Annotated in this window: 53 protein-coding genes and 4 pseudogenes; 42 read left to right on the top strand and 15 right to left on the bottom strand. The window is 59.9% G+C overall.

What is annotated here, in order from left to right; all coding sequences use genetic code 11:
• From GHK62_RS26590 to GHK62_RS26575, 4 genes are all read left to right on the top strand, one after another.
• Positions 1-1,151 (top strand): thioesterase domain-containing protein (locus tag GHK62_RS26590; protein ID WP_234887071.1); only part of this gene is annotated, 1,151 nt, incomplete at its 5' end.
• Positions 1,148-2,683, top strand: coding sequence for a hypothetical protein (locus tag GHK62_RS26585; RefSeq protein WP_153441993.1), 1,536 nt, complete (start codon positions 1,148-1,150; stop codon positions 2,681-2,683). The genes GHK62_RS26590 and GHK62_RS26585, both read left to right, overlap by 4 nt.
• Positions 2,684-2,974: 291 nt before the next feature.
• Positions 2,975-3,376: a ParB N-terminal domain-containing protein gene (locus GHK62_RS26580; protein WP_153441992.1), complete on the top strand. Its 402-nt coding sequence runs from the start codon at positions 2,975-2,977 to the stop codon at positions 3,374-3,376.
• 262 nt (positions 3,377-3,638) lie between these two features.
• Positions 3,639-4,298: a hypothetical protein gene (locus tag GHK62_RS26575; protein ID WP_167528370.1), complete on the top strand. Its 660-nt coding sequence runs from the start codon at positions 3,639-3,641 to the stop codon at positions 4,296-4,298.
• 775 nt (positions 4,299-5,073) lie between these two features.
• Here GHK62_RS26575 and GHK62_RS26570 read toward each other — a convergent pair.
• The gene (locus GHK62_RS26570) at positions 5,074-5,955 is read right to left on the bottom strand and encodes a DMT family transporter (protein ID WP_153441990.1); all 882 of its coding nucleotides are present in this window, start codon (positions 5,953-5,955) and stop codon (positions 5,074-5,076) included.
• A gap of 8 nt (positions 5,956-5,963) precedes the next feature.
• Entirely contained in the window at positions 5,964-6,692 is a 729-nt protein-coding gene (locus GHK62_RS26565) for an SDR family NAD(P)-dependent oxidoreductase (protein WP_234887073.1), read from the bottom strand.
• An 821-nt stretch (positions 6,693-7,513) separates the two neighbouring features.
• On the opposite strand from GHK62_RS26565, the gene GHK62_RS26560 reads away from it, so the two are divergent.
• The 21 genes and pseudogenes from GHK62_RS26560 (at position 7,514) to GHK62_RS26460 (ending at position 25,445) form a co-directional block, all read left to right on the top strand.
• The gene (locus GHK62_RS26560; RefSeq protein WP_153441989.1) at positions 7,514-7,969 is read left to right on the top strand and encodes an NUDIX hydrolase; all 456 of its coding nucleotides are present in this window, start codon (positions 7,514-7,516) and stop codon (positions 7,967-7,969) included.
• A gap of 330 nt (positions 7,970-8,299) precedes the next feature.
• Entirely contained in the window at positions 8,300-9,382 is a 1,083-nt protein-coding gene (locus GHK62_RS26555) for a hydrogenase small subunit (protein WP_153441988.1), read from the top strand.
• Between the two features lie 20 nt (positions 9,383-9,402).
• Entirely contained in the window at positions 9,403-11,193 is a 1,791-nt protein-coding gene (locus GHK62_RS26550) for a nickel-dependent hydrogenase large subunit (RefSeq protein WP_153441987.1), read from the top strand.
• A 12-nt stretch (positions 11,194-11,205) separates the two neighbouring features.
• Complete coding sequence (cybH, locus tag GHK62_RS26545) at positions 11,206-11,925, top strand: Ni/Fe-hydrogenase, b-type cytochrome subunit (RefSeq protein ID WP_153441986.1); 720 nt, start codon at positions 11,206-11,208, stop codon at positions 11,923-11,925.
• Entirely contained in the window at positions 11,926-12,534 is a 609-nt protein-coding gene (locus GHK62_RS26540) for a HyaD/HybD family hydrogenase maturation endopeptidase (protein WP_153441985.1), read from the top strand.
• 11 nt (positions 12,535-12,545) lie between these two features.
• Positions 12,546-13,121: a nickel permease HupE gene (hupE, locus tag GHK62_RS26535; RefSeq protein ID WP_153441984.1), complete on the top strand. Its 576-nt coding sequence runs from the start codon at positions 12,546-12,548 to the stop codon at positions 13,119-13,121.
• 98 nt (positions 13,122-13,219) lie between these two features.
• Positions 13,220-13,516, top strand: a complete 297-nt coding sequence (locus tag GHK62_RS26530; RefSeq protein WP_153441983.1) for a HypC/HybG/HupF family hydrogenase formation chaperone — start codon at positions 13,220-13,222, stop codon at positions 13,514-13,516.
• 156 nt (positions 13,517-13,672) lie between these two features.
• Positions 13,673-14,167 carry a thioredoxin domain-containing protein gene (locus GHK62_RS26525; RefSeq protein ID WP_234887070.1) on the top strand — a complete coding sequence of 165 codons (495 nt, stop codon included), beginning with the start codon at positions 13,673-13,675 and terminating at the stop codon, positions 14,165-14,167.
• Positions 14,164-14,451 (top strand): annotated as a pseudogene (locus GHK62_RS35075) (hydrogenase expression/formation protein); the annotation flags it as partial. The gene GHK62_RS26525 and the pseudogene GHK62_RS35075, both read left to right, overlap by 4 nt.
• A gap of 71 nt (positions 14,452-14,522) precedes the next feature.
• Entirely contained in the window at positions 14,523-14,624 is a 102-nt protein-coding gene (locus GHK62_RS26515) for a rubredoxin (RefSeq protein ID WP_184108899.1), read from the top strand.
• Positions 14,614-15,120 (top strand): [NiFe]-hydrogenase assembly chaperone HybE, encoded by a 507-nt coding sequence (gene hybE / locus GHK62_RS26510; RefSeq protein WP_153441982.1) that lies wholly within the window; start codon positions 14,614-14,616, stop codon positions 15,118-15,120. Before GHK62_RS26515 ends, hybE begins: the two co-directional genes overlap by 11 nt.
• Positions 15,117-16,229, top strand: a complete 1,113-nt coding sequence (locus GHK62_RS26505; RefSeq protein ID WP_153441981.1) for a nickel-dependent hydrogenase large subunit — start codon at positions 15,117-15,119, stop codon at positions 16,227-16,229. The genes hybE and GHK62_RS26505 overlap by 4 nt, the downstream gene beginning before the upstream one ends.
• Positions 16,222-16,563, top strand: coding sequence for a hydrogenase maturation nickel metallochaperone HypA (gene hypA / locus GHK62_RS26500; protein ID WP_153441980.1), 342 nt, complete (start codon positions 16,222-16,224; stop codon positions 16,561-16,563). Before GHK62_RS26505 ends, hypA begins: the two co-directional genes overlap by 8 nt.
• Positions 16,563-17,405 carry a hydrogenase nickel incorporation protein HypB gene (hypB, locus tag GHK62_RS26495; RefSeq protein ID WP_153441979.1) on the top strand — a complete coding sequence of 281 codons (843 nt, stop codon included), beginning with the start codon at positions 16,563-16,565 and terminating at the stop codon, positions 17,403-17,405. Before hypA ends, hypB begins: the two co-directional genes overlap by 1 nt.
• A gap of 3 nt (positions 17,406-17,408) precedes the next feature.
• A complete protein-coding gene (hypF, locus tag GHK62_RS26490; protein ID WP_153441978.1) occupies positions 17,409-19,718 on the top strand; it encodes a carbamoyltransferase HypF in 2,310 nt (769 codons plus the stop codon).
• Positions 19,672-19,899 carry a HypC/HybG/HupF family hydrogenase formation chaperone gene (locus GHK62_RS26485; protein ID WP_153441977.1) on the top strand — a complete coding sequence of 76 codons (228 nt, stop codon included), beginning with the start codon at positions 19,672-19,674 and terminating at the stop codon, positions 19,897-19,899. Before hypF ends, GHK62_RS26485 begins: the two co-directional genes overlap by 47 nt.
• Positions 19,896-21,053: a hydrogenase formation protein HypD gene (gene hypD, locus GHK62_RS26480; RefSeq protein WP_153441976.1), complete on the top strand. Its 1,158-nt coding sequence runs from the start codon at positions 19,896-19,898 to the stop codon at positions 21,051-21,053. The genes GHK62_RS26485 and hypD overlap by 4 nt, the downstream gene beginning before the upstream one ends.
• Positions 21,054-21,058: 5 nt before the next feature.
• A complete protein-coding gene (gene hypE / locus GHK62_RS26475; RefSeq protein WP_380786173.1) occupies positions 21,059-22,105 on the top strand; it encodes a hydrogenase expression/formation protein HypE in 1,047 nt (348 codons plus the stop codon).
• Positions 22,106-22,114: 9 nt separating this feature from the next.
• Entirely contained in the window at positions 22,115-23,806 is a 1,692-nt protein-coding gene (locus tag GHK62_RS26470) for an enoyl-CoA hydratase-related protein (protein WP_153441975.1), read from the top strand.
• Positions 23,807-24,162: 356 nt separating this feature from the next.
• Positions 24,163-24,861, top strand: coding sequence for a hypothetical protein (locus GHK62_RS26465; protein ID WP_234887069.1), 699 nt, complete (start codon positions 24,163-24,165; stop codon positions 24,859-24,861).
• Complete coding sequence (locus GHK62_RS26460) at positions 24,858-25,445, top strand: RES family NAD+ phosphorylase (protein ID WP_184108887.1); 588 nt, start codon at positions 24,858-24,860, stop codon at positions 25,443-25,445. Before GHK62_RS26465 ends, GHK62_RS26460 begins: the two co-directional genes overlap by 4 nt.
• Before the next feature lie 424 nt (positions 25,446-25,869).
• Here GHK62_RS26460 and GHK62_RS26455 read toward each other — a convergent pair whose 3' ends face one another.
• The 3 genes from GHK62_RS26455 to GHK62_RS26445 all read right to left on the bottom strand — a co-directional run bounded on the left by GHK62_RS26455 (position 25,870) and on the right by GHK62_RS26445 (position 28,324).
• Positions 25,870-26,799, bottom strand: a complete 930-nt coding sequence (locus GHK62_RS26455) for an oxidoreductase (RefSeq protein WP_153441974.1) — start codon at positions 26,797-26,799, stop codon at positions 25,870-25,872.
• Positions 26,800-27,095: 296 nt separating this feature from the next.
• On the bottom strand, positions 27,096-27,497 hold the full coding sequence (locus GHK62_RS26450) for a DoxX family protein (protein ID WP_153441973.1): 402 nt from the start codon (positions 27,495-27,497) through the stop codon (positions 27,096-27,098).
• Positions 27,498-27,598: 101 nt separating this feature from the next.
• Entirely contained in the window at positions 27,599-28,324 is a 726-nt protein-coding gene (locus GHK62_RS26445) for an SDR family NAD(P)-dependent oxidoreductase (RefSeq protein ID WP_153441972.1), read from the bottom strand.
• Positions 28,325-28,416: 92 nt separating this feature from the next.
• Between GHK62_RS26445 and GHK62_RS26440 the strand changes: the two genes are divergently transcribed.
• Positions 28,417-28,809 carry a winged helix-turn-helix transcriptional regulator gene (locus GHK62_RS26440; protein WP_153441971.1) on the top strand — a complete coding sequence of 131 codons (393 nt, stop codon included), beginning with the start codon at positions 28,417-28,419 and terminating at the stop codon, positions 28,807-28,809.
• A gap of 60 nt (positions 28,810-28,869) precedes the next feature.
• Here the strand turns inward: GHK62_RS26440 and GHK62_RS26435 are convergent, their stop codons facing one another.
• The 5 genes from GHK62_RS26435 to GHK62_RS26415 all read right to left on the bottom strand — a co-directional run bounded on the left by GHK62_RS26435 (position 28,870) and on the right by GHK62_RS26415 (position 33,035).
• The gene (locus GHK62_RS26435; protein WP_380785915.1) at positions 28,870-29,040 is read right to left on the bottom strand and encodes a helix-turn-helix domain-containing protein; all 171 of its coding nucleotides are present in this window, start codon (positions 29,038-29,040) and stop codon (positions 28,870-28,872) included.
• A 399-nt stretch (positions 29,041-29,439) separates the two neighbouring features.
• Complete coding sequence (locus tag GHK62_RS26430) at positions 29,440-30,267, bottom strand: IclR family transcriptional regulator (protein WP_153441970.1); 828 nt, start codon at positions 30,265-30,267, stop codon at positions 29,440-29,442.
• A 114-nt stretch (positions 30,268-30,381) separates the two neighbouring features.
• Entirely contained in the window at positions 30,382-31,194 is an 813-nt protein-coding gene (locus GHK62_RS26425; RefSeq protein ID WP_153441969.1) for a shikimate dehydrogenase family protein, read from the bottom strand.
• 19 nt (positions 31,195-31,213) lie between these two features.
• Positions 31,214-32,053 (bottom strand): ATP-binding cassette domain-containing protein, encoded by an 840-nt coding sequence (locus GHK62_RS26420; RefSeq protein WP_167528368.1) that lies wholly within the window; start codon positions 32,051-32,053, stop codon positions 31,214-31,216.
• Positions 32,054-32,156: 103 nt separating this feature from the next.
• A complete protein-coding gene (locus GHK62_RS26415; protein WP_153441967.1) occupies positions 32,157-33,035 on the bottom strand; it encodes an NAD-dependent epimerase/dehydratase family protein in 879 nt (292 codons plus the stop codon).
• A 225-nt stretch (positions 33,036-33,260) separates the two neighbouring features.
• Here GHK62_RS26415 and GHK62_RS26410 point away from each other — a divergent pair, with 225 nt between their 5' ends.
• The 5 genes from GHK62_RS26410 to GHK62_RS33730 are packed head-to-tail and all read left to right on the top strand — an operon-like array spanning position 33,261 to position 36,741.
• Positions 33,261-35,057 (top strand): FAD-dependent oxidoreductase, encoded by a 1,797-nt coding sequence (locus tag GHK62_RS26410; protein WP_327791101.1) that lies wholly within the window; start codon positions 33,261-33,263, stop codon positions 35,055-35,057.
• 2 nt (positions 35,058-35,059) lie between these two features.
• Positions 35,060-35,671 (top strand): NIPSNAP family protein, encoded by a 612-nt coding sequence (locus tag GHK62_RS26405; protein WP_153441966.1) that lies wholly within the window; start codon positions 35,060-35,062, stop codon positions 35,669-35,671.
• 5 nt (positions 35,672-35,676) lie between these two features.
• Positions 35,677-35,994: a hypothetical protein gene (locus GHK62_RS33735; protein WP_167528367.1), complete on the top strand. Its 318-nt coding sequence runs from the start codon at positions 35,677-35,679 to the stop codon at positions 35,992-35,994.
• Entirely contained in the window at positions 35,885-36,496 is a 612-nt protein-coding gene (locus GHK62_RS26400; RefSeq protein WP_153441965.1) for a sugar phosphate isomerase/epimerase family protein, read from the top strand. The genes GHK62_RS33735 and GHK62_RS26400 overlap by 110 nt, the downstream gene beginning before the upstream one ends.
• Positions 36,493-36,741 carry an FAD-binding protein gene (locus GHK62_RS33730; protein ID WP_167528369.1) on the top strand — a complete coding sequence of 83 codons (249 nt, stop codon included), beginning with the start codon at positions 36,493-36,495 and terminating at the stop codon, positions 36,739-36,741. The genes GHK62_RS26400 and GHK62_RS33730 overlap by 4 nt, the downstream gene beginning before the upstream one ends.
• 32 nt (positions 36,742-36,773) lie before the next feature.
• Here the strand turns inward: GHK62_RS33730 and GHK62_RS34560 are convergent.
• Positions 36,774-37,247: pseudogene (locus GHK62_RS34560) on the bottom strand (SDR family NAD(P)-dependent oxidoreductase); the annotation flags it as partial.
• A gap of 100 nt (positions 37,248-37,347) precedes the next feature.
• Between GHK62_RS34560 and GHK62_RS26390 the strand changes: the two are divergent.
• Positions 37,348-37,740, top strand: coding sequence for a winged helix-turn-helix transcriptional regulator (locus GHK62_RS26390; RefSeq protein WP_153441964.1), 393 nt, complete (start codon positions 37,348-37,350; stop codon positions 37,738-37,740).
• Between the two features lie 61 nt (positions 37,741-37,801).
• On the opposite strand, the gene GHK62_RS26385 is transcribed toward GHK62_RS26390, so the two are convergent.
• Positions 37,802-38,002 carry a helix-turn-helix domain-containing protein gene (locus tag GHK62_RS26385; protein WP_412766025.1) on the bottom strand — a complete coding sequence of 67 codons (201 nt, stop codon included), beginning with the start codon at positions 38,000-38,002 and terminating at the stop codon, positions 37,802-37,804.
• Between the two features lie 206 nt (positions 38,003-38,208).
• On the opposite strand from GHK62_RS26385, the gene GHK62_RS26380 reads away from it, so the two are divergent.
• From GHK62_RS26380 to GHK62_RS26335, 10 genes and pseudogenes are all read left to right on the top strand, one after another.
• Complete coding sequence (locus tag GHK62_RS26380) at positions 38,209-39,750, top strand: Wadjet anti-phage system protein JetA family protein (RefSeq protein ID WP_234887068.1); 1,542 nt, start codon at positions 38,209-38,211, stop codon at positions 39,748-39,750.
• Positions 39,740-40,390, top strand: coding sequence for a DUF4194 domain-containing protein (locus GHK62_RS26375; RefSeq protein WP_153441963.1), 651 nt, complete (start codon positions 39,740-39,742; stop codon positions 40,388-40,390). The genes GHK62_RS26380 and GHK62_RS26375 overlap by 11 nt, the downstream gene beginning before the upstream one ends.
• Positions 40,387-43,821 (top strand): SbcC/MukB-like Walker B domain-containing protein, encoded by a 3,435-nt coding sequence (locus tag GHK62_RS26370; RefSeq protein ID WP_153441962.1) that lies wholly within the window; start codon positions 40,387-40,389, stop codon positions 43,819-43,821. The genes GHK62_RS26375 and GHK62_RS26370 overlap by 4 nt, the downstream gene beginning before the upstream one ends.
• Positions 43,818-45,026, top strand: coding sequence for a Wadjet anti-phage system protein JetD domain-containing protein (locus GHK62_RS26365; protein WP_153441961.1), 1,209 nt, complete (start codon positions 43,818-43,820; stop codon positions 45,024-45,026). The genes GHK62_RS26370 and GHK62_RS26365 overlap by 4 nt, the downstream gene beginning before the upstream one ends.
• A gap of 579 nt (positions 45,027-45,605) precedes the next feature.
• Positions 45,606-46,610, top strand: coding sequence for a LacI family DNA-binding transcriptional regulator (locus GHK62_RS26360; RefSeq protein WP_184108883.1), 1,005 nt, complete (start codon positions 45,606-45,608; stop codon positions 46,608-46,610).
• 43 nt (positions 46,611-46,653) lie between these two features.
• The gene (locus tag GHK62_RS26355; protein ID WP_167528365.1) at positions 46,654-47,946 is read left to right on the top strand and encodes an ABC transporter substrate-binding protein; all 1,293 of its coding nucleotides are present in this window, start codon (positions 46,654-46,656) and stop codon (positions 47,944-47,946) included.
• A 70-nt stretch (positions 47,947-48,016) separates the two neighbouring features.
• Positions 48,017-48,943 carry a carbohydrate ABC transporter permease gene (locus GHK62_RS26350; RefSeq protein WP_153441958.1) on the top strand — a complete coding sequence of 309 codons (927 nt, stop codon included), beginning with the start codon at positions 48,017-48,019 and terminating at the stop codon, positions 48,941-48,943.
• Positions 48,936-49,829, top strand: coding sequence for a carbohydrate ABC transporter permease (locus GHK62_RS26345; RefSeq protein ID WP_153441957.1), 894 nt, complete (start codon positions 48,936-48,938; stop codon positions 49,827-49,829). The genes GHK62_RS26350 and GHK62_RS26345 overlap by 8 nt, the downstream gene beginning before the upstream one ends.
• Positions 49,830-49,832: 3 nt before the next feature.
• Positions 49,833-51,554, top strand: a complete 1,722-nt coding sequence (locus GHK62_RS26340) for a GH32 C-terminal domain-containing protein (protein ID WP_153441956.1) — start codon at positions 49,833-49,835, stop codon at positions 51,552-51,554.
• 21 nt (positions 51,555-51,575) lie between these two features.
• Positions 51,576-52,615, top strand: a pseudogene (locus GHK62_RS26335) (ABC transporter ATP-binding protein).
• 709 nt (positions 52,616-53,324) lie between these two features.
• On the opposite strand, the gene GHK62_RS26330 reads toward GHK62_RS26335, so the two are convergent.
• From GHK62_RS26330 to GHK62_RS26320, 3 genes and pseudogenes are all read right to left on the bottom strand, one after another.
• Positions 53,325-53,879, bottom strand: a complete 555-nt coding sequence (locus GHK62_RS26330) for a hypothetical protein (RefSeq protein ID WP_167528364.1) — start codon at positions 53,877-53,879, stop codon at positions 53,325-53,327.
• Positions 53,880-54,010: 131 nt separating this feature from the next.
• Positions 54,011-54,340: a pilus assembly protein gene (locus GHK62_RS26325; protein WP_153441955.1), complete on the bottom strand. Its 330-nt coding sequence runs from the start codon at positions 54,338-54,340 to the stop codon at positions 54,011-54,013.
• A pseudogene (locus tag GHK62_RS26320) lies at positions 54,321-54,806 on the bottom strand (type II and III secretion system protein family protein); the annotation flags it as partial. The pseudogene GHK62_RS26320 and the gene GHK62_RS26325, both read right to left, overlap by 20 nt.

Below are 54,806 nucleotides of genomic sequence, written 5' to 3'. Positions count from 1 at the left end.
GCAAGCTCGACCGCAAGGCACTGCCGGTTCCCGACGACGATGCCTATGCCCGCACCGCCTATGAAGCGCCGCAAGGCGCGGTCGAGACGGCACTGGCGGCGATCTGGCAAGAGCTGCTCGGGGTCGAGCGGGTCGGCCGCCACGACCACTTCTTCGAGCTCGGCGGCCATTCATTATTGGCGGTGCGCATGCTTGCCCAAGCGTTAGGCCTTGGGATGAAGATCAGCGCCAGCGACATTTTTAACGACCCGATCCTCAAAGATCTCGCTCCGAAGATCAAGTTGGATCCATCCCATCATACACCCGGTGTGCTGCCGGTTCGCACGATAGGGTCTCTAGCGCCTCTCTTCTTTGTTCCGACAGGATATGGCGACTGCTCATATGCGTTCCCCCTGGTTAAAGAGATGGACATAGATTGCCCTGTCTACGCTTTGCCTTGGCCACCATTTGAAGGAACTCGTCGAGCAAGCCTTGAAGAGATTGCAACAAAGGTAACGCAGGCAATAAGGAAAGTGCAGCCACGGGGACCATACCGACTTGCGGGGTATTCCTCTGGAGCTGTACTGGCTTATGCAATCGCCGAGCGCCTGCTCCATCTCGAAGAAACTGTTTCGTTTATTGCCCTTATCGATGTGCCACTACCGGCTGCATCCCCCGGGATGACGGATACAGAAATCGCTTTGCAAATGATCTTTGAACCTCTCGAGTCGCTGAGTGACGAGGGGTTCGAGATGCTGCGCCAATCGGCCGGGCAGAGTTCAGTTAAGCAGTTGCTTGAGAAAGCGCAACAAATCGGTGCCGTCGTCGGCGGACCAGACCTCTACCGTGACGCCATCATGTACGCGCAATTTCACCAAGCTGTACACTCGTATCAGATGCCATCGCTGCCGGTCAGCGTGTACCAATTTTATGCTCTGGAGCACTCTCCCAGCCCAAGGCCGCGACTTCCGGCAACGCCGCATGCAGATTCACCAATGCGCGGATGGGATCGAATTTTGGACGCGCAGTTTATTAAGGCTGTGCCCGTTCCAGGTGATCACGTGACGATGATGGCTGATCCGGGAAACCGGCGGGTCTTGGCGCACCACCTGTCAGCAGCCTTAAACAATTTGCCGACTACCCACCCGAACAGCAATCTGGATGTCAAATGACACAGCGGCTACCCCACCTGAATGCTCATCTTCCTTCGACCGCTAAGTTGCTAACCTTGGGGGGTGACGAGCGGATCGAACTTGATGCTAGCCAAATGACAAACAAGTACGGTCGTAAACCGATTCCCGACAGGGAAATATTCTCATTTGGTTCCGCAACCGCATCTACGATTTCTGACATCGGATTTTCAGCTGCGGAAAGACTGCGCCAAAGGATACTGCAGACCTTTCATGGACTGGCACCGGAAGAAATCTATCTGGAAGAGATCGACAGAGTTCGCAACGAATTCGTTCGCTTATGCGGTTTGGAACACATTCGAGGGATGGAGGTCATCGTTTCTCCTTCTGGCACCGACGCTCACATGCTCGCCTCCAAATTGGTCACAGGAAGCTCCGTAGCAAAGACGTTGGCAATTATGGTCCAACCGGAAGAGACGGGGAGTGGGGTCGGTCATGCTCTGGCTGGCGGCATGCATTCGTCGCACCGCGAGAGTGGTGGAATAACGGTGAATTCAGCAGATCCAATTGATGTTAGATCGATAGCAGTTCGCATGGAGGGTTCCAGGCTCCGACCTATTGCGGCCGTCGATGATGAACTCGAGGCGATAGTATCGGCTGCGATAACACGATACAGTCGTATTTTGATTGTGTTGACTGACGTTTCGAAAACCGGAGTACTGGCTCCAACTCCGAGCAAGGCACTGGATCTCAGGCGTCGCTGGCCTGATAGTGTTGAAATTCTTGTCGATGCATCTCAGTTTCGATTGGCACCGAAAACGCTGCAAACTTACCTTACCATCGGCTGCTTGGTGATAGTTACTGGATCCAAGTTTTTGGGAGGTCCAGCCTTTTCGGCAATGCTCTTGGTTCCTGAGTCACTGGCATGCCGCTTGAAGAAACGACCCCTACGTCCTATGCCCGGAGAAACGTGTTGCCGGGCAGACTGGCCACGGAACTGGACAGGCGCTCAGTCACTGCCTGAAACAAGTAACTTTGGTTTACTTTTGCGATGGGAAGCTGCACTCGCCGAGTTGCATGCTTTCCGTAGTGTTTCAGAGGAAGATATCCAAAGCGTTGTGTTTGACTTTCATAAGGAGATTACCTCCTGGCTGAACAATGCGCCTAATTTTCAGCTGCTTGAACAACCCAACTTACAACGCCAACTGCCAATCACCCACAATTCTTGGGACCAGATACCGACGATTCTTCCTTTCTTACTCTTCCAAGTAGATCGACGTGCGACGCGAAATCCGCTATCTGCCCCGCAAACCAAGAGAATTTACGATCATTTGTGCCGGGACTTGACTACGAAAGCCACGATGCCTGGTAGTAAAATATTGGCAGTCCATTGCGAAGTTGGACAACCGGTTCCTTGCGGCGAGCTTGAGGGCGTCCAGGTTGCCGCGTTGCGGCTTTGCCTTAGTGCACGCCTGATTGTGGAAGCCATCAATGCCGGCGAACGAGGCATTGAGCGTTTGTTCGAACGAGGTCTAATGGCCTTGGAAAAGGTCGCTTTCCTCACCAGAAACTGATCTGCAGTCAGCTATAGGTTCACCGCCGGAGCGTTGAAAAGGCATGCAGGAATGAAGAAGTTATTTTGTATGTCCTTGAACCTGCGTGATCAATCGGCACTCCGACACGGAGGAACGAAGGTCACAACTCCATCGGACCTTGTTGTTCCAACTCGCACTGTAAGCATAGTTGCCAGTGGGTTACTAGAATGCTGGTTTAGTGCATGAAGATCACGCGTCACGCACGCCTTCGCTAATGAAGTCGCGATCCTGCTAGATATCAGGCATTTTGCTATCGGATGTTATACGCCCATGCGCTACTATCTGTTGCAGCCCAACAATTTGACTCCGACCGAAGAGGTTGATTGCCGACACGTTCTTGAGCTTGAAGAAGCGATACTCCAAGCCAAATTCTGGAAAACTCCAATTGCTGTCCATGGGGAAGAGCTTTTTGTAATGGATGGCCATCATAGACTGGCTGTCGCCAAACGGCTTCAATTGAGATTATTGCCGGCGCTCTTACTAGACTACCACAATGTTCGTGTAGAAGCTTGGCGTCCGGGAGAGGTAGTTACTCCCGAGATCATTTTTGCGATGGCTCGCAGCGGAAGGAAGTTCCCTGCCAAGACAACCAAACATGTCTTCGACGCTCAGCTACCCGAATGCAAAATCCCATTGAGTGATCTCGGATATGATCGGGATAATGGTTCCTAAAGAGGTGCGAATTCCGACTTGAAACCGGTCGCTCGCCCCACCTAAGAGCGGCCGTTTTTCGACACCGATCTTTCTGCCTGGGTTAGCGACTTTGAGTTCAGAGAGTAAGGCTGCTGACTGGGCCAACTGATATAAATGATGCAAGTGAGACAGGATTACGCGAGATAGAACAATGAGCTTAAAAATATTCTCATTGCGGGAACGGCCCGATCTGATTCCCTCAGTTTTTTCCCCGGATTTCGACGATCTTTGGCCGAACTTCATGCGCCAGGATCAAACTGCAAGGCTGTATTTCGGGAAGGCTGTATTTTTTAACTACCTGGACTATGCGTTTGTAGGACTTATGGATGAGGAGGTCGTTGCTCGAGCTTTCGGCGTGCCGTTTTCGTTCAATGTTGATGGGCGTACCGAGTTGCCTGATGGCGGTTGGGACCAGGTTATCCGTTGGGCGCATGAGGATAAGCTTATTGGGCGCAAACCAACCACAATGAGTGCACTCGAAATCACTTTAACGCCCAGAGCCCGAGGTATCGGCAATGCACTGGCAATGTTGGGCGCATTGAAGACCTGTGCCAGGAAAATTGGCTTCGACGAATTGTCTGTGCCGGTTCGTCCAAATCAAAAGCAACGAGACCCGCGGCTACCAATGGATGAATACATCAGACTGCAGCGTGCTGACGGTTCGGTGGCGGATTCCTGGTTGCGAACTCACATAACCGCCGGTGGGAGAATTTTAAAGATAGCGCCTTATTCCATGACCATTGCCGGGACAATTGCCGAATGGTCCAGTTGGACAGGAGTAACGTTTGAACGTTCTGGCATAGTGGAAATTGATGGTGCACTAGTGCCAATGCTTGTGTCGCTTGAGCACGATTACGGCATATACGTTGAACCGAACGTATGGGTTCAACATGCGCTATGATCCGTAGTTTGTCGTCGTTCGATGTAGAGCGGCACCCGGCCGGCGACAGCGACTATGCCGCCGCGAGAGGCGCCTCAAATCTCGGCATCGCTATAGATGTGGGGCTCTGCCCGCCGCGCCGCACGGCGTCGCGCAGTGGCATTTCCGTCAGACCGGCGAAGTGACGCGGCGCTACGCAAAGCAGCGCGAATCGGCCAGTCGGATAGACCAGCTTGGCTGTCGGCCAATCAACGTCGCCCACTCCATTGCCAGCTCAGTCGTGATGGGTATCGGCGCCGCGAGCCTCCATGAGGGTTTCGAATTCCGACAATCGTCGCGCAGGGCCATGGTACTTGTATCCCACTCTCGGCGAATGCCTGCGTAACGGCTCGAGCGCAGTGCGAAGCCGGCCCATTGGACACCTCCCGGCCAAGGCGGGCTCGGTTCGCGCAGCTTCCCGCTCGATATAGCAAAATGATCATTTCGATGGGATGATACATAACTCTGTATCGGAGCACCATTACCGCCGCTTGACGCAAGGGGACCTGCGGCTGGCGGCTAGCGTTGTCCGGTCCTACACGTGTCGAACATGCGACATGACAGCCGATGATAGAGCATCTGCAAGGTCTACCGGATGCGGAGGCCGTGATTTTGGATCTGTGTCAAGACGCGTACGATCTAGCGCGCAAGTTTTCGGCCTTGGATGCCGACTTACCAGACCCGTGCCCCACAGTTCCTGGCAAGTGAGGTACTTGGTCCAGACCGAATAATTGAAGGCGCACAATTTGGCATTGTTTTAAATCGACTTCGTTCGTCGCACTTCCAGCCAGTGTTCCCTCCAAACACTAAACAGACCGGCTCCGACCACGATCACCGCGCCGGCTAACATGTTCCACGTCACAGTCTCACCAAAAAAGGCGGTCGCAACAGCACCGCTCAAAACGAGGTGGAGGTATGTGAGAGGTTGAACCTCAACTGCACTGAGCAGTCCATAAGCCTTGATGAGAAAATATTGGCTAAGCGCCCCGCAAACACACAGCGCGGTTATTGCGGGCCAGTCGGCGGTATGTACAGGTGTCCAATAGAACGGCCCGACAAACGTTATGGCCATGGCTCCTGGGACCCCTGCATACAAGACGCTTGTCACGACGGGGTCGTCCTGGCTGACCGCACGGGTGGCGATGGAATACATGGCGTATATGAGGCTAGCAGCTATGGGAAACAGCAGGCGCATATCGAAATGAGCGTTACCAGGGTTTAGAAGCACCAGAACGCCAAGCAAGCCAATAACCACGGGAATGCCATGACGCCGACCGACTTTTTCGCCGAGTATTGGCACCGACAGAATGGTGACGATCAGAGGTGTCGCTCCAAGTACCGCTTGGCTCATTGCCAACCCAGCCCTCGTGAAGGCGAAGATGACTACAACGATCTGGCTCCCCAAGAGAACACCTCGGAGTGCCTGCAGAATTGGTCGTTGCGTGAGTAACGCGCCTCGCAGGCCTACTGGAGAGAATGCTGCAAGAACCGTCACAAACACCGCAAACGCCCAAAGGCGCATCATAGTCACCATGATCGGTGGATACTTCTCACCAAGTAGCTTGGAAAAACCATCCCGGCCAGCGAAAAGTATCACGGCCAACAGGACATAAACATAGCCCGACGTTTTTCTGTTCATGGTTGAGCTTACTTGCTTGATTGAGTTGTCTGGCGACCCTGGCAGGCCCGTGCGCAGCCAGACTTTTGATGAGCATTGGCGGCGATACGACTGACTGCGGGATCAGTTCGTTTCCTCCTTCGATGGCGATGTCGCGCCCGTCGCCGAGCCAGCCGAGCGCAAAGGCATCTCGTGCTTGAGCTTGCTATCGGTGATATCGGTCTAAGTGAGACCGGGCGTGACGGAATCGACGCGGTTGCCGACAGGCCCAAACTCACGTGCCATGACTTTCGCAAACCCCAGAACACCGGTCTTCGCTTGGAATAGTGTGGCCCTCCGAAGAGGCCGCGACCGCGCTGGGCGAAGGCCGACGACATGCAGGCGACCGATCCACCGCCATTGGGGATAAACGCCTGGCGGAGGGAGCGTATGCCAGTCATGTTAACGTCGACAATCCTGTGCCAGTTCCTTTCGGTAATTTCGAAGGTCTTCACCGGCCGGATAATGCCGGCATTAGTGATGAGGACGTTTGCCGTGCCAAACGCCGCAAGTACGGCGTCTGCGGCTTCCTGGCACGAGGCGCGGTCAGACACGTCGCAACGGATCCCGATGTGCCTACGTCGGCTTGCATATGGCCGCGAGGCTGCGGCCTCTCTGCGAGCATCGACACCCAGATTGGCGCTCCTGGGCCCATGCTGCGCGAAGAGTTCAGCAGTGGGAGCGGCCAATGCCACGCTTGCTCGTCCGTGCCATGACATCCAAGTCTCCTCCAAAAGTCCGGTGCTTGTTGCGAATGCTTCTTGGTCGCGCAAATCCAGGAGCCATTACCGACCGAGATCGAGTTTGGCCGGGTCTGCTCCTGGCAAAGAGCCCCGCCCCCCTCTCAACAGACGATTTCAAAGTTCATGCCAACTCGGCCGACGGTCATGAAGAATGGCTTCCATATTTCTTTTCTGATACTTATCTAAATATGCAACCAAACTGGTTGAAAACGGCTCGTGTCGTCAAATCGGCAAAGCCGACAGGATTGTCGGATAGCGATCGAGCTTAGTTTCGGGCTTCCCTGCCTTGTGGATGTCGGGAGATGAACTGGTTTCACGCGAGCTCACCGCTTTCACTCAGGGACATTGCACTCGGCCGAGAGTTACGCCGGCTAGTTCACCGACGATTTTGCCAACCCTCAGCGGCGGCGGCTCCAATGCTGCTTGAGTGGGCGGTACAGCATCAACGAACTTGCTTCTCTTGAGGAAGTTGGCCCCTCCGAGGCCTGAAGCATCAACTCCCATGCCGCAAGCGGGAGAGCAGCACCTGCAGCGCCAGTGAAGGCCGGAAATTGACAACTAAAGTCGACCTTTGTTGCTTTTGTCGAACCCGCGACACACCCTCGTTCCCCAGTTTCCAGTTCTTCTCACGGCTAAACGACTGATAAGTCTCGGCAAGTCACGCCTATAAGGGACCGGAGCCGATTTGGCATGACTTTTGAAGTCGTTCTGGGGCGGCGGGAATGATCGACCGGCATTCCGATGACCGGAATCGCGAATGTTGAAATGGAGACAATGCCGCTTAAGAGGTGAGACTAGTGTCAACTACCGATTATCTCTCCGAGCTTATCAGCAAAGCGCCCGATCTCGTGGAGGATCGACAGATGTCGCAGTGTGGGACGATCTGCCATCGGGACAAAGAGGGAAACGAACCCGAAGTGTTGCTTCTTACCAGTCGCGACACAGGCAGGTGGGTTATTCCTAAAGGATACCTAAAGCGAAACGAACGACCGCACAAATGCGCCGCACGTGAGGCTTTGGAAGAGGCCGGCGTCACTGGAAAGATCGGAAAGAAGCCGATTGGCTCCTATACTTACATCAAGCATCACAAGAGACCGCCCCATGTAGTTTCTGTGTTCCTGATGAAGTTCAAGGGCGAGGTTGATGATTTTCGAGAGAAAGGACAGCGGACCAGAAGGTGGGTTTCACCACTGGAGGCAGCGGACCTCGTTGTCGAAACTGAACTACAAAGACTTTTCAGACAGCTGAGTTGAGCAATAAATGCACGTCTCGCACGCTAGAGATCAAAGAGCTCATGGTCCTGCTGCTGCAAATGACAACTGAAGGCGATCCTCTTCTATCGCTGTCGGCTGTCCTATGACGCGGTAAAACAGTTTGCAGGGCGAGAAGCTCTTTTGGTCCTATGTTCTGCAGTGACCGTCCGGCACGCGGCAGCGCCACAATACAAAAATAGAGTCAGAGACATAGAACGAAAATTGATCGCCGCCACGCAAACTGCCCTGCTTCTTGCGGGGAGCATTTCTGACAGAGCGCGATGTCCATCCGAGCGATTGTGTGGGGAATGGGATTGCTGGAGGAGCAACATGGCAGCTGCCGAAACCTTTTATGACGTCATCCGCCGACAGGGGATCACCCGGCGCAGTTTCACAAAGTTCTGCAGCCTTACGGCCGCGAGCCTCGGCTTCGGGCCAAAGGTGGCCATAGCGATGGCTGAGGCGCTGGAGACCAAGGAGCGCGTTCCCGTCATCTGGATGCACGGGCTCGAATGCACCTGCTGTTCGGAGAGCTTCATCCGCTCGGCTCATCCGTTGGTCAAAGACGTGGTCCTGTCGATGATCTCGCTCGACTATGACGACACGATCATGGCGGCAGCCGGCCATCAGGCGGAGGCGATCCTCGAGGAGACGAAGGAGGTATACAAGGGCAAATACATTCTCGCCGTCGAGGGCAATCCGCCGCTCAACGAGGACGGTATGTTCTGCATCGACGGTGGGCGGCCCTTCGTCGAGAAGCTCAAGTGGATGGCCGAGGACGCCTTTGCCATTATCGCCTGGGGCACCTGCGCCTCCTGGGGCTGCGTGCAGGCCGCCAAACCCAATCCGACGCAGGCGACGCCGATCGATGAGGTCATCCTCGACAAACCGATCATCAAGGTTCCCGGCTGTCCGCCGATAGCCGAGGTGATGACCGGCGTCGTGACCTACATCACCACCTTCGGCAAACTGCCCGAGCTTGACCGCCAGGGGCGTCCGAAGATGTTCTATTCGCAGCGCATCCACGACAAATGCTACCGGCGCTCTCATTTCGATGCCGGCCAATTCGTCGAGGAATGGGACGACGACGGTGCTCGCAAAGGTTACTGTCTCTACAAAATGGGCTGTAAGGGCCCGACCACCTACAATGCCTGCTCAACCGTGCGCTGGAACGGTGGAGTGTCCTTCCCGATCCAATCCGGCCACGGCTGCATCGGCTGCTCGGAAGAGGCCTTCTGGGATGATGGCAGCTTCTATGACCGCCTCACCAACCTTCAGCGGTTCGGCGTCGAGGCGAACGCCGACAAAGTTGGTCTGGCCGCGGCCGGGGTCGTCGGCGGCGCAATCGCCGCGCATGCCGCCGTGACTGCCGTCAAGCGCGTCACCACCAAGCGTGAAAAAGCCGAAGCCTAATATTCGGGGGAGGCACCAACATGACAATCAAGACACCGAACGGCTTTACGCTGGACAATTCCGGTACGCGCATCATCGTCGATCCCGTCACCCGCATCGAGGGCCATATGCGGATTGAAGTCAATGTCGACGAGAACAACATTATTCGCAATGCCGTCTCGACGGGGACTATGTGGCGCGGCATCGAGGTGATCCTCAAGAACCGCGATCCGCGCGACGCTTGGGCCTTTACCGAGCGCATCTGCGGCGTCTGTACCGGTACACATGCTTTGACCTCGGTGCGCGTGGTCGAGAACGCGCTCGGTATCACCATTCCGGACAATGCAAACTCCATCCGTAACCTCATGCAGCTGGCGCTTCAGGTGCATGACCACATCGTGCATTTCTATCATTTGCATGCGCTCGACTGGGTGGATGTGATCTCGGCGCTTTGTGCGGATCCCAAGGCGACTTCAGCTCTGGCACAATCCGTCTCCGACTGGCCGCTGTCCTCGCCCGGCTATTTCAAGGACATCCAGACCCGGCTCAAGAAGTTCGTCGGGTCTGGTCAACTCGGTCCGTTCAAGAATGGCTATTGGGGCAATGCGTCCTACAAGCTGCCGCCTGAAGCCAACCTAATGGCGGTGGCGCATTATCTGGAGGCGCTCGATTTCCAGAAGGAGATCGTCAAGATCCACACGATCTTCGGCGGCAAGAATCCCCATCCGAACTGGCTCGTCGGCGGTGTGCCCTGTCCGATCAACATCGATGGCGCGGGCGCCGTCGGCGCGATCAACATGGAACGGTTGAATATGGTGACCTCGATCATCGATCAGATCATAGAGTTCAATGACAAGGTGTATGTTCCCGACATCATGGTCATCGGTTCCTTCTACAAGGACTGGCTCTATGGCGGTGGCCTATCGGGCAAAAACGTCCTGGCATACGGCGACGTGCCGGAACATCCCAACGACTACTCCGACGCCAGCCTTAAGCTGCCGCGTGGCGCGATAATCAACGGCGACCTCGCCGAAATCCACCCAGTCGACCATGCGGACCCTGAACAGATCCAAGAATTCGTGACCCACTCCTGGTACAAATATCCTGACGAGACCAAAGGGCTCCATCCCTGGGAGGGCGTCACGGAGCCGCATTACGAACTTGGTCCCAATGCCAGGGGGACCAAGACCCATATCGAACAGCTCGACGAAGCCGCGAAATATTCATGGATCAAGGCGCCGCGCTGGCGTGGCCATGCCATGGAGGTGGGACCGCTCGCCCGCTGGGTCGTCGGCTACGCCCAAAACAAGGCGCAGTTCAAGGACCCGGTCGACAAGGTGCTCACGGATCTCGGATTGCCGATGTCTGCGCTCTTTTCGACGCTGGGCCGCACCGCCGCCCGCGCACTGGAATCGAGCTGGGCCGGTCATCAGATGCGCTACTTCCACAACAAGCTGATCGCCAACATCAAAGCGGGCGATTCTTCGACCGCCAATGGCGACAAGTGGAAACCGGAGACCTGGCCCAAGGAGGTCAAAGGCGTCGGCTTCACCGAGGCGCCGCGCGGCGCGCTTGCCCACTGGATCAAGATCAAGGACGGCAAGATCGACAACTACCAGTGCGTGGTGCCGACAAGTTGGAACGGTAGCCCGCGCGACCCTCAGGGCAATATCGGCGCCTTTGAGGCTTCATTGATGGACACACCTATGTCCGATCCGGCCCAGCCGCTCGAAATCCTGCGCACCATCCATTCGTTCGATCCGTGCCTGGCCTGCTCGACGCATGTCATGAGCCCGCAGGGGCAGGAAATGGCCAAGGTTGAGGTCCGGTGAGGGGGTTCGGGCATGAGCATCCATGAATCCATCGCCGCCAACCCCGATTGCGAAAAGGCCGTCGAGCGTCAAAGCGTCTATGTCTATGACGCTCCGGTGCGCATCTGGCACTGGGTCAACGCGTTCTCGATCCTGACACTCGCGGTCACCGGCTATTTCATCGGCTCGCCGCTGCCCTCGGTGCCCGGCGAAGCCAACGCCAATTTCCTGATGGGGTACATCCGCTTTATCCACTTCGCGGCGGGACAGATCCTCGCCGTGTTCCTGCTCCTCAGGGTCTACTGGGCTCTGGTCGGCAATGTGCATGCCCGACAGATCTTCTATGTGCCGTTCTGGAGCGGCTGCTTCTGGAAGCAATGGCTGCACGAGGTGCGGTGCTACACGTTCCTCGCCCAACAGCCGAAGAAATATGTTGGCCACAATCCGTTAGCCCAATTCACCATGTTCTCTATGTTCACGCTGCCTCTCTTCTTCATGGTGATCACGGGTTTCGCGCTTTATAGCGAAGGCGCGGGCAGTGACAGATGGGACTATGGGCTTTTCGGCTGGATAGTCTCCGTCTGGCCGAACAGCCAGGACATCCGCACCTTTCACCACCTCGGCATGTGGGTGATCCTGGTCTTCGTGATCGTCCACATCTACGTGGCGGTCCACGAAGACATCATGACCGGGCAGACCATCATCTCGTCCATGATCTCCGGCGCGCGACTAATTAAGGATCGGGAGGACTAGATGGTGGTTCCCCATCCTGTGAAATCCGCGCCGCTCCCCCGCATTCTCGTGCTCGGCATCGGCAACATCCTGTGGGCCGACGAGGGTTTTGGCATACGTGCCGTGGAGCATTTCCACAAAGCCTACGAAGTCCCTGACAACGTGACTATTCTCGACGGTGGCACGCAGGGGCTCTATCTCGTGCAGTTCGTTACCGAGCATGACCGGCTGATCGTCTTCGACGCCATCGACTATGGCCTCGAGCCGGGCACGATGAAGGTGGTGGAAGACCACGAAGTGCCAAAATTCACTGGCGCGAAGAAGATGAGCCTGCACCAGACCGGTTTCCAGGATGTGTTGAGCGCCGCCGACTTCATGGGCCACTATCCACGGCGACTGTCGCTGATCGGCTGCCAACCGCTCGACCTTGAGGATTGGGGTGGCCCTCTTACGGCTCCGGTCAAGGCTGTCATACCTGCGGCAGTCGAGACCGCCGTCCGAATATTGCGTGACTGGGGCGTCCCGGTGACCGTACGGCCGCAGGGGGCGGTGGCACTGCCGCTCCTGGAAAACGATATCGACTTTGACAATTACGAGCGCCGTACCGAACCGCTCGCACTGAACCTCTGAGGAAAACATCCATGAAATACCGCAGGATCGCCGCGACACTTGCCGCTTTGGCTCTACCAGGCTTCGCGCATGCCCATGTCGGGCTGCATGCCGATGGCGCACTCTCCGGTCTCGGCCATCCATTCAGCGGTCTGGACCATATCCTGGCCATGGTCGCCGTCGGCTTCTGGGCATCGACACTCGGTGGCAAAGCGCGATGGATCGTACCCTCCGCCTTCGTGGCGGTAATGGCGGTCGGCGCTATCATGGGCATCCACGGGCTTCCGTTTCCAATGGTGGAGGCCGGGATTGCGCTGACGGTAGCCGTGCTTGGACTTCTGGTCGCCTTCGAAGTGAAGATTCCGATACCCGTGGCGGCGACGGTGGTCGGTATCTGTGCGCTCTTCCATGGCCACGCTCATGGAACCGAGCTTCCTGCAATTGCGCATGCGGGCGGATATGTGGCCGGCTTCCTGGTAGCCACGATCGCTCTGAACGCTATCGGCATCTGTCTGGCCTCACTCAGGTTCGGCAAGGCCGGACAGGCCGCAATGCGGATCGCCGGCTGGGTCGTCGCTCTTGCCGGCGCGGCTCTACTGGCCGGCTGAACCATCTCCCAGGGCTTAGGCCCGTCGGGAGCCGCTCGGAAAGCTCTCACCCGGCGGCTCCCGCATTTATTTGATCCCAGTGATGGAGGAAGCGCATCATGTGCATAGGTATTCCCATGCGGGTCGTCGCCGGCAACGAGTTCGTCGCCCAATGCGATCGCCACGGCGCAATCTCCTCGATCTCCCTGATGCTGGTAGGCCCGCAGCCCGTCGGCACGTGGCTGTTGACACATCTCGGATCAGCCATCCGCGTGCTCGACGCCCTCGAGGCGCGCGCGATCGACGACGCGCTTGCCGGTTTGGCCGAGGCGGTTGACGGTAGAGCATTCGAGTCTCTCTTCGCTGATCTGATCTCCCGGGAAGCGGAACTGCCGTCGCATCTGCGCGACAACTAAAAAGAAAACTTCCACGTTCGAAATTGACTTTCCATCGAGAGGCTCTCGGGACTGAGCCTTGGGCGAATATCCTTTCAGATCAATGGAATCCAAGCTCAGTTTGGCACGCTGCTTGCAGGCAATCATTTCTGAACGAATGGATTTGTGGAGGAGACAATGCCATCTGCCTTGGTCCGCGCGTTGAACGAGCGGTCACGCCTGCCTCTCGTCGATGAGACGAACATCGATGCCTTTCTCGCTCCGACAGTGGGCGAGCCTGAAAATGCCGTGCTGTTCTTCACCGGCGATCCAGTGCAGCGGCCAGAGACTGATGACGTGGCCATGGTTCTTCCTGAACTTCTGCAGTTCTTTCGCGGCCACCTGAGCGGCGCGGTGGTACGCCGCACTGCGGACGAAACGCTCAAGACGCGCTTCAACGTCGTGGTCATGCCGAGCCTTGTCGTGACGCACCGGGATCAGCTCGTCGGCGTGCTCGGAAAGACCCGCAACTGGTCGGAATATGTCGACAAGATCGGCGCGTGGCTCGCGCCCGATGCGCCGGGCATAGGGCCGTCCGTCGGGCCCCAGGGTCGAGATCACCCGTGCCGGCAAGGAGATCGTGCGATGAAGGCCAGTCTCTGGGCCGCCCCGAAAAGGGGGATGCGGCAATGACGGTCATGCCGATCGGCGCGGAGCCGTCACTGCGCGCGCGCAGGCTCAATTTTCTTGCCACAAGCAGCGCTGAAGAGATGATCCGCCGATGTCCGCGGACGGCGATGCTCCTGCCGGAGCTCGCCGATGCCATCGCTGTCCAGAAAGCAGCTGAGCCAAGCCGGCTGTTCGACATCACAGATTATCCGGACGACGACAAGGAACTGATAACCCAGACCCTCGGCGAGGGCGAAGTCGCGGGTGTCGCCGCACTTTCGAACAGAACCACCGCACAGATGCAGGAAGCCGTCATGGCCGGCGTCTGGCGTATCCGTTTTACCGACGCTGAAGGTCGGCTCGTCGCCCGGTCTGGCAAATCGAGTCCGGCATCTCCTTTGCCGACCTTCCGGAGGATTGGCGCTGCCCGAATTGCGACACGCTTCGATCAAAGTTCATGAGGCTCGGCCATGGACGCTGAACGCGCCGGGACTGACCCTGCCTTGGCGCTCGGGCAGCGGCTCGAGGAGCATTACAGGAATATTCACGCCACCGCCATGATCGATGTGCCGATCTGCAACCCTGCGCTGGGCGTCGCCGCCACTGGCTTCCGTGCCTATGGCGGCCGCGCCTTCGGGATTGTTACAACGCCCTGGTTCATGAACCTCGTGGCGCTCGATCTTCCGCACGCGCCGCCTGCGGCGCGCGTCGCGATGGGCACGGCGGTCCGGATCGGTTTGCCCGCGGGCAACGCCAGCGAGCGCGACACGATCGGACGGGTCGATTTCGGCTCACTGTCTTCGCCTGTTTTCGAAATTGCCACCATCGAAGCGGCGCTAAATACCGCGGAGGAGGCCGTTCGGGCCTTCTTCGATCCGTCCGCCTTCGAACCGCCCCCGGCGCCTGCGGCTACCCTGGACCGCCGCGACCTATTGCGCGGCCATCTCCGCAAGAACGAGGAAGCGATAACGCAATGACCTATCTCCTCGGTGCAGGCACGATGGGGATCGACGTGACGGTGTCGCGTGCGCTCGCCTGTTCGGTCGCCGTTAAGGCGAATCGGCCGCGCGGACTCGCGCGCGTCTTCGTCGGCCGCCGGCCGGGGGAGGCGCCCGCACTAGCGGGACAGGTCTTTTCTCTTTGCAGTTTCGCGCAGTCTCTGGCCTCCAGAATCGCGGTCCTCAACGCGGCGGGCCTGGTGATGGGTGCCGACGCGCGCACCGCCGGCATGGCCGGCCTGCTGGCCGAGCGGACCTTCGAAACCCTTCGCGCACTGGTCCTGCGCTGGCCCACGCCTCTCCCCGAGAAGATGGCGGTCATCGCCGGTCGGCAGTTGCGCGAAGCGCTCGCCGCCTCGCAGGCGATTGTCTCGCAGGCGCGGAGTGGACAGATTGCGAAAGACAGCCTGGCGGCCGAAGCAACGCGGCTTTCCGCTGCCGCCCACGCCCTAGGCACTCCCCACAATGGCAATGAACCGGTGGCCGGTTCGGTCCTCTGTGTAATGCTGCGGGAGCTTGACGATGCTGCCGCCTTCGCGCAGCGCAGCCCGGATCCTCTGACCGCAGAAGACGATGCTGAGGTCATCGCCCGTCTCTGCGATGAACCGGATTTCGCCAGCATGCCGCGTCTTCCCGGCCGGGTCGTGGAGACGGGCTCCTTTGCCCGCCGCGTTGCGGCCACTTCACCCCACGAGCCGCATCTGGGGCGGCGTCTGCTCGCACGCATCAGCGATATACAAGATTGCCTGGCGCAGCTCGCACGCCTTGCGTCATCTGGCGAAGAAGACTGGCCGTCGCTTGCTGCTGGCGGACCGACGCCGGATGCGGGCGGCTATGGTGCGGTGGAATGCGCGCGCGGCCGGCTCTATCATTACGCCGAGATCGGCGGGGACGGGCGGCTCGCCGCCTACCGCATCCTCGCGCCGACAGAGTGGAATTTTCATCCAGCAGGGCCTTTCGTCGATCGGCTGCTGTCGTTGAGGATCGGGACGGGTGGGACGGCAGCGCGATCCGTCTCCCTTCTTGCCCTGCTCCTCGACCCCTGCGTCGCCTTCGAAGTCAACATTCGCGAGGCCACCCATGCATGAAATGTCGCTGATGGAGAGCGTGATCGATATCGCCTGCGAGACGGCCCGCCAGCATGGCGCCACCCGCATCAAGTCCGTTCGGCTCGATGTCGGTTCGCTGAGCCATGCCGACCCTGACGCGCTGCTCTTCTGCTACGAGGCGGTGCGGCACGGCACGATTGCGCAAGGGGCCACGCTCGAAATCAACCGGGTCCCCGGTGAGGGCTGGTGCATGAACTGCGAAAAGACGGTGGCGCTCGCCGACCGCTTCGGGCCCTGTCCCGATTGCGGGCGGCACCGGGTTCAGATGACGGCGGGCGACGAATTGAAGATCCGGGACATGGAGGTGATCTGATGTGTACGGTATGCGGCTGCGGAACGTCGGCCATCGATGGCCAGAAGCACGAGGGCGGGGACCACGCCCATGCGCATGATCATGATCATGCGCATCATCACGCGGAGGACGGCAGTGTCCACTATGGCCGCGGCATTGCCGGAGTCCATGTTCCAGGCATGAGCCAGGAGCGGATTATCCAGGTCGAGCGCGACGTCCTGTCCAAGAACGACGCCTATGCCGCCGAGAATCGGCGATACTTCGAGCGCAATGGCATCTACGCGCTGAACTTCGTCTCCAGCCCCGGCTCGGGCAAGACCAGCCTGCTCGTGCGCACCATCAACGATCTCAAGGATCGTCTTACGATCAGCGTCGTCGAGGGCGACCAGCAGACCACGAACGACGCCCTGCGCATTCGTGAGACCGGCGCCCGCGCGATCCAGATCAATACCGGCAAGGGCTGCCATCTCGATGCTCACATGGTCGGGCATGCCGTGGAGGATTTGGCTCCCGAACCCGGTTCGGCGCTCTTCATCGAGAATGTGGGCAACCTCGTCTGCCCCGCCGCCTTCGATCTTGGCGAGGCGCACAAGGTGGTGGTCCTATCGGTCACCGAAGGCGAGGACAAACCGCTCAAATATCCTGATATGTTCGCCGCCGCCGACCTGATGATGCTCAACAAGGCCGACCTGCTCCCGCATCTCGATTTCAATCTCGGGCTCTGCATTGCCAATGCGCTGCGAGTCAATCCAAGGCTACAGACGCTCACCGTCTCTTCCCGGAGCGGCGAAGGCATGGAGGCCTTCTATGCCTGGCTCGAGACTTCTTTCGCTCGCCGCGCCTCGCGGACCAAGGTGGCGTAGTCCATGGGCGGCGCGCTCGCGCGATCGGTAGAAAATCCTGTCCGGCGGCTCAGGCTCCGCGTTCGCGGCGCCGTCCAAGGCGTCGGATTCCGGCCCTTCGCCTACAGACTCGCCCGAAACATGGGATTTTCAGGCTTCGTTTTGAACGATGGCGCCGGCGTGCTGATCGAGATCGAGGGCCCAAATGTGGATCGCTTCCCCGACACAATCCGGAACGGGGCCCCGCCGCTCGCCCGCATCGACTCGATCGACGTGCTCGAAGTCGATCCCTCCGGCGGCGAAGGCTTCGAAATCCGCGAAAGCCTGGGTGGCCGGGGTGAGACCCGGATCGGTGCGGACGCCGCGACCTGCAACGAATGCCTGAAGGAACTGACCGATCCGTCGAGTCGGTTCTTCGGCTATCCTTTCATCAACTGCACCCATTGCGGCCCACGCTTCACGATTACCCGCGCGCTGCCCTATGACCGGGCGCAGACCTCCATGGCTTCATTCCAAATGTGCGCGGCCTGCGCCGCTGACTATACCGATCCCGACAACCGCCGCTTCCATGCCGAACCAGTCGCCTGCCCGGATTGCGGGCCGAGGCTCAGTCATCCGATCGGAGAGGCCGAACAGAAGATCGCGGCAGGCGGCATCGTTGCGCTGAAAGGGATCGGCGGCTTTCATCTCCTCTGCGACGCCCGCAACGATGCGGCCATCGATCTCCTCCGGCTGCGAAAGGCGCGTGATCAAAAGCCGTTCGCCGTCATGGTCCGCAACGTCGACGCGGCACGAGAACTTGCGCGGTTGACCGACGCGGAAGAGGCGTTGCTGGCTTCTGCCGCCAGCCCGATTGTCCTCGTGGAGCCCCGCGCGTGTGGACTCTCCAAACTCATTGCACCGGGGCTCGCACGGATAGGGATGATGCTGGCTTCTGCTCCGCTGCACCACCTGCTGTTCGACGCGCTGGCCGAGCGCCTGCACTGTTCTCCCGCATTGGTCGCGACCAGCGCCAATCCCACAGGAGAGCCGCTCGTCGCAGACAATGCCGACGCAGAACGCCGTCTCACCGCGATTGCCGATCTAATCGTCACGCATGACCGCGACATCGCCATTCGCGCCGACGACTCCGTCATGCAGGTGATCTGTGGTGCGCCTTCTTTCATCCGCCGCGCGCGCGGCTTTGTGCCCGAGCCTATCGATTTCGGCGCCGACGGCCCTTCCGTGATCGCCACCGGCGCTGACTTCAAGAACACGATCTGCGTCACGCGCGGCCGTGAGGCGTTTCTGTCCCAGCATGTAGGGGGTCTCGATAATCGCGAGGTGATCCGCTTTCAGCGCGAGACGATCAACCATCTCTGTTCGATCCTTGACGTAAGGCCCGAATTCGCCGCCTGCGACCTGCATCCGGACTTCCGCTCGGTTCGGATGGCGGAGAGCCTCGGCCTGCCTATCGTGCCGGTCCAGCACCATCTCGCCCACGTCGCGGCGGTGGCGGCGGAACACCACCTGTCCGGGACGGTTGTAGGGCTCGCGCTCGACGGTCACGGCTTTGGCGCCGATGGTACGAGCTGGGGCGGCGAGATGCTGGTTGTCGACGGCCATCACTGGCGCCGCGCGGGCTCGCTCACGTCCCTGCCCCTGCCGGGCGGCGACCGAGTGGCGCGGGAGCCATGGCGCATGGGTGTCGCGGCTCTCCACGCGGCTGGATGTATCGATCTCGCACCACGGCTCTGGCCGGGCCATCGCGGTGTTGCCCAGCTCACAGTGATGCTCGAGCGTGGCATGCAACTGCCGGGCACCAGCAGTCTGGGGCGGCTTTTCGATGCCGCAGCGGCCATTGCCGGCGTCCGCCTCATCCAGAGCCACGAGGGACAGGCGGCGATGGAATTCGAGGCACTGGTTCGCAATTCGGTCGGGCTGGAGGGTGGTTTCGTGATCTGCGACGGGAAGCTCGATTTCCGCCCGCTCATCCGGCATCTAGCGCGACACCACCTCAGTGCCTCAGCCGCAGCCGACCTTTTCCACGGCACGTTGATTGCGGGCCTCACGGACTGGGCCGCAGATAAGGCCAGCAGTCTCGCTACTAGGCAGATCGTGCTCGGTGGTGGCTGCATGATGAACCGCGTCCTCGCGGCCGGGCTCATGCAGTCACTCCGGGAGCGCGGCTTCCACCCGTATCTGCCTGAGCTGGCGCCAGCCAATGACGGCGGCATCGCGCTCGGCCAGGCAGCCTTTTCGCGCCAGGTCATCATGAACAACCATGCATCGGTCGAGGAGTTCGGACATGTGTTTAGCGATTCCGGTCCAAGTCAGGGAACTGCTGCCAGATGACATGGCGAAGGTGACGCTCGATGGTGTCTCGAAGATCGTTTCGACCGCGCTCGTCGACGATGTGAAAGTCGGCGATTTTGTCGTGCTTCATGTTGGTTACGCGCTGGCGAAAATCGATCCGGAAGAGGCGGAAAGGACACTCGCCCTGATCCACGAAGCTGCCATGGGAGATTCGGCATGAAGTATATCGACGAATACCGCGACCGAAGACTCGCCAAGGATATCGCGCGGCAGATCGCGAGGATCGCCGATCCGGACCGCTCCTATCATTTGATGGAATTCTGCGGAGGCCATACACATGCGATCTCCCGCCATGGCCTCGAGGACCTATTACCGCCAAGTGTTCGGATGATCCACGGCCCGGGCTGTCCTGTCTGCGTCTTGCCAGTCGGCCGGATCGACGCGGCGATCGCGCTTGCCATGCGGCCGGAGATCACACTGTGCACCTATGGCGACCTGATGCGCGTGCCCGGCTCGAACGGATCGAGCCTGCTCAAGGCCAAGGCAGCCGGCTCCGATATCCGCATGGTCTATTCGACGCTCGATGCGCTCAAAATCGCGGAAGCTGAACGCGCGCGCGAAGTGGTGTTCTTCGCCATTGGCTTCGAGACCACGACGCCGCCGACCGCGCTGGCGCTCAAAGCGGCGGTCGCCAAGGGGCTCGGCAATTTCTCGATCTTCTGCAATCACGTGCTCACGCCCGCAGCGATCCAGAACATCCTTGAGAGCCCCGAAGTCCGCAAGCTCGGCACGATCAAGATCGACGGCTTCATCGGTCCTGCCCATGTCTCGACCGTCATTGGAACCGAACCCTACGAGTTCTTCGCCGATGAGTTTCAGAAGCCAGTCGTGGTAGCGGGATTCGAGCCGCTCGATGTCATCCAGGCAATCCTGATGCTCGTCCACCAGGTCAATGGCAGCAGGCATGAGGTCGAGAACCAATATATCCGCGCCGTTACCGCGCTCGGCAATGAGAAGGCTCAAGCGGAAGTGGCAAATTTCTTCGAACTCCGGGAGAGTTTCGAATGGCGGGGACTTGGAGAGGTGCCCTATGGCGCGCTCCGTCTCAAGCCACAATATGCCGCCTATGATGCGGAGAAGCGTTTCGCCATGGTTACGCCCTCGGTCAAGGACAATCCCGCTTGCGAGTGCGGCGCCATCCTGCGCGGCGTCAAGAAGCCGGCCGATTGCAAGCTCATTGGAACCGTCTGCACTCCGGACACACCGATGGGATCCTGCATGGTTTCATCTGAAGGCGCCTGCGCCGCCCACTGGACCTATGGGCGCTTCCGCCAAAAGGGGAGGTGCGAGGACGCCACGAGGGCCGTCGCATGAACCTGATGGGGATGAATGACTACAAGCGGAAGCTCGACATCGCCAACGGCCGCGTCGATCTCTCACATGGCGCCGGCGGCCGAGCCATGGGCCATCTGATCGAGGCAATCTTCCATAGGGCGTTCGATAACGACTGGCTGCGAGCCGGCAACGATCAGTCGGCCTTCCCGGCGCCGGCCGGGCGCATGGTGATGACGACGGACGGTTATGTCGTTTCGCCGCTGTTCTTTCCGGGTGGCAATATCGGAACGCTCGCCGTTAATGGCACGATCAACGACATCGCCATGGCGGGCGCGGTGCCGCTCTATCTCTCGGCCAGTTTCATCATCGAGGAAGGCTTCCCGCTCGCCGATCTCGAACGCATCGCAGACAGTATGGGTGCTGCCTCACGGGAAGCCGGCGTGCCGATCATCACGGGTGACACCAAGGTCGTCGAGCGCGGCAAGGCCGACGGCGTCTTCATCTCGACCGCCGGCGTTGGAAGGGTGCCGATCGGACTCGACCTCCGTGCGGACGCCGCCCGCCCAGGTGATGCGGTCATCATCTCCGGCTCGATCGGCGACCACGGCGTGGCCGTGATGTCGAAACGTGGGAACCTTGAGTTCGATACGGCGATCGCCTCCGACAGCGCCGCGCTGCATGGTCTGGTTGCGGCGATGGTCGAGGCCGGCGGTAAGCACATCCGGTTGATGCGCGACCCGACACGCGGCGGCATCGCGGCAACGCTCAACGAGATCGCCAGCCAGTCGACGGTCGGCTTCCATATCGACGAGGAGGCGATCCCGCTGAAGCCAGAGGTTGCCGCCGCCTGCGAATTTCTCGGTCTCGAACCGCTCAATGTCGCCAATGAGGGCAAGCTGATCACAGTGGTTGCGCCCGCTGGCGCGGACGCCGTGCTCGCGGCAATGCGCGCCCATCCGTTAGGAGTGGAGGCGATGCTCATCGGCCATGCCGTTGCCGACGAAAATTGCTTCGTGCAGATGACGACCTCGTTCGGAGGCGGCCGCATCGTCGATTGGCTGTCGGGCGAGCAACTGCCCCGAATCTGCTGAGAGAGGTCGATGCGAATCCTGCTTCTCTGCCATAGCTTCAATTCGCTCACCCAGCGGCTGCATGTCGATCTGAGGCAGGCGGGCCATGAAGTATCGGTAGAACTCGATGTCCATGACGACCTCACCCGCGAGGCGATCGCGCTCTTTTCGCCTGACCTCGTCATCGCGCCCTTCCTGAAGCGACCGATCCCCGCCGATGTCTGGTGCCGGACGCTTTGTCTGATCGTTCATCCCGGCATTCGCGGCGATCGCGGCCCTAATGCGCTCGACTGGGCGATCCTCGAGGGCGAAGCGACCTGGGGCGTGACACTCATCGACGCGCGGAAGGAGATGGATGCCGGTCCGGTCTGGGCGTGGCGGGAATTTCCTATGCGGACCGCCCGGAAATCAAGCCTCTACCGTCACGAAGTTACCGAGGCGGCAATGGGCTGCGTTTTCGACGCGGTTGGACGGATGGAGCGCGGGGAGGGTCCTGTCATGCCCGCGAACTGGGGCAGGGGCCGCGAGCGCCCTGCCTGCCGGAAGTCGAATCGGGCTCTTGATCCCGCGCACCACTCGGCGGATGAAGCGCTTCGCGTCATTCATGCATCCGACGGCGAACCCGGAGCGTCGCTGACAATCAGCGGACAACCCTTTCTGGTGTTCGATGCCGAAGCGGCGGAAGGGCTCTCGGGACCGCCGGGCACGCTGGTCGGCCGGTCACGGCAGGCAGTGGCCATCGCATTCCGCGAGGGCGCCCTTTGGATCGGCCATCTCCGCCGGGCGGAACCGCGAAGTCTGAAACTGCCGGTGCTGCGTCTGCTTGGAGCGGAGGCGGACGCGCTGCCGATCATGGCCGGTCCCGAGTCCTGCCGCTATCTCGAAGAGGACGGTGTCGGGTTCGTTGATTTCCGCTTCTACAACGGTGCGATGTCGGTTGAGGATTGTGAAATCTTCCGCCAGGCGATCATTACTGCCAAGGCGCGCCCGCTTCCTGTTCTCGTGCTGCGCGGCGACGCTGATTGCTGGTCGAACGGCATTCATCTCAGCATCATCGAAAGCGCCGACAGCGCCGCCGACGAATCCTGGCGCAACATCAATGCAATGAACGACCTTGTGCGCGAGATCATCGAGACGAACGACCGGCTGGTCATCGCAGCCGTGCTGGGCAATGCCGGCGCCGGTGGCGTCTTCCTGTCGCTCGCCGCCGATGAGGTCTGGATGCGCGACGGTGTCATCCTTAACCCACACTACAAGGACATGGGCAATCTCTACGGTTCGGAATACTGGACCTATCTCCTGCCCGCCCGGATCGGCGAGGATCGCGCCCGCCGCGTGACGCAGGCGCGCCTGCCGATGGGGATCAACGAGGCGCTCGAGCTCGGACTAGCGGTCCGGCGCCTGCCAGGCGATGTCGACGCTGCCGACCGGGAGCTGCGCCGTGTCGCCGTCGAACTCAAAGCGTCGCCGGATCTTGCGGGACAGATTGCCGCCAAGCGTCAGCGCCGTGCCCGCGATGAAGCGGCCAAACCGCTTGCCGCCTACCGCGAGGAGGAGTTGCGGCGGATGCGGCGGAGTTTCTATGGCTTTGATCCGAGCTATCACGTGGCACGGTTCAATTTCATCCGCAAGACGCCGAAGTCCCGCACCCCGGTCACTCTCGCCATCCACCGCGCTGACGAATCCGCACACCACTGTTCTGGTCGTCGACGACGAAAGTAGCCATGGGTAATGCCGCACCGCGATTACGGCGAACCTGCTTGATGCGGAGTGTCCAGGTCATAGTGCACGGACGAGTTTGGCACACCGGGAATAATGAGGTTGCTGGCGAATGGAAAGATGACATGGCGCAGGGCTTCAATTCGACTGTTTTCGTCGCGCGCTCGAAGTGAGCACCCCGGCACCGTTGCACGTCGTGCAGACCTTTCTCCCCACCTGCGTGCCGGCGCGAATCATACTGGCCACGCCGGGATAATTCTAGGTGATCCGCGCAGTGTCGGGTTCCGTTAGTTGGCGACGTTGCTATCGTTGACAATGTTGCCTAGCTGCTTATATTCAGGATATCGGAGGTGTGCAGTATGGCACAGAAAGCCCTGTCCAAACCACCAGCGCGCGCAGCGAGAGCGCGACGCAGGAAATCGAAAAAAATCATGACGATGTTCACGATCAAACGTGGTGCCGCTAAGGCCCTTGCCGGATACGAACTGCCCGCAGGCGCCGAGATTGCGATCGTCTCCACAAGACCTGACTCAGTCAAAAAGATAGAAGAGACCTTTGGTGGTCGATTTACACGAGTAGCTGAGGTCACCGCCGGTGAGCGCGAGACGGCGCGCAATAGGGCAGAACCCGTCGTAGATAAGAGCGCATTTGAACCTGACGCGCGCGCCCGAGCAGTTCTTGAAGGCATTCGGATAGCCCAGCAAGATTTGCGAGAAGCGGGCGGGGCATATGATCTTGAGCAGGTTCGCACCTTAATGCGTGGCGTCTCTCGGCAAGCCGTCGACAAGAGGGTGCAGGAAGGCTCGCTGATTGCAGTCCCCGGCCCAAGCAATCGTCGTAGCTATCCTACCGTACAATTCAAACGCGACGGAACGGTTGTACCCGGCTTGAAGGCGGTGCGTGATGCCTTGCATACGACAAATCCGTGGACGGTTCTCAATTTCCTCATCAATCCTGACGCTCGATTGAATCAACGTCGGCCGATAGAGTTATTGAAGAGCGGCGATGTGGCACTGGTTGTTGAGGCAGCAATGCGATATGGCGACCAGGGAGCGTGACCGCGCCGCTCCCTCCGACCGATCTCGACTCTCGAGAACCGTTATTGCTCGAAATCCCGAGCGGCGCGACCCTCCACCGCTTCTATACGGCGGCCTACGATCCCATTTTTTTTGACAAGTCCAAGCTTGGCCGCTTCAATTCGCCGGACGGATCCTTCGGTGTCCTCTATACGGCGGGGAACACGGCTGGCGCGTTCGCGGAGACCTTTTTGCGAACGCCCGGAAGAACTTTGATTGATATCGATTTCATGAGGCGAAAAGCCTACGTTCGCCTGACTGTTACTCGTACATTGAAACTCATCCGTTTGGCTGGGCCGGGCTTGGCACGTCTCGGCGCAACGGCCGAAGTGACACATGGCGGACTGCCCTATGATGTGCCACAAGCATGGTCGACAGCCCTCTGGAAAAATCCGATCGAAGCAGACGGGATCGCCTACTACTCGCGCCATGACGACGATGAAATATGCCATGGGCTCTTTGATAGAGCCGAACGCGCGATTGTCGAAGACGCTCACGAAACCAATCTCGATCAAGACTGGTTCTGGAAGATGGCTGAGAAGTATCGCGTCGGCGTCGCGCCATAGCGTCATGGTTCATGGTCAAAATATTCACAGCTTGGTGCGTCGGCGCCTGCTGAAACGCGAACCCCACGGGTTCGAATCTCATCAAGACCGCCGCCCATGGCACATGCTTGATTTGGCTCTTTAAGGGATGGACGTTTTGTGGCCTTACGCTCGCGTCAACCAGATCAGATTGAGTCGAGACTGTGCGGATGCTGTCCGGGCTGGCGCCATCGGCAAGCAGTTGCGCCGCGAGTGAAAGGTTGAAGGCGTTGCGGAGGAGATCACGCAATTCTTCAGGCGCTGCCGAGAACAGGTCGCCAAGCTGCGCGTCGTCTGCGCCGGCCCTATCAAGATCCTCATCGCTCAGCCGAGGCACCTGAAAATGTCGCACGGCGTTGAGCGACGGCTCAGCAAAAGCGGAATCAGCCGGAGACCCGGGTATGTGCTACGGCGTGGCGGTATCCGCGGGCGCCAGGCCCGGGTCGATGCCGGTCATTGCGACGGAGGTGTCCCATAGGCGGCGGGCGAGTTGAGGATCGCGCGCTTCGTTTGACGGGACACACTCGTGGGAGGGGCCGCGCAGTTCGAAAAATGCGGTGGGGCCGTAATATCCACCGGGCTTCACATTTCCAGTAGCCGCCTGCAACGTGCTCCAGGCGCCCATGGCGGGCGTATTGAGAAAGACACCGCCCAGCCCCAACACGATCCTGCCAGCCATGCTCGCCCTGCCGAAATTAGTTCCCGCCAGGCCAGGATGGCACGCGGTAACGGTGATCGGCACCTCAGCCGCTTGCAACCGCCGGTTCAATTCGAAAAGGAAAAGCAGGTTTGCAAGTTTGCTGACCCCATAGCGTGGGATCCCGCTAAAGCTCTTCTCGGCATTGAGATCGTCCCAATCGATCTTCGCGCCCTTGTGTTGCCCGCTGCTGGTGATGACGATCCGCGATTCCGGGGTTTCGCGGAGCTTGGGCAGCATCAGGGCGGTCAGCGCGAAGCTGCCGAGATGATTGACGCCGAACTGGAGCTCGAACCCCTGCCGGGTGGTCTGCCGCGTCGGAACCGTCACGCCCGCATTGTTGATCAGCGCGTCGATGCGCGGCTCCTTCGCGGCGAGTGCCGCGGCGGCGCGTATGCTTTCGATATCCGCCTGATCGAGCGGCAGGAACGCGAGATCGGCCTGGGGCGCTTCCGCCCGAATGCTTGCCATGGCGGCCTCGGCCTTTGCGCTGTCGCGGCAGGCAAGTAGCACGCGGGCGCCGCGCTTCGCCAATACGCGCGCCGTCTCCAAGCCAATGCCGCTGTTCGCGCCGGTGACGACAAAACACTTGCCCGCCTGATCCGGCACATCATCTGCGGTAAATCCCTTCGATCCCATTAGTCTCTCCTTGGATGATTGTGCCCGGGGGTAATGCCTCGGGGTAGCGAAAAGCCGGACACGCGAGATGGATTATCTGGCATCAAGGGCCCAAACCCGTGAGCCGGTACTTCAGTTAACTGCTGACGATTGGCGCCTTGCGCGTACGCCCCACAGCTCCTCCAGCGATCCGGATCGCAGCGCAGGCACGATTTCCTATCGCCGGATCGATCATCCTGTCCTCGCCGCAGGCGATCTCAGCGCGGCTGCGCCTTTATGAGCGGCGCAGTCTGAATAGTCCGCGCCGCCCACCTCCATCATTTGCTCGCTTCGGCTGCCTTGGGGAACATTCCATAAGGCGATTGCTTGCGCCGCGCGGCGTTCTGCGTCGCGAAGGAGACGAGCAAGGCCACCAACGCAACCAGTGCAGGTCCAAACCCGTAGTCGCCTGCATTGACGTGCGCAGATACCGCCAGAAGCAAGTGAAAGAACATTCCTGCATAAGCGAGGTCGGACAAGGTGACACTGAACCGCCAGAGGATCATGACGGCAGCGAGCGGCTTCAAAACGGCCAGGATCGGCACGAGATAGGGCGGGTATCCGAGCGTCGGGAAGACGCGCTGCACCCCAGCCATGTCGGAGAGATAGTAGGCACCGCCCGCGAGATACATGAGGGCGAGGAGAGCGGTGGCGGTCCAATAGATCCACTTAAGTTTCATTTGGAGCTTCCTTGTTTACAAGTCGTTGGCTGGCCAAACCCAAAGCTCGAGTGTTGTGAACATTTATCTGTCCCGTTGCTCTTCTCTCAGCGCTGCTGTTGTCAGCTCGCTGGCATCTGCGGAAGGATCGCCTCGACCCGGTCGCGCTTGGTGACAAGCGACCAAATCTCCGCAGCGATCTCATCCGGATCGATCACCGGCAGCCTCGGGTCGAGCTCCTTGCCGCCTGCCGTCGCGGCGCGTATGCCAGCCGAACGGTCGATGAACGCTCCGATGTTCATCGTGCCGGCATAGACGCCCTTTTGCGCCACCTCCGCGTTGAGCGTGAGGACATAGTTGCGCGTGGCGGCCATCATTGGTCCGACACCGCTCATTCCGGGGATCGTGACCACGGCCGTGAGCCCACCGACGATAACGACGGCGCCGTCGCCGCGCGCCAGCATGCCGGGCAGGACCGCGTGCGATACCTCGATCGGCGAGAAGGTGAAGATGTTCGCCATCGGCTGGAGTCTCGATGCGTTCAACTCCACCGCCGGGACGAAGCCGAGCTCCGAAGGAACCGGGCAGAAAACAGCTGTGTCGATAGACCCGAACCGCTCCTCGATTGAGCGAACGAGCGCGGGAATTCCGTCCAGATTGGTGAGATCGGCCGGGAAGGCGGCGGCCTCGATGCGGGCGCTTTTGAGTTCGGCGACGCGCTCTTCGAGCGGAGCGGCGCGCCGGGCGACGAGCGCAACCTTGTAGCCTTCGCGTCCGAATCGCGTGGCGAGGGAGGCACCGAGCCCAGTACCCGCGCCGAAAATCGCGATCGTCTTCTTGTCAGTCATAACGTACTCCTGAAGGTGGTATGTTTTGCTGACCAAATATGTAATACTGACCGCAGATGCCGCAAGAACGCATATTTTCGAGGCCTAGTCACATGCATATGCCTGCCCCTCCAAATCTTCCTGGCACCAACCCCGATTGTCGGAAAGTCAACGCGATCCTAGGTCGTATCGGCGATAAGTGGACCATTCTCACGATCGGGATGCTCGCCGACCAGCCGCGGCGCTTCAACGAGTTGAAACGAATGATAGGTGGGATTTCCCAGCAGATGCTCACCCGCACGCTGAAGGCTCTGGAAGCGGATGGGATGGTCACGCGTAAGGTCTATCCGACCATACCGCCTCAGGTCGAGTATGGCCTGACCGATCTGGGCATTTCTCTTGCCGCGCCGATCATGCTACTTGCGAGGTGGGTGCTGGATCATCTGGATGAGATCGAAGCCCATCGCGCGTTACACGAGGAAGAGGCGAGACAGCTGCGCAGGTAGCTCGGCAGCTTTCGCCCGCGCATCCTGCCCGAGCGGGTCGTGCAGGTGATCTAGGGAGACCTATGGTCCTGGATCAACGATGTTCTGCAGTTTCGCGGCGTCCTGCCGGGGTGGCGCGCCGAAGAGCCGCTTATATTCGCGGCTGAACTGCGAAACGCTCTCGTAGCCGACCGCGTAGGCCACGGTCGCCGCTTCCGAATGCTCCGTAACCAAGGCGCCGACACGCGTCATGCAGGCGTTACGTCGGCTCGGGCCAAGTCGCCGGGCGGCAATGCCGCAAGTCTCGTTGAGGAAATGAGCGCTGAGCGACCGCTTGATGCGCCGACGGCTTAAGCCGCCAGCCTGGGCACAGGCGTCTCCACCAATCGCAGGAACCGTTGGTTGCGAGCCCCCGCAACCAATTGCGATAGGAAATCGGCTGTTCTTGACGACTGCAGCGAGCCGGAGCGCAAGTGTTTTCCTTTGGATAATCAACCTCGCGGCTTCTCCTCGGCACAGATCCTCGACTTATGGCACGTCGAAAACTGCTGCTTGGCGAAGAAGGCCCAGAATCATACCGGCAATGACCGGACTTGTCGGGAAGTCGGTTGGGTTTTGCAGCCCAAGACTTCGCCGAACTGGCGGCGGCGGTCATCCTCCAACTGATTCCCCAACTTGGAAAGACTGGACATTGGCGTCAAAATACTTCGAACCGGCGGCGGCCTCACCCAGTTCGCTCGCTGCATCGCGTAGATCGGGGGCAAGTTCAGCCATCTGCTGAGCAGTCAGCCTGACCGCAGGGCCTGCAATGGAAAGGCAGCCCAACACAGGTCCGGTGCGGCGATAGCGTACCGGGACAGCCATTGCAGCCATTCCAGCCAAATAGCTATCTACTGCGACTGCGTAACCTTGCTTGCGGGCCTCGGCGAGCTGTCGGAGCAACTCGGTGAGGCTTCGCGGCGCATTCTGGCCTGTGCCCTCCGCATCGCGCACGAGACCTTGCGCAGAGATCCGTGCCAGTGCGTCCTCGTCGCTCATGGTCGATAACCAAGCCTTCCCAGCTGAGGTACTCGCAAGGTGCACGACTACTCCCTGTTCTTGCCCCGGATCGTACCGGAGCCCATGCATTGCGCCTTGGGCCACCGCCACCCAGATGAGCTTGTCACCGTCCACCACCGAAAGGCGGATCAGCTCTTTTGATCGTACAGCCAATGCATCGAGGATGGGTTGAGCCACATCTGTGATGCCGGCACGGCTCAGAAAACCAAGCCCCATCGCCGGCATACGAATCGTTAGGACATAATGTCCCTGTGCCTGGATCTGACGCACATAACCTAAGCGCGCAAGCTCCTGAAGCGTGCGGTGAACTCCGCTAATCGGCTGGTCGGTGCGAGCCGCTATCATCGACACTGCCATCCCGACAGGATGGTCGGCGAGCAACTCGATGATGGCGAGCGACTTCTCTAGAATGCTACTCATGTCTCCGTTCCGAAGTTGCTTACCTGCACATGGCCGAGATAGGCATAAAAGGTCAACCGCGATTGTTTGGCCCGTCACGCCCGCTCTGGCGATCGCGTCGAGGACAGCCCTCTCTCATGCAGTTGGAATCGAATTGAGGAAGAATTGCAGCATTAACTCCTGCTCGGCTGTGTACATATCGACGCCGCCGCTCCCGCGGCAGCCTTTTTCGCGGGCGGCGGCCAGCCATGGCGAAACAGCGGGAGCAGTGATGACGCAGGCGACAAATGTGTCTGGCGACAATCGCTCGATCTGAACGGGGAAAGGGTGTTCAGGGCGCATCCCCATCGGGGTCGCGTTAACCACGAGTTCGAACCCGGCTGGATCGTCGGACCCCACGTGTACTCGCTCGCGATAAAACTCCCGCATTCTTGTTATGACGTGGTCACGGCGGTTGATATCAACATCATGTATAGCAAGTTCGCGTACCCCCGCCTCCAGCAGAGCCTGGGCAATGGCGATGCCGGCGCCGCCCGCGCCAACCAACAGCGTCTTTTTTCCACTCGGCTCGCCACCCTGTGAGCGAATTCCGCCCAACATCCCCAGCCCGTCGAAGATCTCGCCGTGCCAAGTGCCGTCCGGATTGCGGCTCAGTACGTTGATGGAGTCAGTAATTCGCGCGCGCTCGGTAGCGGTAGAGCAATGGGTCAAAGCCACGAACTTGTGAGGAATGGTGACGATAATCCCATCCACATTCTCTGTGCGTCCGGCGGTGCGGATGAAATCGTCCACGTCATCGACCGAGGTGTGAATGGGCACGACGACCGCATTGACGCCCCGGGCGGCAAAAGCGGCAGTCATGCCGGCGGGAGATTTGACCTGGGAGATCGGGTCACCGATGATCGGGTAAATGCGACTAGCGCCGTCAATCCTGAGATTTTCGCTCATTTCTCTGTTTCCTTACGAATTAATGTTCACCTGCGACGCCCAGAATTCGGGTCTGAGTGGCAGCATCCATCGCTAGGTCATAGGCGGTGCCCTGATAGGCGACTTGTCCATTGACCATGGCATAGGCGCGGTCGGAGATCGGCAGCACGCTTTGGGCATGATGCTCTACGATGATGAGACTTGCGCGCGCGGAGTTTGGGAACTGCGGAGCGAATATCCTGGACGATTGCGGGGCGAGACCTTCGAAAGGCTCGTCCAGCAGGATAACCTTCGAGGGCACCATCAGTGCGCGGGCAACGCCCACCATTTGCCGCTCACCGCCCGACAACCCCTGTACCTTTTGGTTGCGCAGGATGTTCAGCTTCGGGAAGAGTTCATATATTTCCTCGATGCTGCCCCCGCCTTCGCGCTGTGCCAGTTGCAGGTTCTCAAGCACGGTGAGACCGAGGAACAACCTGCGAACTTCCGGCACCATCGAGATCCCCAGGCGGTTGATCTCGTACGAGGGAAGGCCCGTGATATCCTTGTCACCAAGCGAGACTTCGATCGCCGACATCAGCGCCTTGAGCGTCGTGCCAGGGCCGTGGCGCTGTTCCCCTCCCACAACGGCAACCACTTTCTGTTCGTCGATAAGCGTTTGCATGTTCTCCTGGGCATCCTGCGGCGTCGGCTCATCGAGCCAGATCACCTCAACCGGCTGATCGCGCACCGTGTTGTTGAATTTCTTCAGCGCTATCGTCTTCCCTTCATAATGGTGCTTTCCGTGTTCAGCCTGTGCACCCTGCTTGGCCATGACAAAGCCAATCCGGATCGGATCTTGTGCCTGAGCGGGCGAGATCGTCATGGCGGCCAATGCCAAGCTGCTCATCATCATTATTGTCGTCGATCTCATCGTTTCCTTCTTTAGACAGATCGTTATTCAGCGCCGTGCCCTGTTTCAGCAGGCTCTCAAATCTCAGGGTTCATTTCCGGTCGCGCAGGGCGGTGATCGATGCCTCAATGCCGTCCTCGATAGAAGTGGGCGGATGCTTGCCCAACCACGTCGGCACTGGATCTGACTTCAGATCGGACGGGATTCGAAGCGGCGGGCCCTCGACGTTGATGTTTGTCCATCCCGTGCGGGCAGCGAGTGCAGCCGTGAAATCCACCATCTCGCGGGTATCCCCAGCCATTGTCAGCACGGTTGCGCCCTGGATTGGCCGCGTCATCGCTGCCGCCAGCAATCGTGCAACGTCGTCGACATAGACGAACCCAACGCGGCCAGAGAAGCGGATCGTTGCCGCTTCCTGGCGCAGCGCGGCCGCAATCGCCATTGACGGGCCGGCCGCAATGCCGCTGCTTTCTCCAGGGCCATAGACCACATAGGGCCGCAAGCCCACGCTCGCGATCCCATAATCGGCCGCGTATACCCGTGCGATCCCTTCCATTGCCAGCTTCGTCACGCCATACAGCGTCAGCGGCTGGGGGTGGACTGCATCCGATGGACCAAACACGCCGGCAGAGCTGAGATAAGCAACGGATGCACCGGCAGCCCGAGCAGCCTCGAAGACGTTAAGGCTTCCTTTTACGTTGAGTTCGATCGCCCGTCTTGGATCGCGTTCGCACGCAAGCGTCATCATGCCGGCAAGATGGATCATGCCGTCCACGCATTCAGACGCCAGCGCCAATGATCGCTGATCGGTCACGTCACCTTCAATTGTTTCACAGCCCGGTAGAACCGGCATTTGCTGCAAACAATCGGGAAGATCGAATATCCGTGGTGTCACATCGAGCGACAGCAGTGCCTGAGCAGCACGCCGCCCTATGAAGCCCGATCCGCCAACGAGCAATACGCGGGGCATATTCCGGCCTCAGCGTTCAGTTCGTGCACTGCTTTCTCCCTCACCAAACCTCGAAAACAAATGCATTTCACAAAATGGAAAGTCTTTCAATAATAATAATTGCTTCCATTTTCTGGTTTTGAGTGGCAGTCTCAGGCCATATGCCCCCCGCATAGCGAAGGCGTCGCCAAAACCATGTTGCAGCGAAAGAGTGAGCGAGCGGTTGGACAGGGAAAGAAGGGTTCCTTGGACCGAAATGCCGCTTCATCGAGCGGCCATCTGCTGTTCAGCAATAAGGGCGGCAGGATGAGCCCAATGGCACTATCAGGTGATAGCTCGATGAACTGCGACGTGCTTGTGCTGGGCTCGGGCGCCGCTGGCCTGACTGCAGCGGTCGTTTCCGCGCATCATGGTCTAAAAGTCGTCGTTGCCGAGAAATCTTCCTGGTTCGGTGGCACGTCGGCTATTTCAGGAGGATGGCTTTGGATCCCGCGCAACCCGCTGGCTGTGAATGCAGGCATCAAAGAGGACATAGAGGATCCTTTGACCTATCTCCGAAGCGAGATCGGGAATGGCGCAGGTGATGCGCGCATCGATAGCTTTCTTGCTAACGGTCCCCGTATGGTTTCCTTCCTCGCGAACCATGCTGAAATGGAATGGATCGACGGAAACCGGATCCCGGATTTTCATGATACGCCCGGTTCATCGATAGGAGGTCGATCCGTTTCTGCCGCGCCGTTTGATGGTCGCAGTCTGGGCAGCCTGATAGAGCGTCTGCGCCCACCTTTGCGTGAGGCTACCATCTGGGGAATGGCTGTTCAGGGCGGAGCAGAAATGTCGCATTTCTTCAACGCCTCGCGGAGCCTGACCTCAAGCCTCATCGTTGCCCGGCGCTTGGCTCGCTTTGCGTGGCATCGGCTGCGATACGGGCGCGACATGCATCTGGTCAACGGCAATGCGCTGGTCGCCCGACTGCTGCGCTCGGCCCTGGACAAAGGGGTTACGCTTCTTGCCGAGGCCCCGGCAACACGGCTGATCCAGGAGCATGGGCGGGTCGCGGGCGCGGTGCTGCACGTGAAGGGGACGTCGTTTGCGATCAGGGCCGCGCGCGGGGTCGTGCTCGCGACAGGAGGATTTCCCCACGATCCCGCGCGGCTTGCCGCGTTGGTTCCTCATGCCGGACCACAGGGGCTCGATCATCATTCCGCCGCGCCGCGCACGAATACGGGCGAGGGGCTGCGGATGGCCGAAGCGGTCGGTGCTCGCCTGCGAGATGATCTTGCCTCAGCCACGGCGATGGCTCCTGTTTCACTTGCCCCGCGTTCGGACGGCGAGGTGACAAATTTCCCGCATCTGGTGGACCGGGCAAAGCCGGGCTTTATCGCGGTCACTCCGGATGGGCGCCGCTATGTGAACGAGGCGGACAGCTATTACGATTTCATCTCAGCCCTGCTGCGTGCCACGCCAACGAAGGCGGCCCCCTATTGTTGGCTGATTGCCGACGACCGCGCCCGCCGCCGCTGGGGCATCGGAGCGGTCAAGCCGTTTCCCTTTCCTTTGCGCCCGTCGCAACGCAGCGGCTATGTCCTCTCAGCTCGTAGTCTCGCGGAACTTGCCGCGCTGTGCGGGATCAATCCCACGGCATTGGCCGCCACCGTCCACGAGTTTAATGAGGCAGCGCGCCGGGGCGAAGACCCGTTATTCGGACGGGGCAGCAGTCCATACAATCGCGTTCAGGGTGACGCGCACAACCGACCAAATGCCTCGCTCGGTCCACTGGAGCGGGCGCCGTTTCATGCCGTGCGGATCGTTCCCGGCAGCCTAGGGACATTCGCGGGGCTGAAAACTGATGCACTCGCGCGTGTCTTGGATGGTGAGGACAAGCCCATCCCCGGTCTGTTCGCTGTGGGCAACGATATGAGCTCGGTGATGAACGGTCGATACCCGTCCGGCGGAATTACGCTCGGACCGGGGATGACGTTTGGATTTGTAGTTGGCCGCCATCTGGCCGGTCTACCAGTCACTAGCATTGAGGAGACTTAGCGATGATCTATTATGAACTTGCGACGCTTGAAACCGTGGTGTTCGGTGCGGGCAAGGCCGCACCGGGAATCGAGAAATGGGCAGCCGATGGACGCGGTCGCCTGTGCGGCGCATGGGGCACTGATGTTGGCGCACTGAACCGGGTTTATCTGCTGCGTTCCTTTGACGAAGCGGCCGAGATGCTGGAGGAGCGGGAGCGTGCGCTGCGCAGCGACAATCCCTTCGGCTGCGCCGAGCATCTTGTAAAGCTGTCGATGGACAGCTATCGCGGCGCCGATTTTCGCCCGCACTGCCTATCGGGCGACCTAGGCCCGATCTACGAGGTTCGAACTTATCGCCCGAAGCTGGGCGCGTTGGAACCGCTCCTTGCGGCATGGAGGGAGGCCGTTCCTCCGCGCGAGGAATATTCCCCGATGGCGGTGGCGATGTACTCCTTGGACGGCTCGTTGCGCTGGACCCAGATCTGGCCTTATGCAAGCCTTGCCGCTCGATCCGAGGCCAGGGCAAAGTCGGTTGCGGAAGGGAGGTGGCCGCCAAAGGGTGGGCCAGACCTGCTACATCCTGAGATGACCTCGGACATCGCCATGCCGCTCGGCTTTTCTCCCCTTCGGTGATTGGTATGACACATCCTCTTTCACTCGCCTTCCTGACCGTTGCAGAAGTAGGGCCGGCTGAAGCTGTGCACATCGCGGCCACAACGGGTTATCAGAAGATCGGTTTCCGCATCCTGCCGGCGGGCGGGGAAGGCCCTTTTCCGCTTATGACCGATGACGCGGTCCTGCGCGAAGTAACCACGGCGTTGAACGATACCGGAGTTGAGGTCGCGGATGTCGAAATCGTCCGGCTGGGCGAACAGATCGACTGGACATTGTTCGATTGCTTCTGCGACCGCTGCGCCCGAGTTGGGAGCCCGACATGTCCTGGTCGCGGGAGATGATTCCGACCTTGCGCGACAGGCGGCATCCCTTGCTCGTTTCGCGGATATGGCGGCAGCGCGGGGCCTGACCGCAGATCTTGAATTCATGCCTTGGACCGCAGCACGTGACCTCGCCACCGCCGTTCATGTCATGAACATGGCTGATCGGCAGAATGTCGGAATTCTTATCGACGCACTGCATTCCGACCGTGCCGGCACAAGCTTGGTCGACGTGGCCGCTCTGGAGCCGTCGCGAATCAACTACGTGCAGTTCTGTGACGGACAGGTGCCATTCGATCCCGATCCGGCAGAACTCATACGCATTGCGAGAGGCGAGCGATTGTTTCCGGGGATGGGTGGTATCGATCTTGTGGGGCTTGCCAGGACGATCCCTGCCGATGCCACGATCAGTGTGGAGGTGCCGCATCAGGGTTGGGCACGCAGGATCGACGCGCAAGGCCGCGCTGCCATGGCGCGGGAGGCGACATTGGCAATCCTGCGCAAGGCCGCGGGGGACCAATGAGCGAGCGGGAACTTGAGGCGCCAGAGGACGTCGATTTGCTCGTAATCGGCACGGGGGCGGGAGGGATGACGGCAGCACTCAAAGGTGCGCTCGATGGTCTGTCGGTGCTGCTTTGCGAAAAGACAGAGCTGGTTGGCGGGACGACCGCGACGTCCGGCGCGTCCGGCTCGGCGCCAGCTGAGGTCATGGCGCGAAGACCGGCCGAGCGATCGATGAAGGCCCCGATGTTGATGGTGCCCGCGTAGACGCCCTTCGGTTCCACCTCGGCATTCAGCGTGAAGATGTAGTTGCGAGCCACAGCCATCGCCGGACCAACGCCGCTCAGCCCTGGCATGAGCACTGTCGCTGTGAGGCCGCCGACGATCACGATGGCACCATCGCCGCGCTCCAGCATGCCGGGAAGCACCGCGTGCGAAACCTCGATCGGCGAGAACGCGAAAATGTTGGCCATCGGCTGGAACTTCGTCGCATCGAGGTCGGCTGCGGGGACGAACCCTACATTTCCGACGGGCTGATAGACTGCGACGTCTATTGAACCTTGGCGCTCCTCGATTGAGCGAACGAGCGCGGGAATACCGTCCAGATCGGTGAGATCGGCTGGGAACGCGGCGCCCTCGACGCCGGCGCTTGCGAGTTCGGCGACACGCTCTTCGAGCGGAGCGGAGCGGCGCGCGACGAGCGCAACCCGATATCCTTCGCGCCCGAACCGCGTAGCGAGCGAGGCGCGCCAAGCCCAGTACCAGCGCCGAATATGGCGATCGTCTTCTTGTCAGTCATAACGTACTCCTGAAGGTGGTATGTTTTGCTGACCAGATATGCCGCAAGAACGCATATTTTCGAGGCCTAGTCACATGCCTATGCCTGCTCCTCCAAATAACCCTGGCACCAACCCCGATTGTCGGAAGGTCGACGCGATCCTAGGTCACATCGGCGACGAATGGACGATCCTCACGATCACGATGCTCGCCGACCAGCCGCGGCGCTTCAACGAGTTGAAGCGGCTGATAGGCGGAATTTCCCAGCAAATGGTCACCCGCACGCTGAAGGCTCTGGAAGCGGACGGGATGGTAGCGCGCAAGGTCCATCCGACCGTACCGCCTCAGGTCGAGTATGGCCTGATCGATCTGGGCAGTTCTCTTGCCGCACCGGTCATGCAACTCGCGACGTGGGTGCTGGAACATCTGGGCGAAATTGAAGCCCAACGCGCGTTGCATGACGAAGCGGCAAAGCACGTGCGGAGGTAGTTCGGCAGCTTTTCACCTACCCTCCAGTGCGAGCGGGTTCGTGCATGTGCTGTAGGCGGACCTATGGCCCTGGATCAATGATGTTCTGCAGTTTTCCGGCGTTCTGTCGGGGCGGTGCGCCAAAGAGCCGTTTGTACTCGCGGCTGAACTGCGAAACGCTCTCGTAGCCGACCGCGTAGGCCACGGTCGCAGCTTCCGAGTGCTCCGTGATCGGGCGTCGACGCGCGGAAGCAGACTGCCGGAGACTGATCGACCTCGTCATGGCCCGGCCGCTTGTCTCGGCCAGCATGGTCACCCGGCCGGATCATGCCGAGGAGGACGTATGGGAGTGTATAGTACACATGCCCGGCGGCTAAGGCGTGATTTTCCAGAGACTATTGCCCTGTGGAAAGGCGTCCTTGACGCCTCCGATTTTTTGGTCAAGCTCCCCTGGGGAAGGGGTGATTCTTGACGGGGACCGTTTTCACATTGTCGGCGGATATGCCGTCCTCACGGCTATTCGGCCAGCTTGAACCGGAGATCTTCACATTATTCTCCGGTGGTAATCGTGTGCTCTACGAACGGGCGATCCTCGCGGTCTATAATGGTCTTTACCGGTCCGATCTGCTTTTTCCCACCCAGGCGGAGGTCGTGAGTGTAATCTACGATTGCCTTAGCCGCGAGCCTGGTCTGTGGACCGAGGAGGAGGTCGCGGTCGATCTGGATCGTCTCGTCGTGCGAACGGGTAGACGAGTGCGGCGGCGCAGGGTCGAGGGTGTGAACGAAGAGGCGACCGGGATTGCCATCAGCCGCAGCCGGCACATCTACAACAGGATGCTTCAGACCGGATGGCTGGATGAGGCCAATTACGGGCTGAAGACGACCGTGGAGATGCCATCAGGCGCGATGCGGCTGGCCGAGTTCCTGTGCTCGCTCAAGGAAGGCGTGGCAGAGCAACTGGGCGGACTCGTGATCGAGGTTCGTAACGCCATACGCGCCGTCGAGGAAAAGCCGGCGGAGAACGCGCTGGGCTTAAACAAGGCGGCGCGTGACGCCGCAGCCTTCGGGCGGTATCTTCGCAGTGTGCTTTCGGCGCTAAGGGACATAGACCGTCAGGTTCTTTCCTCCGAAACGCTCGCCGACCGCCTACGGCACTATTTCGAAGATTTCGTAGAGCAGATGCTTCTACGCGACTACACCGCAATTACGACCACCGCTCACCCTTATCGCCATCGCCGTTTGATCCTCACCGCTCTGGACAGACTTGAGGACTCCAGCATCGATACGGTGGCCATTGCGCACGCCTATCTTGAAGCAAAACTGGCGCCGACCGCCGCGGCGGCGCGTGATCTCGTCTACGAGGACATCTCAAGCATCCGTCGCGTCTTCGAGCGCATCGAGGAAGCTTTCGAGGCTATTCAGCGGCACCGCTCGAGGCTTGAGACAAGGCTGCGTAATGTGGTCCGGTATGCCGGGCGGCGTACGAGTTTTCTTCAGCGCAGCGAGCATCTCATCCGGGGCCTGGACGACGTGATGGCGAGCCGTATCACGGAAGTGACGATCCGCGGGGCAGTCGAGCCTCGCATTCCTGTTCTCGCGTCTGATCTGCTGGCGAAGCCACGCGGGGCGCGCTCTGTCGTGTCGGGAGCCGATCTTTCGATACCGCCCCCCGATCCGATCATGGAGCTACGCCGCCTGCTGGAAAGGGCATACCTTGACCGCCTTATCACCTCACCCGCCAAGGTGAGCCAGTTTCTGGAACGGCGCGTGCCGCCGTATGGTGAGGCCTCCGGAGCATCCCTGACTATCGAGACTGTGGACGATTTCCTCGCATTCGAAGCGTTGCGGCTGTTGGTGGCCGGCGGCCTCGGCATGGATGACAACTCCACGCTAGCGATGGAGTTGCGGGGCCGCTTCGAGTTCGTTCGGGATGACGCGCAAGACGTCTCCAATGATTGGGTGGACTGTCCCGGATTTATCGTGAAACGCCTCGACGGCAGCATTGCATCGGAGATGGGCCATGCTTCTTGAGTTCGCCACGCTGGAAGAGACCAATTCTCGCGACCTCCAGCGGGTCACGCAACTCATTGCACATCTGATGCGCGGTCAGTTCATTCATGCCGAAGACCGCGGGTCCGCCACGCTTCTCGAGACGCTGCATCGTCCGAAACTGAAGGCGCTGGTCGAAGCGTATTTCGAGGTGGCGGGATATCACCTGGTCCACCGCGAAACCGAAGGATGGGCAGGGATATTGCCGGATCCGGAGCGGATATCGCTGCCACGGATGCGCACCGACGAAACGGTGGTGCTGCTCGTCATGCGCCGCCTTTGGGAGGAAGCGCTACAACTGGGGGATATTGAGGACAAAGGCACAGTGCGGACGACCCTGAACGAGGCTTATGCGGCCTATCAGGAAATCGTCGCCGGCACCCGCCGCGCAAGTCTGACCCCGGGAGCCTTCCGTGAGGTGCTCGAAATGCTGGAAAAGCGCGCGCTGGTGCGGTTGGGTACACTCGACGCGGAAGTACAGGACATGGATCTCGATATCCGCGCGCTTGTCGCCACAGTCGCGGGAGATGATTTCGTCGCATCGCTTGAAGCGCTTCTTTCAAGCGCCGCCGTGATTGATCAGGAGGAGAAGGAGCAGGCGACCGTGGAGGCCGCATCATGATCGAGCTCAGACGAATTGTCCTCGTCAACTGGCATCTTATGGCGCGCGCCGATCTCGATCTGGCCGGCGATGCGGCGATTCTCGGGAAGAACGCGGCGGGAAAGTCGACGATCATCGACCTGATCCAGGCGGTCATGGCTGGCGGTTCGTCAAAGTTCTATCGGTTTAACCGGTCGGCGGGCGAGAGCGGTCAGCGGTCGGAGCGTACCCTTGCCGGATACTGCCTTGGGCAGCTCAACGACGATACGTTCCTTCGGCCCGATGCGCTGAGCTACATCGCGCTGGTCTTCGAGGACACCGATGGCAAACGTCGGCCAGTCACGCTGGGGCTCGCGATCGAGGCGTTGCGTGGGCAGTCGGCGGAAGTGGTGGGGCGTTTTGTCGCCGATGGCGTCCGGCTCGACACCGGAATGCTGATCGACGAGAAGGATGGGGCATCGCGACCGGCGGAGTGGCGTGCGGTGAAGCGGCGGCTGGAGCAGGCGTGCAATTCGTGCGATGGCCGCCTTCACGCGCCGGACGACGTGAGGACGTTTATCCGCGAATATATGCGAGTGCTCTTTACGAATAAATTGCGCGGTGATCCCGAACGGTTCATCCGCACTTTCGTTGCAGCGCTTTCCTTTACGGACATGTCGTCGGTCGAGCAGTTCGTCAAGAAACATCTTCTGGAACCAAGCCCGATCGACATAGCGGAACTGCGGGACTCGATCCAGCGCTATCAGGAAATCAAAAAGACGATCGGCAATCTTGAGGAACGCCTGGAGGCGCTGCGGGCGATCAGTCTTCAGATCGAGGAATTCATAAAGCTTGTGAACGAGGAAGCGGACTGCCGCGCCGTTGAGAAGACTGCATTGCTTGTGGAAGCGCTGGGCACTCTTCTCGGGAACATCCGGGATAAGCGGCTGAAGCTGGACGAGTTGCGCATGGCAGAAGCCGAACTCGACCGCGTCAAGGAAGAAATAGAACGCGAAGAACAGACGCAGGAAGCGATACGACGGCAACTGGCGGCGAGCGGGGCGCAGGCCCGGAGAAACGAGGTCGAGAGGCAGATCAAGGACCTGGAACGCGAGAGTGCGGCTGTCATAGAGAGGCTTAGCCAAAGGCATCTTTCCGCCGCCAGAGCCGTGCAACTGCTCACGTTGCGTGACCGGCTCGCGATCATCAATCCTGGCGAGCTGATCCGCGCGCTGGAACGGGTCGAGGAAGCCAGCCGGGGCGTGACGCCGCCCCAATGGCCCCGCGATCCCGCTGGTATGGAAGCAATGCTTGCTGCTGTGGCGGAAGCAGCCCGCTCGCGCATGGAAAAAGTCACGCACCAGCGCGATGATGCGATCTACCAAAAAAGGGTAATCGACAGCGAAATAAAACGAGACAGCGAGCAGCTCGAAGCCGCGCGGCGAGGGAAGGTTCTTCTTGATTCTGCGACCGTGAGGTTCATGGAGGCTCTTCGTCGCGAGGGAATGCGGCCACGAACGCTCTGCGAGGTTGCCGAAGTGGTCGATGAACATTGGCGCGATGCGGTCGAGGCGCTGCTTGGTCGCGACCGGGAGACGGTGATCGTCGATCCCGACCATGCTTATCGCGCGACCGAGATTCTAAGGCGCGGCAGGGGTGACTATCCTGGCTGCCGGGTCGCCAATACCCGTAAACTACAATCTCGCTCGACCACGTCCGAACCCGGAACACTGGCTTCGGTGATCCGCAGCGACGATCCGCTGGCGATGGCGTTCGTGGTCTTCAGGATTGGAAACGTTCATCTCGCTAAGAGCCAGGACGAGCTTCTTTCCGGAGGCCGGGCTGTCATGGCTGATGGGGCCTATCATGACGGACTCGTCACGGAGATGCGCCGCGTCCAGGGGCTGAAGATCGGCCGTGCCGCCGCGCCACTCATGATCGAGACGCTGCAAAAGCAGATCAACGAGCGCACCAGCCTATTGCAAGTCCATCGTGAGAAGGAACGCTTTTTTGAAGACGTCTTGCGCCGGCTTGAACAGTGCGCTGAGCCGGTCGAGGATAAGGACAGGCTGGAAACCATCACATCCACTTACAGTGACCTTGCCGAGCGACGCGCCGAAGCCCGCCAGCGTCTCGAAAGGATCGCCGCGCAGATCGATCCGCAACTTATGGAAGCGGAACAGCGCGCGACGCGAGTGATCAAGAGTCTCAATGAAGACCGGGATGGCCTTCTCACCGAATGTGCGTCGCTGAAGACAGAGATCGAACACATCAAGCAAAAGCTGGGGGCAGGTGAGACGCTGCCCGGCGCTTGGCGCGCCTTGGCGAACCGCCGCCGCCAGTTCAAGACGGAGGTGTATTCGGTATCGCACTTCCAATCGATACGAAAGCGTTATTCCGCGCTCAAGCCGCGCTCGCCTGCTAAAATTGCAACCGATATGGACAAGCGCGCCAGCGATGCGCGGGAGGAACATCGAGAACTGGAGCACGATATCAGGGCCGCGCTGGGCCGCTATGCGATAGATTTTCCGGATCCGTTGGAAGGCTATGCTCAAGCCTCGATCACCGGCACCGTTAAGTCCTGGGTCATGGAAGGCATTGCCACGCTCGAAGGCAACGAACTCATCCGTTACCGGGAGCAAGCCGAGGAAGCAGCGGGCCGCGTCACGCTGCTATTCAAGACCACGTTCATTCATGAGTTGAACAGCCGGTTCGGGCAAATGGAAGCGGAGATGGACAGGCTCGCAAAAGCGCTCCGGTCCCGCCCGCTTCATGGAGAAACCTACAGTCTCAAAACCTCGATCAAGCAGGAATTCGAGGATCTTCATCGTCTCGTGCGCGATAGCGAAACCGACGATAGCGTACTCGACGCTCTGTTCGGGCGAGCCCAGCCTCGGGATGAGCGGCATGCCAGAGCCATCCGGCAGGTGGAGCAATTGCTTGCGGATGACACCTTCGACTTCACAATCTTCCAAGAGTACCAGAATTATTTCACCTACGATCTGAAAATCCACAATGCGGCCGCCAATCGCACCACGAGCTTTGACCGGCGTCGCGGCGTGGCAAGCGGGGCCGAACGGCAGGTGCCATTCTATGTGGTGATAGGCGCGGCGCTTGCCGGCGCTTATCATGGCACGCGCCATTCGGAAGATCACGCCGGTATCGGCATGGGACTTGCCGTCTTTGACGAGGCGTTCAGCAAGATGGATGGCCCGAACCAGCGAACGTTGCTGGATTTCTACCGCGAAATCGGGCTTCAGGTGGTGATTGCCGCGCCGACCGAGAAACGTGCCGTCGTATATGAAAATCTGAATTACATCATCGATGTCTTCCGTAGCGGTGACGTCTCGGCGGCGGAATCCATCAGGATAAAAGACCGGGTTCGTCGGGAGATGCGCGCAGCTAATCCGCAACATGCGACTGATGAGGAATTGGCGGCGCGCCTAAGCATGGAGTCTCAAGCCGCAGAATGAGTCGTCGTAGCTTTTCGGATATTTCATCCCTGATCGACTACCTGCTCGACCGATACGAGAAGAATCCGGATGCAAGCCGTTGGACAGCGGCGGTCGACCAGGAGGGGTTGACCGTCAATGCGAGCGATGCATTCGAAGAAGAGCTTGCCTGCCTCGAGCAGGAGGGCGGAATCGACGTCCTCTGGACCGGTCCGAAGTGGGAACGCGTGATAAAGAGCGTGAAGCTGCGGAATCCCGAGGTGCTTTATCGGCGTACCGCACGGCGACCGGCACCCGAATTGGCGGCGGAATCCCTCGCAACGCTTCGCGAGCGGGACGACTTGCCAAAAGGCGCGGCGCGGCTGATCGATGAAGCCGCTTCTGCCTGGAGCCGTAAGTCCTCGTATATAGGCATCGCGCCGGGGGAGGGCAGAACGTTCGGTCAAGTACTTCGGCTGGCCGGGGCGATATGCGAGCGCCTTGCCGAACCACCAGGAAACGAAGTGGATTTTCGCACTTTCTCAAGGCTGGTGTCAGGCGATAGCAAGGCGCTTGAACGTAACCTTAGCTCGGTGGCGTCGGCGATCTCGCGCCTCTACTTGGTGGGGGAGGCACAAGCAGCGCTGGATGCTGAAGAATTTCTCGCCAGCGCCGGTGTTAACCGCCTTCCTCAGCCCGTACTCATCTATGGCTCCATCGCGCTGGACGACCGGCCTTTCCCGGAAATGCCTTTTGTCGGGGTGCCCGCCGAATGCGCGGGACGCGTCAACTTGCATGAAAGGCCGGCTTACCTTCTAACAATTGAGAATTTCGCCTCCTTTGTGCGCTATGTCCGCGAGATTGGGCAGGGCGACGGCGGACTGGTAATCTACTCGGGCGGCTTCCCGTCGCGGCCCGTGTTGGAGACAATTGCGAGGCTGGCCAGACAGGCTGACGCACCGACCTACCATTGGGGAGATATGGACGCGGGCGGTGTCCGCATCTTCCGCTATATCGAGCAACATCTTGCATCTGTCGGAGTAAGCTTGCACCCACACATGATGAATGCGGATCTTCTTCGGCAGGCCGGTTCGAGAGCGCAAGGCGCAAATCGCATCGGCGGCGATGTGACGGAGAGCGCAATCGCAGAGCTTGCCTCGATTATTGAGCAGACGGGCCTCGTGCACGAGCAGGAGGAGTTCGATCCCCAAAGTCCGCTTGCAGCTTCGGCGCCAGTTCGTTTGTGATGCTTTTCGTGGCACCAGCTGTGGCGAACGCCGATCGTAATATTCGTCCCTTCAACGAGTGGATTAGCAGGAACCGCGCATCGGCGGCAGGCACGTCAGGGAATTTTTAGCGCCGGATAACGCCGCGGCTCTCTATATTCATGAAAGCACCTTGCAGATTGGCATGGGTCGGCCTGTATCGCGCCAGCCGCTTCGACATGAAACTTACCAAATAGGATTTACATAGGAGCCCACCCTCAAGCCCGCCCTGACCGATGTGTACAAGGGAGTGGTTATGGCGAAGCGGCGGGCGAATACCGAATATGAATAATTGTAGCGCTTGCCGTCCAAATGCTGGCTCTAACTGCTACAAGCCATTGCAGAAGTGCAACCTTTAAGGATCGAACTGCGGAAGACGTGTTGCTGAAGACAGGCATATTGAGCGTTTGGGAGGCTTAGAAACGCAGGCGTTCCGATTGCCTAGGCAAATATTGATGCTCACAGTGCGTTTTCGGCCAGCGCACCCGACAACCCACGTTAACGGTTATGCGGTTGCGAAAGCCGACACTTGACTCCCGTCAGCGGGATGATTATTGGGCCGTGACTGCTTCCCTCAACGACATTGCCGAACGTGCCGGCGTTTCGGTAAAGACAGTGTCAGGAGCACTGCATGGCGGCTCGGCGCGTATGTCGGAGCAGACCCGGCAGCGCATCAAGGAGATTGCCGAAGAGCTCGGCTATGTCACCAATCTCGCCGCTCGTAGCATGCGTCAAGGCTGGATGCCGCTGATCGGCGTCGTCGCGGATGAATTGATCACCTCGCCATTTGCGACCGAGATTATCCGCGGCCTCGATGGCGCTGCGCGTGCCTCGGAGATGGCCGTGTTCGCGATGGCTCTGAGCGGGCATCGCGACGTGGCCTCCGTCATCGAGGAAGTGCGGCGGTTCCGTCCGCGGGCGATTGCCTATGCTGCCATGTACCACAAGTTCGTCGCCTTGCCGGAGGAGTTTGCCGATACCGTTGGCGTGATGATCAATTGCCGCGAGGCAAACGACCGGGTGACGTCGCTCGTGCCGGACGAGACAGGCGCCGCGCACGAGATCACCAGCTATCTGGTCGATGCTGGCCGGCGCAATATCGCCTTCATCAATCTGCCCGGCCTGCTTGCCGGCGATCTGCGTGAAGCGGGCTTTCGCCAGGCGCTGACCGAAGCTGGACTCGACAGTGCCAGTGCAAGGGTCTTGCCAGCCGTCCGCCGCGGGATCTACAGCGACAGAGCGCCGAGCCTGGTTCTTTCGCACGTTGCCGAACTGATGGGCCGCCCTGATCGTCCCGACGCCATCTTGTGCGGAAACGACCGGGTGGCCATGGAAGTATATGCGGCACTGCGCCGGGCTGGTGCGCACATCCCAGACGATGTCGCCGTCGCGAGCTTCGACAACCAGGTCGAAATCGCTTCGCGCCTTGATCCGCCACTAACCACCATGGCGCTACCACATCGCGCAATGGGGCGCATGGCCGCCGACATCCTGCTTACCGGCGATGTGACGCCCGGCGAGGTGCGAAAGCTACCGTTCCAATTGGTGGAGCGATCGTCCATCTAGATCCGGCTTGGAAATGAACCCCGCTCGAGGAGGAGTAAAACAGATGGGTAAACGTTTACTTTTGGGGCTTGCGGTATCTGCTGCGCTGGGACTTGTCATGAGTCCCGCCGAGGCCAAAACCGTCGTCAAAGTCATGCATCAAGGCGATCCCGACACGGTGGCGACTTATGGTGCGGTGGCAAAGCGCTTTGAAGAGGCCAATCCGGACGTCGACATTGAATTAATCTACGCGCCGCACGATGCCTATAACGAGAAGTTCAGCGCCGCCGTGTTGTCCAAGCAGATGCCTGACATTATGGAGCTCGATGCGCCGTTCCTGGCAAATTACGTCTGGTCGGGCTACTTGCAGCCGATCAAGCCTTTGATCGACCAGGACGTCCTCGACGATATGACCGAGTCCAACATCGCCCAGGGTACCTATCCGGTCGACAAAGACCTTTATGCCGTCGGTCTCACCGACTCCTCGGTCGTTCTCTACGGCAACAGGAAATATCTGGAGGCGATCGGCGCCCGCATCCCGAAATCGGTGGACGACGCCTGGACGCGCGAGGAATTCGAAGGCTACCTCGAGAAACTGTCGAAGCTCGAGGGCGTCAAATGGCCGATCGACACGTTCCGCGGTTATGGCATCAAGACTGAATGGATCACCTATGCCTATAGCCCGATTTTGCAGTCGGCCGGCTGCGACCTGATCGATCGGAAGACCTGGAAATCCGTCGGAGCACTCGACAGCGAGCCTTGTGTCGATGCGTTGACGATGATGCAGAAATGGGTCAGGAACGGCTGGGTCGTGCCGCAGTCCTCGGGCACCAACCAGTTTTTCGCCGAAGGCCACCCGGCTGCACTGGCGTTCGGCGGGCACTGGTTTTACGCGGAAGCCGCTGCCTCGATGAAGGACGACATCGTCGTCATGCCGCTGCCGAAGTTCGGACCGAAAGGCGCCAGCCCGAACGGCACCTGGATCTGGGGCATCACCACCGCGTCCGAACACCCCGACATTGCGGGCAAATTCGTGAGCTTCATGCTGAAGGACAAGCAGTTCCGCGACTACGCCAAGGAGGACTCCGCCTATCCGGGGCTCAGGAGCTTCGCCGCGGATTCACCCTTGTACGCCGCCGGCGGGCCGATGGCCGTTGCCTTCGAACAGGCCTCCAAGACCGCGGTCGCACGGCCGCCGCATCCGGCCTATCCGACGATCACCTCTGCCTTCATGGGAGCCGTCGATGAGATTTTCAATGGCGGAGACGTTAAGGCGGCACTGACCGCTGCAAGCGAGAAAATCGACCAGGACATCGAAGACAACGACGGCTACCCGCCCTTCAACGAACAGCAATAGCCAAAGAGCGGCCGCGCGGCACCTGTCCGCGCGGGCAGCGGCTGGTCCGCAGCTCAATGAGGAGGAGACCATGACTTTGCAGCAATCGGTGGTGCCAGCACGCCCTGTCCGGCGCAGGGACCGGGGCCGGATGTTTCAGGAAATCGGCATGCTGGCGCCTGCGCTTGTGCTGTTGACGGTCTTCCTGATCGTGCCCTTCCTTCTGTCGTTCTGGACCGCAATGACAAATCAACCCCTGGTGCCGCGTCCGACGCCGGTCCGCTTCATCGGATTCAACAATTTCCTCCGTATCTTCAAGGATGATCTGTTCTGGACCTCGCTCTGGAACGTGTCGCGTTTCACGTTCTGGATCCTGCCCGTTCAATGCGGCCTGGCATTTGCCACCGCACTACTGCTGCACCAGAAGCTACCGCTCCGCAATTTCTTCCGTGGCCTCTTCTTCCTGCCCGCGATCACCTCGATCGTCGTCGTCTGCGTCGTCTGGGGCACCTTGTTCCAATATCCGACGGGGCCGTTCAACCAGATCCTCGGCTTTCTTTCGGGCGGACATATCCAACCGATCGACTGGCTTGGTGATCCGGAATGGGCGATGTTCTCGATCGTGCTCTTGTCGGCATGGCAGGCCTATGGCTTCCAGATGATCGTCTATCTAGCCGGCCTCCAGGGCATTCCCGATGAACTTTATGACGCAGGCAAAATCGACGGCGCCAATTCCTTCCAGCGCTTCTGGCACGTGACCATGCCGGGCCTCAGGCCGACGCATATATTCGTGCTTGTCATCACCACCATCCAGGCCTTCAAGCTGTATACGCAAGTCGCGATCCTGACCCAGGGAGGACCGAAGAGCAGCACGGAAACCGTGGTGCACTACATGGTGCGCGCGGGCTTCGAGGAACAGAAGCTAGGCTATGCGTCCGCCGTCTCGGTCATCCTCTTCCTGATCGTTCTCGTCATTGCGCTCCTGCAGCGCCAACTCCTGAGGCGTTTCGATGTCTGATCTCGCTATTTCCACTTTGCCGTCGGAGGTGACGCGCGAGCGCTCCGCGATCGGTTCGCTGCGCCTGATCCAGACGGCCTGCATCCTCGTCATCGCCCTGGTGATCGTCTCACCGCTCTTCATGCTCGTCGTCGCGAGCCTCAAGGACGATCGCTTCCAGATCCTGGCGGACATGGGCAGCTTCCGCGCCTTCTGGGTCTCGAGCCCGACGCTTGCGAACTTCGCGGAGGTCGGCAACCTCTCGGGCGAACTCGCCTTTGGCCGTTATCTCCTCAATTCGCTGGTCATTCTGGCCTGCACCGTCGGTGCCGGGCTGATCGCCAATTCCATGGCCGGTTTCGTGCTCGCCTGGGGTTCGCTGCGCGGTCGAGCACTGATCCTCTCGCTCGTCATCGCGCTCTACGTGATCCCGCAGGAGAGCATCATTATGCCGCTCGTCATCATGGTGTCGCGTGCCGGCATGACCGACACCTTTGCGGTTCAGATCGTGCCCTGGATCGCAAGCCCACTTTACATTTTCCTGTTCTACCAGTTCTTCGCCCAGCTTCCGAAGGAGCTCTTCGAAGCGGCGGAAATGGACGGCGCTTCGGTCTTCCGCATCTACCGCTCGATCTTCCTGCCTTTAAGCCTGCCGGCGCTTGCGACTGTCTCGATCCTCATGGGTATAGAAACCTGGAACCAATATCTCTGGCCCACTCTCGTGACGCAGACCGACTATGCCCGGCCGATAGCTGTCGCGATCGCGACCTTCTTCGGGCAGGACAGCATCTACTGGGATCGCGCCATGGCCGCCTCGGTCTTGATGATGATTCCGATCCTTGTCCTCTACCTCGTTTTCCAACGCTGGTTCGTGAGTTCCTTCGTAGGCTCCGCCGTGAAAGGTTGATCGATGACAACGCATGCAAATCCTGCATCGCTTTTCGATGGCGGCTTCGAGACACTGACCGCCCTCCTTCCTGCCGATGCCGTGGTGCACGCATGGCTGAAAGCCACTCATCCTGAAGCACCGGCCGAGATACGCGTGGCCCAGGGCGAGCGCGAAATCCGCCACCTTGCAGCGCGAAACACTGAAGAATTCGAATTCGTATCGCTTGTGGTCGAAAAGGCTGGCGAAACCTCATTCACCTGCGACTCGACCACCACTGCTGTATCAGTCATCTATGCCTTCTCGCCAGCCAACGTCCTGGAGAAGGGGATCACAGTGCTTTACAGCGGTCACGCCAACGCGGCGCCTGCGGTTCCGGACAGCTACCATTTCCGCCCGCCCTTCGGCTGGATGAACGATCCGAACGGCTTTGGCCGCTTTGGTCACAAGGTGCACCTCTTCTACCAGCACTATCCGCATAGTCTCCGTTGGAACACCATGCATTGGGGCCATGCCGTCTCCGATGACTATCTCCACTGGAAGCATCTACCGGTCTTCCTGTTTCCCTCGGCAGAGCTTTCGGCGCGGGCCGACGGCCGCGGCGGCGCCTTTTCCGGCTCGGCAATTCCGCTCGACGGAGGCGAGCCCGGCATCCGGGTGTTTTTCACCGAACAGGTCAGGGACCGCACACCTGAGGAACAAATCCAGTTGACGAACGTCAGCCACGATCAGATCACAACCGGCCCTCCTGAGGTCATTCTGCCGGAGCGACCAACCGGCCTCGATCTGACCTCCGATTTTCGCGATCCCTATGTCTTCAAGGGCCCTGACGGCCGCTGGAAAATGCTCGTCGGGAGCCGCGACAATGCTGGTGGCGTCATCCTGCTTTACGAGATCGCCGATCCGGCGGCGACGGGCGGATGGATCTTCCTCGGCATTCTCCACCGCGAGGATCGTTTCGGCATCACAGCGGCCGAATGCCCTTGCATCGTGCCCCTCAACCCTGCGGCGGTGGATCAGCAAACCCGCTGGGCGCTGATTTTCGGTCTCCTGACAAGCCGCGATCCGGCAACTGGCCGGCGCAATATCACGCTTGCAACTGTCGGCCGTTTCGATGGCTCGAGCTTCGTCAAGGAGTTCGAACAGGAACTCGATTTCGGCACCGATGCCTATGCCTTCCAGGCCTTTGTAGACCACTCGGGTCCGGTCGGCATCGCCTGGCTCGCAAATTGGACCGACGTCTCGAAGAAGGCGGATTTTCCGTCGGCAATGACGCTGCCACGGTACGTTCTCCTCAACGACGGCGGGCTTTTGACGCCGCCGGTCGACGCCGTCGAGAACCTACGGCACCGGCTGATCGACGACGCAAGGCTACTTTCCGGCGAAACAGTCGAGCTCGGCAATGGCGCCGTCGAGATCGTCATCGATCTCGCAGCGTCTGGCGCGGCCTTGGATCTCGAATTCGACTATCCCGATGCCGACCTTGGTCTGAAGGTGGACCAGCACGGCCTCAGCATCGTCTACGACGTCCGCGACGGTAGATTGTCGCCGCGTTACATCGCCGCCGGCGCCCGTCCTTCGACGCTTCGCATCTTCCTGGATATCGGTTCCATCGAGGTCTTCGCGGACAACGGCCGCTGGACGGGAACGAAGCGGCTGCGGGGTCTCGCGACTGTACGTTCGGCGCGTCTGGTCGCTTCCGAGGGCAATGTCGTCGCCGCGCGCCTGTGGCAGCTCAAGCTTTGAAAGAATGGACGGGAGAAAATCATGGCATCCGTATCGATCGAACAGGTCCGCAAGCAGTATGGCAACGTGCCCGTCATCCACGGCGTATCGGTGGATATCGAAGATGGTGAATTCGTTACCCTCGTCGGCCCGTCTGGTTGTGGCAAGTCGACCCTGCTGCGCATGCTCGCAGGGCTCGAGGACATCAGTGCCGGAGAAGTCCGCATCGGCGGCCGCATCGTCAACGACGAAGCGCCGAAGGAACGTGACATCGCCATGGTGTTCCAGAGCTATGCGCTCTATCCGCACATGACGGTCGCCGAAAACATGGGATTTGCGCTCAAGCTTAAGGGGCAGGACAAGGAGACGATCCGCAAGCGGGTGGGGGAGGCCGCGGACATTCTCGCCCTTGGGCCGTTGCTCGACCGGCTGCCCAACTCTCCGGCGGTCAACGTCAACGGGTTGCAATGGGCAGAGCCATCGTGCGTCATCCGCAGGTGTTTCTCTTCGACGAGCCACTATCGAATCTCGATGCCAAGCTGCGCGTCACCATGCGCGCGGAAATCAAGGAATTGCACCAGCGGCTGAAAACCACGACCGTCTATGTCACTCACGACCAGATCGAAGCCATGACCATGGCCGACAAGATCGTCGTCATGCGGAATGGCCGGGTCGAGCAGATCGGCAAGCCGCTCGAACTGTTCGATCGGCCGGCGAACACCTTCGTGGCAACCTTCATCGGCTCGCCTTCGATGAACCTTTTCGAGGGAGAGATTTTAAATGGCAAGTTCGTCATGCGCGGCGCAGCACTGCCTCTTCCAGCAGGTCACGATGGAGTGGTAGCGAAAACCTATGGCATTCGGCCTGAGCATCTCTCCATCCGGGCAGAGGGAGTACCAGCGACCGTCGTCGTTGTGGAACCGACGGGTTCTGAAACGCATGTTCTGGTCAAGCTCGGAGATGAGGACGTGACCCTGCTGCTCAGGGATCGGGTTGAGCTTCGCCCGGGACAGACGATACCAATTGGACCTGATCTCACCAAGGTTCATCTGTTTGGCGGAGATGGAAAGCGCGTGAACTAAGGCAATCATGAAAGAGCCGCAGAATCTGCAATTCGCCTCCCACTAGGATCAAACCCGAGGAAACGAGCCTCCAACTTCGGCAGTCGCATTCGACCAATTGCAGCATCGTTGGTTGCGCCCCGCAACCAACGATTCCGACATTCTACGCCGATCTGCGATGACTTATTCGTATGCATTTTCAACGGGTTGGCCGCCCGTCCAGTTTAAGACTCGTAACTAAATTACCGTACATCACCGCGTCCACTTGGCCATGGCTCGGACCAGGCGTGACAACTATCTTCTTGATCAGGTTCCGGATTGCCTCTGTAGCTGTCGCCGCTCCTCAGGCCGACTTAAGGCCTGTTGGCAACCCACTCGCTGACAAACGCGCGTGATCGGGACCATCGATTTTTCCACCTCACCTACAACGACATACGCAAAAATCTGCTGCCAGAATTTCACCAGATCCTTCCTCCAAATTCGGGAGTATCGTTTCGCGATCCGCCGCAAGAACCACTTGGTGTGTATGCGGCCGGACCCCTTCATTTTTCGCTCCCACTTTGAACACAACGCGCGGCATGTTGTGCTGCGGCAGTCGCGCAGTTGGGCAGAAGCGGCCGAAGAATTACCGCGACCTGTTGCCGATCGTGTACAAGCGGCTGGCTGAACGTCGCTGTATGTGGAAGAGCGGCGCTGCGGAACGTAATAGGAGGTTAAACGCGGAGGGTTGCTATTGCACCTTCCGCAGGATCAGCTTGCCCTCCGGCGAAATGGATCGCTCATAGCGCGGCGGATCGGCGACCGAAGGACTCGCGGCATCGATCGCCGACCGGCCCTCATCCGGTGCCGAAAACATCGCTCCGGAGGACGCGTTCGGCGAGGACTCGAGGCGCTGCATGACTTCCTTGCCGGGTGCGCTCAAGATGACGGAGCCGCCGGATGCAAGGGAGCCGGGACGCATCCGCTCACTGATGAGGGATAGGTCTTTCCCCAATTTCTCGACCTGCTGGCGAATGATCGCGGCGTCGTCGGCCCTGCCCATGTTGCGGTCGCGCTTGTCGATCTGCAGTTTCAGGCCGTCAATGGACCGTTTGACCGCAGCAAGCGCCTCGCGGCTCTCACGGACATCGGCTGCGTTCTTGGCCGTGTAGAGGAGCGTGCCGGCGTTCAACGGGAGGAAAACCAGGGCCACCGCAATGAACGGCGCCTTGCTTGTCCGCGCCTTTGCCGTCCGAACGCCTCTCGCTTTGCCGGGTTCGATTTCCACATTTGCCAAGCTGGTCATCCGCTTCCTCCGACGCAAGCCGGGCCGAAGCCCAATAGCGCCTCCGCATTTCGACTCCGGTATTTCGGAGTTCCCGTGAAATCGCACTTTTGCCCGGCCTCACCCAACACGTCTCCGGCATGCGCGATCCGTCAGTTTTCCGTGCCATTGCCGGATGGGCCGTTCGTTCCTGGAGCCGTGGCCGTCGGCAAGATCACGGCCGAGGGGGTCGGAGCGGCGGCCTGGCCTTCGCCTTGATAGGTACGTATCGCCCGGTGTATCACCTTGCCGTCTCCGGGTATTTGCGTATTCTGCGCCGCCCTCGGGAACGGATTCTGAATGTGAATACCCTTGTTCGCTTCCACCGCGTTGCCGAGCCCAAAGGTGACCGAATCCCTGTGATTCATGTAGTCGGCGCAGCCGGAAAGGAGCGCGGCGGCAGCCACTAATAGGGCTGTGTGACTACTTCTTGGAAACGGCATTGACACCTCCAACGTCAAGATCGAGACGGTGGCCGTATGGTCCCTTGACGCCTTCGCCATTGCGGAAGCGCCTGAGCATGTCCTTGTCGACCTCCAGCAGGCCGAGGGCAAAGAGCTCGGCATCGTTCGAGGAGCGCGTCTGGTCGAGGGGAGTGTAGAGATCCTCGCCGGGTGCGGAGGGCCGCACGATGTGCGGCGTGACAATGATGACGAGATCGGACTCCCGCTTCAGGAAGCTCGTCGAGCGGAACAGCGCGCCGATCACCGGAACCTGCGACACCCACGGCAATTGTTGAACGTCCTTGGCATTGATCGACTGCAGCAACCCGGCCATGGCGAAGCTCTGGCCGTCGCGCAGCGCCACCGTTGTCTTCGCCGCGCGCGAGATGAAGCCGGGATTGCCGTTGACGTTGATCGAGGTGTCGAGCTCGGAGACTTCCGGCTCGATCTTGAGACTGATGAGCCC

This window comes from Sinorhizobium terangae (genome assembly GCF_009601505.1).
GTDB lineage: Bacteria > Pseudomonadota > Alphaproteobacteria > Rhizobiales > Rhizobiaceae > Sinorhizobium > Sinorhizobium terangae.
The sequence above is the reverse complement of the archived record's forward strand: the minus strand, read 5'-3'. Positions and strand labels throughout refer to the sequence as shown.

What these genes read in the sequence shown, in the direction of transcription:
- GHK62_RS26585 (WP_153441993.1), top strand. Translation starts at nt 1,148, where the DNA reads ATGACACAGCGGCTACCCCACCTGAATGCTCATCTTCCTTCGACCGCT.
- GHK62_RS26580 (WP_153441992.1), top strand. Translation starts at nt 2,975, where the DNA reads ATGCGCTACTATCTGTTGCAGCCCAACAATTTGACTCCGACCGAAGAG.
- GHK62_RS26575 (WP_167528370.1), top strand. Translation starts at nt 3,639, where the DNA reads ATGCGCCAGGATCAAACTGCAAGGCTGTATTTCGGGAAGGCTGTATTT.
- GHK62_RS26570 (WP_153441990.1), bottom strand. Translation starts at nt 5,955, where the DNA reads ATGAACAGAAAAACGTCGGGCTATGTTTATGTCCTGTTGGCCGTGATA.
- GHK62_RS26565 (WP_234887073.1), bottom strand. Translation starts at nt 6,692, where the DNA reads ATGTCATGGCACGGACGAGCAAGCGTGGCATTGGCCGCTCCCACTGCT.
- GHK62_RS26555 (WP_153441988.1), top strand. Translation starts at nt 8,300, where the DNA reads ATGGCAGCTGCCGAAACCTTTTATGACGTCATCCGCCGACAGGGGATC.
- GHK62_RS26550 (WP_153441987.1), top strand. Translation starts at nt 9,403, where the DNA reads ATGACAATCAAGACACCGAACGGCTTTACGCTGGACAATTCCGGTACG.
- cybH (WP_153441986.1), top strand. Translation starts at nt 11,206, where the DNA reads ATGAGCATCCATGAATCCATCGCCGCCAACCCCGATTGCGAAAAGGCC.
- GHK62_RS26540 (WP_153441985.1), top strand. Translation starts at nt 11,926, where the DNA reads ATGGTGGTTCCCCATCCTGTGAAATCCGCGCCGCTCCCCCGCATTCTC.
- hupE (WP_153441984.1), top strand. Translation starts at nt 12,546, where the DNA reads ATGAAATACCGCAGGATCGCCGCGACACTTGCCGCTTTGGCTCTACCA.
- GHK62_RS26530 (WP_153441983.1), top strand. Translation starts at nt 13,220, where the DNA reads ATGTGCATAGGTATTCCCATGCGGGTCGTCGCCGGCAACGAGTTCGTC.
- GHK62_RS26525 (WP_234887070.1), top strand. Translation starts at nt 13,673, where the DNA reads ATGCCATCTGCCTTGGTCCGCGCGTTGAACGAGCGGTCACGCCTGCCT.
- hybE (WP_153441982.1), top strand. Translation starts at nt 14,614, where the DNA reads ATGGACGCTGAACGCGCCGGGACTGACCCTGCCTTGGCGCTCGGGCAG.
- GHK62_RS26505 (WP_153441981.1), top strand. Translation starts at nt 15,117, where the DNA reads ATGACCTATCTCCTCGGTGCAGGCACGATGGGGATCGACGTGACGGTG.
- hypA (WP_153441980.1), top strand. Translation starts at nt 16,222, where the DNA reads ATGCATGAAATGTCGCTGATGGAGAGCGTGATCGATATCGCCTGCGAG.
- hypB (WP_153441979.1), top strand. Translation starts at nt 16,563, where the DNA reads ATGTGTACGGTATGCGGCTGCGGAACGTCGGCCATCGATGGCCAGAAG.
- hypF (WP_153441978.1), top strand. Translation starts at nt 17,409, where the DNA reads ATGGGCGGCGCGCTCGCGCGATCGGTAGAAAATCCTGTCCGGCGGCTC.
- GHK62_RS26485 (WP_153441977.1), top strand. Translation starts at nt 19,672, where the DNA reads ATGTGTTTAGCGATTCCGGTCCAAGTCAGGGAACTGCTGCCAGATGAC.
- hypD (WP_153441976.1), top strand. Translation starts at nt 19,896, where the DNA reads ATGAAGTATATCGACGAATACCGCGACCGAAGACTCGCCAAGGATATC.
- hypE (WP_380786173.1), top strand. Translation starts at nt 21,059, where the DNA reads ATGGGGATGAATGACTACAAGCGGAAGCTCGACATCGCCAACGGCCGC.
- GHK62_RS26470 (WP_153441975.1), top strand. Translation starts at nt 22,115, where the DNA reads ATGCGAATCCTGCTTCTCTGCCATAGCTTCAATTCGCTCACCCAGCGG.
- GHK62_RS26465 (WP_234887069.1), top strand. Translation starts at nt 24,163, where the DNA reads ATGGCACAGAAAGCCCTGTCCAAACCACCAGCGCGCGCAGCGAGAGCG.
- GHK62_RS26455 (WP_153441974.1), bottom strand. Translation starts at nt 26,799, where the DNA reads ATGGGATCGAAGGGATTTACCGCAGATGATGTGCCGGATCAGGCGGGC.
- GHK62_RS26450 (WP_153441973.1), bottom strand. Translation starts at nt 27,497, where the DNA reads ATGAAACTTAAGTGGATCTATTGGACCGCCACCGCTCTCCTCGCCCTC.
- GHK62_RS26445 (WP_153441972.1), bottom strand. Translation starts at nt 28,324, where the DNA reads ATGACTGACAAGAAGACGATCGCGATTTTCGGCGCGGGTACTGGGCTC.
- GHK62_RS26440 (WP_153441971.1), top strand. Translation starts at nt 28,417, where the DNA reads ATGCATATGCCTGCCCCTCCAAATCTTCCTGGCACCAACCCCGATTGT.
- GHK62_RS26435 (WP_380785915.1), bottom strand. Translation starts at nt 29,040, where the DNA reads ATGACGCGTGTCGGCGCCTTGGTTACGGAGCATTCGGAAGCGGCGACC.
- GHK62_RS26430 (WP_153441970.1), bottom strand. Translation starts at nt 30,267, where the DNA reads ATGAGTAGCATTCTAGAGAAGTCGCTCGCCATCATCGAGTTGCTCGCC.
- GHK62_RS26425 (WP_153441969.1), bottom strand. Translation starts at nt 31,194, where the DNA reads ATGAGCGAAAATCTCAGGATTGACGGCGCTAGTCGCATTTACCCGATC.
- GHK62_RS26415 (WP_153441967.1), bottom strand. Translation starts at nt 33,035, where the DNA reads ATGCCCCGCGTATTGCTCGTTGGCGGATCGGGCTTCATAGGGCGGCGT.
- GHK62_RS26405 (WP_153441966.1), top strand. Translation starts at nt 35,060, where the DNA reads ATGATCTATTATGAACTTGCGACGCTTGAAACCGTGGTGTTCGGTGCG.
- GHK62_RS33735 (WP_167528367.1), top strand. Translation starts at nt 35,677, where the DNA reads ATGACACATCCTCTTTCACTCGCCTTCCTGACCGTTGCAGAAGTAGGG.
- GHK62_RS26400 (WP_153441965.1), top strand. Translation starts at nt 35,885, where the DNA reads ATGTCGAAATCGTCCGGCTGGGCGAACAGATCGACTGGACATTGTTCG.
- GHK62_RS33730 (WP_167528369.1), top strand. Translation starts at nt 36,493, where the DNA reads ATGAGCGAGCGGGAACTTGAGGCGCCAGAGGACGTCGATTTGCTCGTA.
- GHK62_RS26390 (WP_153441964.1), top strand. Translation starts at nt 37,348, where the DNA reads ATGCCTATGCCTGCTCCTCCAAATAACCCTGGCACCAACCCCGATTGT.
- GHK62_RS26385 (WP_412766025.1), bottom strand. Translation starts at nt 38,002, where the DNA reads ATGACGAGGTCGATCAGTCTCCGGCAGTCTGCTTCCGCGCGTCGACGC.
- GHK62_RS26375 (WP_153441963.1), top strand. Translation starts at nt 39,740, where the DNA reads ATGCTTCTTGAGTTCGCCACGCTGGAAGAGACCAATTCTCGCGACCTC.
- GHK62_RS26370 (WP_153441962.1), top strand. Translation starts at nt 40,387, where the DNA reads ATGATCGAGCTCAGACGAATTGTCCTCGTCAACTGGCATCTTATGGCG.
- GHK62_RS26365 (WP_153441961.1), top strand. Translation starts at nt 43,818, where the DNA reads ATGAGTCGTCGTAGCTTTTCGGATATTTCATCCCTGATCGACTACCTG.
- GHK62_RS26355 (WP_167528365.1), top strand. Translation starts at nt 46,654, where the DNA reads ATGGGTAAACGTTTACTTTTGGGGCTTGCGGTATCTGCTGCGCTGGGA.
- GHK62_RS26350 (WP_153441958.1), top strand. Translation starts at nt 48,017, where the DNA reads ATGACTTTGCAGCAATCGGTGGTGCCAGCACGCCCTGTCCGGCGCAGG.
- GHK62_RS26345 (WP_153441957.1), top strand. Translation starts at nt 48,936, where the DNA reads ATGTCTGATCTCGCTATTTCCACTTTGCCGTCGGAGGTGACGCGCGAG.
- GHK62_RS26340 (WP_153441956.1), top strand. Translation starts at nt 49,833, where the DNA reads ATGACAACGCATGCAAATCCTGCATCGCTTTTCGATGGCGGCTTCGAG.
- GHK62_RS26330 (WP_167528364.1), bottom strand. Translation starts at nt 53,879, where the DNA reads ATGACCAGCTTGGCAAATGTGGAAATCGAACCCGGCAAAGCGAGAGGC.
- GHK62_RS26325 (WP_153441955.1), bottom strand. Translation starts at nt 54,340, where the DNA reads ATGCCGTTTCCAAGAAGTAGTCACACAGCCCTATTAGTGGCTGCCGCC.